This window comes from Streptomyces sp. NPDC057682, assembly GCF_042799575.1.
In the GTDB taxonomy this organism is placed as follows: domain Bacteria; phylum Actinomycetota; class Actinomycetes; order Streptomycetales; family Streptomycetaceae; genus Streptomyces.
Genome location: NZ_JBHVIN010000001.1, coordinates 394,842 through 452,512, shown reverse-complemented (window position 1 = coordinate 452,512; position 57,671 = coordinate 394,842). Strand labels below are relative to the sequence as shown.

General features: G+C 73.6%; 35 protein-coding genes, 3 tRNA genes and 2 pseudogenes (2 of these 40 cut by a window edge). 20 read left to right on the top strand and 20 right to left on the bottom strand.

Translation table 11 applies throughout. The annotated features are described in order from the left end of the window. Together ACFVDM_RS02030 and ACFVDM_RS02025 are read right to left on the bottom strand one after the other, a co-directional pair. Positions 1–1,080, bottom strand: the start of a protein-coding gene (locus ACFVDM_RS02030; RefSeq protein WP_383631680.1) for an SDR family NAD(P)-dependent oxidoreductase. The gene continues 9,297 nt to the left of window position 1, outside the view; only the first 1,080 of its 10,377 coding nucleotides appear in the window; its start codon is at positions 1,078–1,080; the stop codon falls past the left edge of the window. A 26-nt stretch (positions 1,081–1,106) separates the two neighbouring features. After that, positions 1,107–17,519, bottom strand: a complete 16,413-nt coding sequence (locus ACFVDM_RS02025) for an SDR family NAD(P)-dependent oxidoreductase (RefSeq protein ID WP_383631677.1) — start codon at positions 17,517–17,519, stop codon at positions 1,107–1,109. A 353-nt stretch (positions 17,520–17,872) separates the two neighbouring features. On the opposite strand from ACFVDM_RS02025, the gene ACFVDM_RS02020 reads away from it, so the two are divergent. The 3 genes from ACFVDM_RS02020 to ACFVDM_RS02010 all read left to right on the top strand — a co-directional run bounded on the left by ACFVDM_RS02020 (position 17,873) and on the right by ACFVDM_RS02010 (position 20,583). Continuing rightward, positions 17,873–19,432 (top strand): acyl-CoA carboxylase subunit beta, encoded by a 1,560-nt coding sequence (locus ACFVDM_RS02020; RefSeq protein WP_383631674.1) that lies wholly within the window; start codon positions 17,873–17,875, stop codon positions 19,430–19,432. A 1-nt stretch (position 19,433) separates the two neighbouring features. Next, positions 19,434–19,658: an acyl-CoA carboxylase epsilon subunit gene (locus ACFVDM_RS02015; RefSeq protein WP_383631671.1), complete on the top strand. Its 225-nt coding sequence runs from the start codon at positions 19,434–19,436 to the stop codon at positions 19,656–19,658. A 169-nt stretch (positions 19,659–19,827) separates the two neighbouring features. Further along, on the top strand, positions 19,828–20,583 hold the full coding sequence (locus ACFVDM_RS02010; protein WP_383631668.1) for a thioesterase II family protein: 756 nt from the start codon (positions 19,828–19,830) through the stop codon (positions 20,581–20,583). Positions 20,584–20,783: 200 nt separating this feature from the next. Here the strand turns inward: ACFVDM_RS02010 and ACFVDM_RS02005 are convergent, their stop codons facing one another. After that, positions 20,784–21,200 (bottom strand): ATP-binding protein, encoded by a 417-nt coding sequence (locus ACFVDM_RS02005; protein WP_383631665.1) that lies wholly within the window; start codon positions 21,198–21,200, stop codon positions 20,784–20,786. A gap of 124 nt (positions 21,201–21,324) precedes the next feature. Continuing rightward, positions 21,325–22,539 (bottom strand): helix-turn-helix domain-containing protein, encoded by a 1,215-nt coding sequence (locus ACFVDM_RS02000; RefSeq protein ID WP_383631662.1) that lies wholly within the window; start codon positions 22,537–22,539, stop codon positions 21,325–21,327. Positions 22,540–22,683: 144 nt separating this feature from the next. Here ACFVDM_RS02000 and ACFVDM_RS01995 point away from each other — a divergent pair, with 144 nt between their 5' ends. Continuing rightward, positions 22,684–23,409 (top strand): SDR family oxidoreductase, encoded by a 726-nt coding sequence (locus tag ACFVDM_RS01995; protein ID WP_383631659.1) that lies wholly within the window; start codon positions 22,684–22,686, stop codon positions 23,407–23,409. 12 nt (positions 23,410–23,421) lie between these two features. Here the strand turns inward: ACFVDM_RS01995 and ACFVDM_RS01990 are convergent, their stop codons facing one another. Both ACFVDM_RS01990 and ACFVDM_RS01985 read right to left on the bottom strand, forming a co-directional pair. Beyond that, complete coding sequence (locus ACFVDM_RS01990) at positions 23,422–23,823, bottom strand: VOC family protein (protein WP_383631656.1); 402 nt, start codon at positions 23,821–23,823, stop codon at positions 23,422–23,424. A gap of 80 nt (positions 23,824–23,903) precedes the next feature. Further along, on the bottom strand, positions 23,904–24,455 hold the full coding sequence (locus ACFVDM_RS01985; protein WP_383631653.1) for a hypothetical protein: 552 nt from the start codon (positions 24,453–24,455) through the stop codon (positions 23,904–23,906). Positions 24,456–24,575: 120 nt separating this feature from the next. Between ACFVDM_RS01985 and ACFVDM_RS01980 the strand changes: the two genes are divergently transcribed. Together ACFVDM_RS01980 and ACFVDM_RS01975 are read left to right on the top strand one after the other, a co-directional pair. Beyond that, complete coding sequence (locus tag ACFVDM_RS01980) at positions 24,576–24,980, top strand: hypothetical protein (RefSeq protein WP_383631651.1); 405 nt, start codon at positions 24,576–24,578, stop codon at positions 24,978–24,980. Positions 24,981–25,003: 23 nt separating this feature from the next. Then, positions 25,004–25,315, top strand: a pseudogene (locus tag ACFVDM_RS01975) (GNAT family N-acetyltransferase); the annotation flags it as partial. Between the two features lie 68 nt (positions 25,316–25,383). Here the strand turns inward: ACFVDM_RS01975 and ACFVDM_RS01970 are convergent. Further along, positions 25,384–25,456, bottom strand: a tRNA-Arg gene (locus tag ACFVDM_RS01970). Positions 25,457–25,664: 208 nt separating this feature from the next. Then, a tRNA-Ser gene (locus tag ACFVDM_RS01965) sits at positions 25,665–25,755 on the bottom strand. Between the two features lie 219 nt (positions 25,756–25,974). Between ACFVDM_RS01965 and ACFVDM_RS01960 the strand changes: the two genes are divergently transcribed. Together ACFVDM_RS01960 and ACFVDM_RS01955 are read left to right on the top strand one after the other, a co-directional pair. Then, positions 25,975–26,433: an SSI family serine proteinase inhibitor gene (locus ACFVDM_RS01960; protein ID WP_383631648.1), complete on the top strand. Its 459-nt coding sequence runs from the start codon at positions 25,975–25,977 to the stop codon at positions 26,431–26,433. Positions 26,434–26,645: 212 nt separating this feature from the next. Continuing rightward, positions 26,646–31,325, top strand: coding sequence for a PAS domain-containing protein (locus ACFVDM_RS01955; RefSeq protein WP_383631645.1), 4,680 nt, complete (start codon positions 26,646–26,648; stop codon positions 31,323–31,325). 129 nt (positions 31,326–31,454) lie between these two features. Here the strand turns inward: ACFVDM_RS01955 and ACFVDM_RS01950 are convergent, their stop codons facing one another. The 8 genes and pseudogenes from ACFVDM_RS01950 to ACFVDM_RS01915 form a co-directional block, all read right to left on the bottom strand. Further along, complete coding sequence (locus ACFVDM_RS01950) at positions 31,455–33,104, bottom strand: long-chain fatty acid--CoA ligase (protein WP_383631642.1); 1,650 nt, start codon at positions 33,102–33,104, stop codon at positions 31,455–31,457. Positions 33,105–33,381: 277 nt separating this feature from the next. Then, a pseudogene (locus ACFVDM_RS01945) lies at positions 33,382–33,924 on the bottom strand (SigE family RNA polymerase sigma factor); the annotation flags it as partial. 470 nt (positions 33,925–34,394) lie between these two features. Then, positions 34,395–35,561, bottom strand: a complete 1,167-nt coding sequence (locus tag ACFVDM_RS01940) for a lipid-transfer protein (RefSeq protein ID WP_383631639.1) — start codon at positions 35,559–35,561, stop codon at positions 34,395–34,397. After that, the gene (locus ACFVDM_RS01935) at positions 35,558–35,962 is read right to left on the bottom strand and encodes a MaoC/PaaZ C-terminal domain-containing protein (RefSeq protein ID WP_383631636.1); all 405 of its coding nucleotides are present in this window, start codon (positions 35,960–35,962) and stop codon (positions 35,558–35,560) included. The genes ACFVDM_RS01940 and ACFVDM_RS01935 overlap by 4 nt, the downstream gene beginning before the upstream one ends. Further along, entirely contained in the window at positions 35,959–37,035 is a 1,077-nt protein-coding gene (locus tag ACFVDM_RS01930) for an acyl-CoA dehydrogenase family protein (RefSeq protein WP_383631633.1), read from the bottom strand. The genes ACFVDM_RS01935 and ACFVDM_RS01930 overlap by 4 nt, the downstream gene beginning before the upstream one ends. Position 37,036: 1 nt before the next feature. Continuing rightward, complete coding sequence (locus ACFVDM_RS01925; RefSeq protein WP_383631630.1) at positions 37,037–38,023, bottom strand: bifunctional MaoC family dehydratase N-terminal/OB-fold nucleic acid binding domain-containing protein; 987 nt, start codon at positions 38,021–38,023, stop codon at positions 37,037–37,039. Further along, positions 38,020–39,288 carry an acyl-CoA dehydrogenase family protein gene (locus tag ACFVDM_RS01920; RefSeq protein ID WP_383631628.1) on the bottom strand — a complete coding sequence of 423 codons (1,269 nt, stop codon included), beginning with the start codon at positions 39,286–39,288 and terminating at the stop codon, positions 38,020–38,022. Before ACFVDM_RS01920 ends, ACFVDM_RS01925 begins: the two co-directional genes overlap by 4 nt. 375 nt (positions 39,289–39,663) lie before the next feature. Beyond that, positions 39,664–39,966, bottom strand: a complete 303-nt coding sequence (locus tag ACFVDM_RS01915; RefSeq protein WP_383631624.1) for a hypothetical protein — start codon at positions 39,964–39,966, stop codon at positions 39,664–39,666. Positions 39,967–40,285: 319 nt separating this feature from the next. On the opposite strand from ACFVDM_RS01915, the gene ACFVDM_RS01910 reads away from it, so the two are divergent. Next, complete coding sequence (locus ACFVDM_RS01910; RefSeq protein WP_383631621.1) at positions 40,286–41,167, top strand: bifunctional DNA primase/polymerase; 882 nt, start codon at positions 40,286–40,288, stop codon at positions 41,165–41,167. 271 nt (positions 41,168–41,438) lie between these two features. Here ACFVDM_RS01910 and ACFVDM_RS01905 read toward each other — a convergent pair. Beyond that, positions 41,439–41,528, bottom strand: a tRNA-Ser gene (locus tag ACFVDM_RS01905). A gap of 102 nt (positions 41,529–41,630) precedes the next feature. Continuing rightward, positions 41,631–43,211 carry a S1C family serine protease gene (locus ACFVDM_RS01900; protein WP_383631617.1) on the bottom strand — a complete coding sequence of 527 codons (1,581 nt, stop codon included), beginning with the start codon at positions 43,209–43,211 and terminating at the stop codon, positions 41,631–41,633. 198 nt (positions 43,212–43,409) lie between these two features. On the opposite strand from ACFVDM_RS01900, the gene ACFVDM_RS01895 reads away from it, so the two are divergent. From ACFVDM_RS01895 to ACFVDM_RS01885, 3 genes are all read left to right on the top strand, one after another. Continuing rightward, positions 43,410–44,246 (top strand): glycerophosphodiester phosphodiesterase, encoded by an 837-nt coding sequence (locus tag ACFVDM_RS01895; RefSeq protein WP_383631614.1) that lies wholly within the window; start codon positions 43,410–43,412, stop codon positions 44,244–44,246. A 182-nt stretch (positions 44,247–44,428) separates the two neighbouring features. Then, a complete protein-coding gene (locus tag ACFVDM_RS01890; protein ID WP_383631611.1) occupies positions 44,429–45,052 on the top strand; it encodes an ATP-binding protein in 624 nt (207 codons plus the stop codon). Positions 45,053–45,207: 155 nt separating this feature from the next. Further along, positions 45,208–46,173 (top strand): DUF5926 family protein, encoded by a 966-nt coding sequence (locus ACFVDM_RS01885; protein ID WP_383631608.1) that lies wholly within the window; start codon positions 45,208–45,210, stop codon positions 46,171–46,173. A gap of 874 nt (positions 46,174–47,047) precedes the next feature. Here ACFVDM_RS01885 and ACFVDM_RS01880 read toward each other — a convergent pair. Further along, entirely contained in the window at positions 47,048–47,767 is a 720-nt protein-coding gene (locus ACFVDM_RS01880) for a bifunctional DNA primase/polymerase (RefSeq protein ID WP_383631605.1), read from the bottom strand. Between the two features lie 607 nt (positions 47,768–48,374). Here ACFVDM_RS01880 and ACFVDM_RS01875 point away from each other — a divergent pair. Next, a complete protein-coding gene (locus ACFVDM_RS01875; RefSeq protein WP_383631602.1) occupies positions 48,375–49,745 on the top strand; it encodes a PP2C family protein-serine/threonine phosphatase in 1,371 nt (456 codons plus the stop codon). A gap of 121 nt (positions 49,746–49,866) precedes the next feature. Beyond that, positions 49,867–51,339 (top strand): aminopeptidase P family protein, encoded by a 1,473-nt coding sequence (locus tag ACFVDM_RS01870; RefSeq protein WP_383631599.1) that lies wholly within the window; start codon positions 49,867–49,869, stop codon positions 51,337–51,339. A 31-nt stretch (positions 51,340–51,370) separates the two neighbouring features. Here the strand turns inward: ACFVDM_RS01870 and ACFVDM_RS01865 are convergent, their stop codons facing one another. Next, entirely contained in the window at positions 51,371–51,916 is a 546-nt protein-coding gene (locus ACFVDM_RS01865; protein ID WP_383631596.1) for an ATP-binding protein, read from the bottom strand. A 257-nt stretch (positions 51,917–52,173) separates the two neighbouring features. On the opposite strand from ACFVDM_RS01865, the gene ACFVDM_RS01860 reads away from it, so the two are divergent. The 6 genes from ACFVDM_RS01860 to efeB form a co-directional block, all read left to right on the top strand. Beyond that, positions 52,174–52,977 (top strand): hypothetical protein, encoded by an 804-nt coding sequence (locus ACFVDM_RS01860; RefSeq protein ID WP_383631593.1) that lies wholly within the window; start codon positions 52,174–52,176, stop codon positions 52,975–52,977. Between the two features lie 159 nt (positions 52,978–53,136). Then, positions 53,137–53,871: a YcnI family protein gene (locus tag ACFVDM_RS01855; RefSeq protein WP_383631590.1), complete on the top strand. Its 735-nt coding sequence runs from the start codon at positions 53,137–53,139 to the stop codon at positions 53,869–53,871. Positions 53,872–53,958: 87 nt separating this feature from the next. Continuing rightward, the gene (locus ACFVDM_RS01850) at positions 53,959–54,612 is read left to right on the top strand and encodes an SCO family protein (protein ID WP_383631587.1); all 654 of its coding nucleotides are present in this window, start codon (positions 53,959–53,961) and stop codon (positions 54,610–54,612) included. Then, a complete protein-coding gene (locus tag ACFVDM_RS01845; protein ID WP_383631584.1) occupies positions 54,609–55,058 on the top strand; it encodes a copper chaperone PCu(A)C in 450 nt (149 codons plus the stop codon). Before ACFVDM_RS01850 ends, ACFVDM_RS01845 begins: the two co-directional genes overlap by 4 nt. A 13-nt stretch (positions 55,059–55,071) precedes the next feature. Beyond that, entirely contained in the window at positions 55,072–57,126 is a 2,055-nt protein-coding gene (locus ACFVDM_RS01840; RefSeq protein WP_383631581.1) for a copper resistance protein CopC, read from the top strand. Between the two features lie 8 nt (positions 57,127–57,134). Beyond that, on the top strand, positions 57,135–57,671 hold the 5' portion of the coding sequence (efeB, locus tag ACFVDM_RS01835; RefSeq protein WP_383631578.1) for an iron uptake transporter deferrochelatase/peroxidase subunit. The gene runs 813 nt beyond the window's last position; only the first 537 of its 1,350 coding nucleotides appear in the window; the start codon lies at positions 57,135–57,137; the stop codon falls past the right edge of the window.

Sequence of the window (57,671 nt, the reverse complement as noted above, 5' to 3'; positions counted from 1 at the left end):
CGAGCCGAGCCAGAGGGGCCGGTCCTCGGGGCGTCCCCGGCCGTAGGTGGCGAGGAGGGCCTGCGCTTCGATGGGGTCGCCGAGACGGGTGCCGGTGCCGTGGGCCTCGACGGCGTCGACCTCGGCGGCGGTGAGGCCCGCGTCCGCGAGGGCGTGCCGGATGACGCGCTGCTGGGCCGGGCCGTTGGGGACGGTCATGGCGCTGGATGCGCCGTCCTGGTTGATGGCCGAACCACTGACGAGGGCGAGGACGGGGTGGCCGTTGCGGCGGGCGTCGGACAGCCGCTCCAGGAGCAGCACGCCCGCGCCCTCGCCCCAGCCCGTGCCGTCCGCCCCGGCCGCGAAGGGCTTGCAGCGGCCGTCGGGGGCGAGGCCCCGCTGCCCGCTGAAGTACACCAGCATGTCCGGCGTCGACATGACGGTCACCCCGCCCGCGAGGGCGAGCGAGCACTCGCCGGAGCGCAGGGCCTGGGCCGCCGTGTGCAGGGCGACCAGGGACGAGGAGCAGGCGGTGTCGATGGTGACCGCCGGGCCCTCCAGGCCCAGGGTGTAGGCGACCCGGCCGGAGACGAAGCTGCCCGCGGCCCCGTCCGCGTAGTCGTGGTACATCACCCCGGCGTAGACCCCGGTCCGGCTGCCCTTGAGCGTCGTCGGGTCGACGCCGGCCCGCTCGATCGCCTCCCAGGACACCTCCAGGAGCAGCCGCTGCTGCGGGTCCATGGCCAGGGCCTCGCGCGGGCTGATCCCGAAGAAGTCCGGGTCGAACGCGGCGGCGTCGTACAGGAACGCACCGTCCCGGGCGTACGACTTGCCCGGGACGCCCGGCTCGGGGTCGTAGACGTCCGGGTCCCAGCCCCGGTCGGCCGGGAAGCCGGACACCGTGTCGACGCCCCCGGCGACCAGCCGCCACAGGTCCTCCGGTGTGGTGGCGCCGCCGGGGTAGCGGCAGGCCATGGCCACGATCGCGATCGGGTCGTTCCGCTCGGAGGTGAGCCGGGCGTTCTCCTCGCGCAGCCGCTCGTTGTCCGTGAGCGACTTACGGAGCGCCGCCACGACCTGTTCCATCGATGTGCTGGTCACGTCATCCTCATCATCCGGCGTCGGGGTCAGCTGAGTTCGCCGCCGGCCAGGGCGGCCCGTACGAGGTCGTCGACGGCCATCTCCTCGATGGCGGGACCCGACGCGTCCGCGGCGGCGGGACCGGGGTCCCCGGCCGGTTCGGTGCGGGCGAGTCCGAGGAGCGTGTCGAGCAGTCCGGATTCGCGCAGCCGCGCGGCCGGGATCGACAGCAGGGCCCGGCGCACGGCCTCGTCGTCCAGGGCGTCCCCGGCCGCGGACTCGGCCGCCGGTTCGGGACGCAGTTCCTCGCCCAGGAACCCGGCGAGGGAGGCGGAGTTGGGGTAGTCGAACATCAGGGTGGCGGGCAGGCGGAGGCCGGTGGCCTTCTGGAGCCGGTTGCGGAGTTCGATCGCGCCGAGCGAGTCCAGGCCCAGTTCGGTGAAGCCCCGGTCGGCGGGGACCCCGGACGGGTCGCCGTGGCCGAGGACGGCGGCGGCGTGGCCCCGGACCAGCTCCTCCAGATAGCGGGTCTGCTCGGGGCCGGTGCGCAGTCCGGCCAGCTTGGCGCGGACCAGGGAGCCGTCCGTGTCTCCCGCGCCCGCGGCCGGCACGGCGGCGGGCCTGGGGGCCGTGCGGACCCGTGGTCCGGCCAGGTCGCGCAGCAGGGCCGGGATCTCGTCGGCGCGTTCGCGCAGCGCCGCCCGGTCGAGCCGGACCGGGGCGAGCAGGGCGGCGTCCTGGGCCATGGCCCGGTCGAACAGCGCGGTCCCGTCCGCGAAGGACAGCTCCAGCACCCCCGAGCGGCCCATGCGGCGCAGGTCCGCGTCGGTCAGCTCCGGGCCCTCCCCGACCGTGCCCTCCCACAGGCCCCAGGCCAGCGAGGTGGCCGCGAGCCCGGCGGCCCGGCGTTCGGCGGCCAGGGCGTCGAGGAAGACGTTGGCCGCCGCGTACGTGGCCTGGCCCGCCGGGAGGATCTGCCCGCCGGCCGAGGAGTAGAGGACGAACGCGGCCAGACCCAGGTTCCGGGTCAGTTCGTGCAGGTGCCAGGCGGCGTCGACCTTGGGCCGCAGTACCGCGCCGACCTGCTCCGGGGTGACCGCGCCGACGAGCGCGTTGTCCATGACACCGGCCGCGTGCACGACACCGGTCAGCGGGTGCGCGTCCGGGATCTCGTCGAGCAGCGCGGCGAGCGCGTACCGGTCGGCCGCGTCCACGGCGACGATCCGGACCGACTCGGCCCCCGCCCCGGTGAGTTCGGCGCGCAGGTCGGCCGCGCCCGGGGCGTCCTCGCCCCGGCGGCTGGTGAGCACCAGATGGCGGACGCCCCGTTCGGCGACGAGATGCCGGGCGAGCACCGCGCCCAGCAGTCCGGTGCCTCCGGTGATCAGGACGGTGCCGTCCGCCGCCCACTCCAGGGGGGTTCCGGGGGCGTCGGCGGGTGCGTAGCGGGGCACCAGGACGCGTCCCTCCCGTACGGCGATCTCGGTCTCGCCCGAGGCCAGGGCGGCGGGCAGGGCCGTGGCCGAGGCGGCGGCGGTGTCGAGGTCGACGACGGTGAACCGGCCCGGGTTCTCGGCCTGGGCCGCCCGCACCACACCCCACAACGGGGCCTGGACGCAGTCGACTCGGTCCGTGTCGTCGGCGACGACGGCGTTCCGGGTGACGAGCACCAGCCGGGATTCCGCGAAGGCGGGCTCGGCCAGCCACTGGCCGAGGGTGTCGAGGAGCCGGCCCACACAGGTGCGGACCCGCTCGGGGACCCCGCCGGTGGCTCCGAAGACATCGGAGACGTCCGGCGCGGTCAGCAGCACCGTGTCCGGCACCCGGTCCTGGGCGGCTGCCTCGGCGAGGGTGGTCACCGCGCGGAAGCCCGGCAGCGGCGACCCGACGACGAGCACGTCACCGGCGGCCTGCGGTGCGCCCGTCCGGGGCTCCGACCAGTCGATGCGGAAGAGGCCGGCTCCGCCGCCCGTGCCGTCGGCGGCGAGCTGAGCAGGCGAGACCTCGCGCACCACCAGCGACTCGACCGTGGCGACGGGCTCACCGGTCGGCGCGGTGATCCGCAGCGCCACGGCGTCCGGGCCCGGCTTCGTCAGCCGTACCCGCAGGGCGGTGGCACCGGTCGCGTGCAGGGTGACCCCGTTCCAGGCGAACGGCAGTGCGGCCCGCACGGGCCCCTCGTGGTCCGCGTCGAAGATCCGCTCCGCGTGCAGGGCGGCATCGAGCAGGGCCGGGTGCAGGGCGAACGCGGCGGCCTCGGTCCGGGCGTGCTCCGGAAGCCCGATCTCGGCGAACAGCTCGTCTCCGCGCCGCCAGGCCGCCGTCAGCCCCTGGAAGACCGGCCCGTACCCGTACCCGAGTCCGGCCAGGTCCTCGTACATCCCGCTCACGTCCACCGCCCGCGCACCGGCCGGCGGCCAGGACTCCAGGTCCTGCACCACGGGCGCCGGCTCGGGGGCCAGCACACCGCGCGCGTTACGGGTCCACGGAGCGCCCTCGGGCAGGTCCTCGGCCCGCGAGTACACGACGACGTCCCGCCGCCCCGACGCGTCCGCCTCGCCCACCGTGACCTGCACGGCCACCCCGGCCTTCGCCGGCAGCAGCAGCGGCGCCTCCTGCGTCAGCTCCTCCAGCCGCGCACAGCCCGCCTCGTGCCCGGCGCGCAGTGCCATCTCGATGTAGGCGGTGCCCGGCAGCAGCACGCTCCCGTGCACGGCGTGGTCCGCGAGCCACGGGTGCGTGGCCACGGAGAGCCGACCGGTCAGGACCGGTGCCCCGCTCTCCGGCGACACGACCACGGCACTGAGCAGCGGATGCCCGGCGGGCACCTGCCCCAGCCCGGCCGCGTCCCCGACGGCGGCGGGGGCGTCCAGCCAGTACCGGGTGCGCTGGAAGGCGTACGTCGGCAGCGCGACCCGACGCGCACCGCTCCCCTCCAGGAACGCGCCCCAGCCGACCTCGGCCCCACGCGTCCACACCGCCCCGGCCCCGGCCATCGCCACCCGGACCTCGTCCCGGTCGCGCCGCACCAGCGGCACGAAGGCACTGCTCTCCTCCTGGGCCGAACCGGCCCCGAGGGCGGTGAGAACGGCGTCCGGCCCGATCTCCACGAAGGTACGGGCACCGAAGCGCTCGGCAGCACGTACGGCATCGGCGAAACGCACCGCTTCCCGCACCTGACCGACCCAGTACTCCGCCGACTGCCAGTCGGACGTCAGCTCACCCGTCACGGTCGAGACCGCCGGAATACGCGGCTCGGCATACGACAGCGACGCGGCCACCGCGCGGAACTCGTCCAGCATCGGCTCCATCAGCGAGGAATGGAACGCGTGCGAGACGGAGAGGCGGCTCGTCTTACGGCCTGCGGCAGCGAAGTACTCGCCCACCGCCACGGCCTCCGCCTCCCCACCGGAAACCACCACGGACCGGGGCCCGTTGACCGCCGCGATCGAGACACCCTCCGTGAGGATCGGAAGGACTTCCTCCTCGGTCGCCTGCACGGCGACCATCGCGCCCCCGGCGGGCAACGCCTGCATCAGACGCCCACGAGCCACGACCAACCGCGCGGCGTCCGGAAGCGACAGCACCCCGGAGACATGCGCGGCAGCCAGCTCACCGATGGAGTGACCCACCACCACGTCCGGAGTGATCCCCCACGACTCGACGAGCCGGTACAACGCGACCTCGAAGGCGAACAGCGCGGGCTGAGTGACCCCGGTCGCGTTCAGCGCATCCGCGTCCTCACCCCACACCACATCCCGCAGCGACGACCCGAGATGCACGTCGACCTCCGCACAGACCGAGTCGAAGGCCTCCGCGAACACCGGGAAGGAGTCGTACAGTTCGCGGCCCATCCCCAGCCGCTGCGCACCCTGCCCCGTGAACAGGAACGCGGTCTTCCCGCTGGTGACGCTTCCGCGCGTGCCCTCGCCCTTGGCGAGGGCCGCGAGTTCGCGCAGGGCACCGTCGGTGTCCGTGGCGAGGACGAGGCCCCGGTGCTCCAGGGCGGCCCGGCCGGTGGCCAGGGTGTGGGCGATGTCGCGGAGGTCCGTGCCGGGTGCGGTGAGCAGGCGGTCGCGGAGGGCGGCGGCCTGGCGGGCGGGGGCCTCGGGGTCCGCGCCCGAAAGGAGCAGGGGCACCGGGCGGACGAGGTCCGGACGGTCCTGCCGTTCGCCGGCCGGGTGCGCCGGCTGCGGGGCCTCCTCGACGATCAGGTGGGCGTTCGTGCCGCTGAGGCCGAAGGAGGAGACGGTCGCGCGGCGCGGCCGGTCCTCGCGGCGCGGCCAGGGGCGCGCCTCGGTGAGCAGGCGGACGTGTCCGGCCTCCCAGTCGACCTCGGGAGAGGGCTCGTCCACGTGCAGGGTCTTGGGCATCAGACCGTTGCGCAGGGCCATGACGGACTTGATGACACCGCTGACACCGGCCGCCGCCTGGGCATGGCCGATGTTGGACTTGATGGAGCCGAGCCAGACCGGATCGTCGGCGGTGCGGCCCTGTCCGTAGGTGGCGAGGAGGGCCTGGGCCTCGATGGGGTCGCCGAGGCGGGTGCCGGTGCCGTGGCCCTCGACGAGGTCCACGTCGGAGGTGGTCAGACCGCTCGCGGCCAGGGCGCGCTGGATGACGCGCTGCTGGGAGGGGCCGTTGGGGGCGGTGAGCCCGTTGGAGGCGCCGTCCTGGTTGATGGCGGTGCCCCGGATGACGGCGAGGACGTTGTGGCCGAGGCGTTCGGCGTCGGAGAGCCGCTCGACGAGGAGCAGGCCGACGCCCTCCGCCCAGCCGGTGCCGTCGGCGCCGGCCGCGAAGGCCTTGCAGCGGCCGTCGGCGGAGAGTCCGCGCTGCTGGGCGAACTCCACGTAGATCTCGGGCGTCGACATGACCGTGACGCCACCGGCCAGCGCCATGCCGACCTCGCCGCGCCGCAGGGCCTGGCAGGCCATGTGGAGCGCGACCAGGGAGGAGGAGCAGGCGGTGTCGACGCTGACCGCCGGACCCTCCAGGCCCAGGGTGTAGGCGACGCGTCCGGTCAGGATGGAGGCGGCGGTGCCGTTGCCGAGGTAGCCGGCGACGTCGTCGGGGATGTGCTGGAGGCGCGAGGCGTAGTCGTGGTACATCACGCCCGCGTACACACCGGTCTGGCTGCCGCGCATGGCCGTCGGGTCGATGCCCGCGTCCTCGAAGGCCTCCCAGGCCGACTGGAGGAGCAGCCGCTGCTGCGGGTCCATGGCCACGGCCTCGCGCGGGCTGATTCCGAAGAACGCGGGGTCGAACTCGGCGGCGTCGTAGAGGAATCCGCCGTCCCGGGCGTACGTCTTGCCGTGCAGTCCCGGCTCCGGGTCGTAGATGCCCTCGGTGTCCCAGCCCCGGTCCTCGGGGAATCCGGCGACGGCGTCGCGGCCCTCGGCGACCAGGTCCCACAGGTCGTCGGCGGAGCGCACCCCGCCCGGGAAGCGGCAGCTGATGCCGACGATCGCGATGGGCTCGTCGTCCGAGACGCCCGTCGCGGGTGCGGCGGCCTCGACGGGCGCCTCGTCCCGCGCACCGCCGAACTCGCCGTCCAGGTAGTCCGCGACGGCCCGGGTGTTCGGGTAGTCGAAGACGAGAGTGACGGGGAGCCGCAGCCCGGTCGCGGCGTTGAGCGCGTTGCGCAGCTCCACGGCGGCCAGGGAGTCGAAGCCCAGCTCCTTGAAGGCCCGGTCCACACCGATGGTGTCGGCCGATTCGTGGCCGAGGACGGCGGCGACCTGTCCGGCGACCAGCTCGCGCAGGGTCCGGGTCCGGTCGGCCTCGGTGAGGGAGGCCAGCCGGCGGGCCAGGGTGTCGCCGCCCGGTGCGGCCGCCGCGGTCCGGCGCTGCGCCGGGCGGGCGGCTGCGGCGGTGGCGCGCAGCAGCGGCGGTACGTCGGCGCCACGGGCGTGCAGGGCGGCCGGGTCGACGAGGAGCGGGGCGACCAGGGCGTGCCGGGTGCGCAGCGCCTCGTCGAAGAGGGCGATGCCGCGTTCGGCGGGCAGGGCGGGCAGGCCGAGCCGGTTCATCTTCTCGACGTCGGCGTCGGTGAGTTCGCCGCCGAGCCCCGTGTTGACGGCCCACAGCCCGTACGCGAGTGCGGTGGCCGGCAGGCCGAGGGTGCGGCGGTGGGCGGCGAGGGCGTCCAGGAAGACGTTGGCGGCGGCGTAGTTGCCCTGCCCGGCGGGCAGCACGAGCCCGCCGGCCGAGGAGAACATCACGAACGCCGACAGGTCCAGGTCCCGGGTCAGCTCGTGCAGGTGCCAGGCGGCGTCCGCCTTGGGCCGCAGCACGGTGTCGAGCCGTTCGGCGGTCAGCGCGCCGATCAGACCGGGGTCGACGACTCCGGCCGCGTGCACGACACCGCCCAGCGGATGCTCACGGGGTACGGCGTCGAGGACGGCGGCCAGGGCGTCCCGGTCTGCGGCGTCGCAGGCCGCGATCCGCACCCCTTGGGCACCGGCCGCGAGGAGCCGGTCGCGCAGTCCGGCCGCGCCCGGGGCGTCGGGGCCCCGGCGGCTGGTGAGCACCAGGTGGCGCACTCCGTGCCGCTCGACGAGGTGGTGGGCGACCCGGGCGCCGAGACCGCCGGTACCTCCGGTGACCAGGACGGTCCGCTCGCCGTCCCAGGGCGCGTCGGCCTCGGGCACGGCGGTCCGCACGAGCCGGGGGATCAGGAACCGGCCGTCGCGCAGCGCCAGTTCGGGTTCGCCCTGGGCCAGCGCGGCACCGACGGCGTCCGGGAGCCCGGCGGTGTCGATCCCGGTGGCGGGATCGGCGTCCAGCAGGACGATCCGGCCCGGGTTCTCGGCCTGCGCCGCCCGGACGACGCCCCAGACGGGCGCCTGGGTCAGATCGGGGGCCGAGGCGTCGTCGGTGGTGACGGCGCCCCGGGTGACGACGACGAGCGTGGTGGCGTCGAAGCGTTCGTCGGTCAGCCAGGTCTGTATCTGGTCGAGGACGTACGCGGTGGTCGTACGGACCGCCTCGGGCACCGGCCAGCCGCCCGGCACCGGGCAGCAGGCCAGGACGACGGCCGACGGGTCGGAGAGGATCGCCAGACCGTACTCGTCCAGCACCGCCGGGGAGGACGGCAGCGGCGCGGCCGGCTGCCGCAGCGGCGTCCACTCGATGTGGTGCAGGGCGTCGGAAACGGGCCCCTCGGCCACCGCGAGCTGGTCGGGCGAGACCGGGCGGCAGATCAGCGAGGACACCGTCATCACCGGGCTGCCGGTCTCGTCGGCGACGACCATCGCCGACTCCTCCGCGCCCCGGATACGCCGGACGTACACGCGCAGCGCGGACGCGCCCGCGGCGTGCAGCGCGACCCCGCTCCAGGCGAACGGCAGCAGCGCCTCGGTGCCGCCCTCGCCCTGGTCGACCACCACGTCCACGTGCATGGCGATGTCCAGCAGCGCCGGGTGCAGCCCGTAGTCGGCGGCCTCCCCGCGCACCGTCTCCGGCAGGGCGACCTCGGCGAACAGTTCGTCGCCGCGCCGCCAGGCCGCCGTCAGGCCCTGGAACGCCGGGCCGTAGCCGTAACCGCGTTCCCGCAGCCGCTCGTACGCCCCCTCGACCACCACCGGGGCGGCGCCGCGCGGCGGCCATGTGGTCAGGTCCGCCCCGGGTACCTCCGGCGGGGCGCCGGTGGCGAGGAAGCCGGTGGCGTGCCGGGTCCAGTTGTCCTCGGGCGCCCCGTCCAGCCGGGAGTGGATGTGCAGCGGCCGGCGGCCGGAGGCGTCCGGGGCCCCGGCGGCGACGCGCAGGGACGCGCCGCCGTGCTCGGGCAGGACGAGGGGCGCCTCCAGGGTCAGTTCCTCCAGGAGGTCGCAGCCGACCTGGTCCCCGAGGCGCACGGCCAGTTCGACGAACCCGGTGCCGGGCAGCAGGACCGCCCCGTGCACCCCGTGGTCCGCGACCCAGGGCTGCCCGGCGGCCGACAGCCGACCGGTGAGCACCACCGACCCGGACTCCGGCGCCACGACGGCCGCGCTGAGCACCGGGTGCTCGACCGCGTCCAGCCCCGCCGAGCCCACATCGCCCGTCTTCGCGGTGACGTCGAGCCAGTAGCGCTTGCGCTGGAAGGCGTACGTCGGCAGGTCCACCAGCGGCCCGCCGGTCCCGAGCACGGCGGCCCAGTCCACGTCCGCCCCGCGCGCCCAGGCCGCCCCGGCCCCGGCCACGACCTCACGGACCTCGTCCCGGTCACGCCGCACCAGCGGCACGAAGGCACTGCTCTCGTCCTCGGCCGAACCGGCCCCGAGGGCGGTGAGGACGGCGTCCGGCCCGATCTCCACGAAGGTACGAGCACCGAAGCGCTCGGCAGCACGTACGGCATCAGCGAAACGGACGGCTTCGCGGACCTGACCGACCCAGTACTCCGGGGACTGCCAGTCGGACGTCAGCTCACCCGTCACGGTCGAGACCGCCGGAATACGCGGCTCGGCGTACGACAGCAACGCGGCCACCGCGCGGAACTCGTCGAGCATCGGCTCCATCAGCGAGGAATGGAACGCGTGCGAGACGGACAACCGACTCGTCTTACGGCCTGCGGCAGCGAAGTGCTCGCCCACCGCCACAGCCTCGGACTCCACACCGGAAACCACCACGGACCGGGGCCCGTTGACCGCCGCGATCGAGACACCGTCCGTCAGAACCGGCAACATCTCCGCTTCCGTCGCCTGCACCGCGACCATCGCACCCCCGGCAGGAAGTGCCTGCATCAGCCGACCGCGCGCGACCACGAGCCGGGCCGCGTCTGCGAGCGACAGCACCCCGGAGACGTGCGCGGCGGCCAGCTCGCCGATCGAGTGGCCGACCACCACGTCCGGAGTGATTCCCCACGACTCCACGAGCCGGTACAACGCCACTTCAAAGGCGAACAGCGCGGGCTGAGTGACCCCGGTCGCGTTCAGCGCGTCCGTGTCCTCACCCCACACCACATCACGGAGCGACGACCCGAGATGCGTGTCGATCTCCGCACAGACCAGATCGAAGGCACTCGCGAACACCGGGAAGGACGCGTGCAGTTCGCGGCCCATGCCGAGCTGCTGCGCACCCTGCCCCGTGAACAGGAACGCCGACTTGCCTTCCTGGACCGCGTCGGCGCCGGTGAGCAGGGAGAGGGCGGTGGTGAGGTCGTCGCGGTCGGTGCCGAGGGCGAGGGCGCGGTGTTCGAGGGCGGCGCGGCCGGTGGCGAGGGTGCGGGCGGCGGCGGCGAGTTCGGTGTCGGTGAGGTGGGGGAGCCGGTCGCGGAGGCGGCCGGCCTGGGCGTGCAGGGCCTCGGCGGTGGCACCGGAGACGGGCCAGGCGAGGAGGGCGGGGAGCGCGGGGGCCGGGGCGGTCGCCGTCGGGGCCGGCTCCTCGGCCTGCTCGATGATCACGTGGGCGTTGGTGCCGCTGATGCCGAAGGAGGAGACGGCCGCGCGGCGCGGGTGGCCCGCCTGCTCCCATTCCCGGGCCTCGGTGAGGAGGGAGACATCCCCGGCCGACCAGTCGACCTGGTCCGACGGGGTCTCCGCGTACAGGGACTTGGGCAGGACGCCGTGGCGCATGGCCATGACCATCTTGATGATGCCCGCGACACCGGCGGCGGCCTGCGTGTGGCCCATGTTCGACTTGATGGAGCCCAGCCACAGGGGCCGGCCCTCGGGCCGCTCCTGGCCGTAGGTCTCCAGGAGGGCCTGCGCCTCGATCGGGTCGCCGAGGCGGGTTCCGGTGCCGTGCGCCTCGACGACGTCGACCTCGGCGGCCGACAGGCCCGCGTTGGCGAGGGCGCCCCGGATGACGCGCTGCTGGGCGGGGCCGTTGGGGGCGGTGAGGCCGTTGCTGGCACCGTCCTGGTTGAGGGCGGAGCCCTTGACCACGGCCAGGACGCGGTGGCCGTTGCGGCGGGCGTCGGACAGCCGTTCCAGGAGCAGGACACCGGCGCCCTCGCCCCAGCCCGTGCCGTCCGCACCCGCCCCGAAGGACTTGCAGCGGCCGTCGGAGGACAGACCGCGCTGGCGGGCCATGTCGAGGAAGGTGTCCGGGGTGGACATGATCGTGACACCGCCGGCCAGGGCGAGCGAGCACTCACCCGCCCGTAGCGCGCGGGCCGCCATGTGCAGCGCCACCAGCGACGAGGAGCACGCCGTGTCGACGCTGACCGCCGGGCCCTCCAGGCCCAGGGTGTAGGCGACGCGGCCCGAGACGACGCTCGCGAGGCTGCCGTTGCCGTGGTAGCCCGCCACGTCGTCGGGGAGGGGGCCCAGGCGCAGCCCCCAGTCGTGGTACATCACCCCGGCGAAGACCCCGGTGTCCGTGCCCTTGACCGAGCGGGGGTCGATGCCCGCGCGCTCGAAGGTCTCCCAGGCGACCTCCAGGAGGAGCCGCTGCTGCGGGTCCATGGCCTGGGCCTCGCGCGGGCTGATCCCGAAGAACGCCGGGTCGAAGTGGGCGGCGTCGTACAGGAAGGCGCCCTCGGTGGAGTAGGTGCGGCCGGGCTTGCCGATCTCCGGGTCGTACAGGCCGGTGTCCCAGCCCCGGTCCGTGGGGAACGGGCCGATGGCGTCGGAGCCGTCGGCGACGAGCTGCCACAGCTCCTCGGGCGAGGTCACCCCGCCCGGGTAGCGGCAGGCCATGGAGACGATGACGACCGGATCGTCGTCGGTGGCCCCGGCACGGGCGGCGGGGGTCTGCGGACCGGCCGCCGTGGCCTCGCCGACGAGCTTGGTCACCAGGTACTCGGCGAGGACCGTGGCCGTGGGGTAGTCGAAGGTCAGGGTGGCGCTGAGCCGGAGCCCGGTCGCGGTGGCGAGGCGGTTGCGCAGCTCCACGGCGGCCAGCGAGTCGAAGCCCGTCTCCATGAAGGCGCGGGTGGCGCTGACCTCGTCGGCGCTGTGGTGGCCGAGGACGGCGGCGGTCTCGGTGCGGACCAGGCGCAGGACGTGCGCGAGCCGGTCGGCGGCGTTCATCTCCGCGAGGAGCGCGGCGAGCGGGGCGGTGCCGGTCGCGGCGGCCGGGCCGTTTGCCGCGCGGGCGGCGGGGGCGGTGCGGGGCCGGACGAGGGCGCGCAGCAGGGTGGGCGTGCCGTCCGTACGGGCGCGTACGGCGCGGGGGTTGACACGTACGGGGACGACGGCCGGTTCGTCCGTGCGCAGCGCCTTGTCGAGCTGGGCGAGGTTCTCGGCGAAGGACAGCGAGTCGAGGCCGAGGCGTTCGATCCGGGTCAGGGCGGCGGCGTCCAGCGAGGCGCCCATGCCTCCTCCGCCGGCCCACAGGCCCCAGGCGAGCGAGGTGACGACCTGGCCGGCCGCGGCCCGGCGGGCGGCCAGGGCGTCCAGGAACAGGTTGGCGGCGGCGTAGTTGCCCTGGCCCGCGCCGTCGAGGACGGTGGAGGCGGAGGAGAACAGGACGAACGCGGCGAGCCCGAGGTCCGCCGTCAGCTCGTGGAGGTGCCAGGAGGCGTCCACCTTGGGGCGCAGCACGGTGTCGAGCCGGGCCGGGGTGAGGTGGCCGGTCAGTCCGTCGTCGATGACGCCCGCCGCGTGCACCACGGCGCGCAGCGGGTGCGCGTCCGGGACGGCGGCGAGCAGGGCGGCCAGGGCGTCCCGGTCCGCGACGTCGGTCGCGGACACGGTGACGTCGGCGCCGTGCTCCGCGAGTTCCGCGACGAGTTCGCGGGCCCCGGGCGCGTCGGTGCCGCGCCGGCTGGTGAGGACCAGATGGCGGACGCCGTGCTCGCGGACCAGGTGGCGGGCGAGTTCGGCGCCGACGCCGCCGGTGCCGCCGGTGAGCAGGACGGTGCCGGTCGCGTCCCAGGGCGCCGGGCGCTCCTCCTCGGGGGCGGGCACGGCGGTGAGCCGGGGGACGTACATGCGGGCGCCGCGCAGGGCGAGTTCGGGTTCGGCCGTGGCGGCCAGCGCCCGGCCGAGACGGGCGGCACCGGCCTCGTCGGTGTCGACCAGGACGAACCGGCCGGGGTTCTCCGCCTCGGCGGAGCGCACCAGACCCCAGACGGGTGCCTGGCCGAGGTCGACATCGGTGCCGGGGACGGCGGCGCCGCCCCGGGTGACGACGGCGAGCCGCGACCCCGCGTTGCGGTCGTCGGCCAGCCAGGCCTGGACGGCGGCCAGCGCGTCGGCGGCGACGGCGCGGACGGCGGCGGGCACGTCGCCCTCCGGAGTGGCCGGAACGCGGTAGACGACGAGGTCCGGGACCACGTCCCCCGACAGGTCGCCGGACTCAGCGAACTCCGCTGCTTCTGCCGGGAGTTCCGCGTCGTGCCAGCGGACGGCGAGCAGCGGGTCGGAGCGGTCGGCGGCGAGCTGGGCGGCGGTGACGGCGCGCAGCAGCAGCGATTCGACGCGGGCGACGGGGGCGCCGGTGGCGTCCGCGACGGTCACGTCCAGTTCGTCGGAGCCGCTGGCGGTGATGCGGACGCGGACGGCGGGCGCGCCCGCCGCGTACAGGGTGGCCCGGTTCCAGGAGAACGGGACCCAGGTGCCCTCCGGCCGCTCGCCGACGGACGCGAGGGCGTGGTCGGCGGGGTGCAGGGCGGCGTCCAGGAGCGCCGGGTGGAGTCCGTAGCCGGCCGCGTCGGCGCGTATGTGCTCCGGGAGTTCGACGTCGGCGTAGACGGCGCCGTCCAGGAGCCAGGCGGCCCGCACCCCGTGGAAGGCGGGGCCGTAGCCGTAGCCCTCGCCGGCCATGTCGGTGTACAGGGTGCTGACGTCGAGGGGGACGGCTCCGGCCGGGGGCCAGGCCCCGGCCAGGGCGGCGGTGTCCGGCTCCGGGGCCGCGGGGGCGAGGACGCCCGTGGCGTGGCGGGTCCAGGGGTCCTCGGCGTCCTCGGCGCCGTCCGGGCGGGAGAAGCACTCGACGGTGCGGCGGCCGGAGGCGTCGGCGGGGGCCACGACGACCTGGAGGTCGACGCCGCCGGACGCGGGCAGCACCAGCGGGGCCTGGAGCGTCAGCTCCTCGACCGTGCCGCAGCCGGTCTCCGTCGCGGCCCGCAGGGCCAGTTCGACGAAGGCCGTGCCGGGCAGCAGGGTGACGCCCGCGATGGTGTGGTCGGCGGTCCAGCGGTGGGTGCGCGGCGCGACCCGCCCGGTGAGGACGGTGGTGCCGGTGCCCGCGAGGTCGCCCGCCGAGCCGAGAACGGGGTGCTGGGAGGCGAGCCGGCCGAGGCCGGTGGGGGCGGACGGTTCGGGGGCCAGCCAGTAGCGGCGGGTACGGAAGGCGTACGTGGGCAGCTCGACGGGCCGGGTGCGGTGCCCGGCGTACAGAGCGTCCCAGTCGATCAGCGCCCCGCGCACCTGGGCGAGGGCCACGGCCCCCAGCACCTCGCGGACCTCGTCCTTGCCGGCGCGCAGCAGCGGGGCGAAGACGGTGTCGGCCTCGCGCTCCTCGGGCAGGCAGTTCTGGCCCAGGGCGCTGAGGACGCCGTCCGGGCCGAGTTCCAGGAAGGTGCGGGCGCCGCCGTCGGTGAGGAGCCAGTCCATGGCGTCGGAGAAGCGCACGGCGTTGCGGACGTGGTCGGTCCAGTAGTCCGGGGAGCACAGTTCGGCGGCGGTCGCGAGCCGCCCGGTGACCGTGGAGACGACCGGAATCGCGGGCGCGGCATAGCTGAGGACCCCGGCGACGCGGCGGAACTCCTCCAGCATCGGTTCCATCAGCGGCGAGTGGAAGGCGTGGCTGACCTGGAGCCGCTTGTTCTTGCGCCCCTGCTCCGCGAAACGGGCGGCGAGCGCGACGGTGGCGTCCTCCTCGCCGGAGAGCACCACGGAGTCCGGTCCGTTGAGCGCGGCCACGGCGACCCGCTCGCTGAGCAGCGGGAGGACTTCCTCCTCGGTGGCCTGTACGGCGATCATGGCGCCGCCGGCGGGGAGTTCCTGCATCAGCCGGCCGCGCGCGGCGACGAGGATCGCCGCGTCCTCCAGGGTGAGGACCCCGGCGACGTGGGCGGCCGCGATCTCACCGATGGAGTGCCCGGCCAGGAAGTCGGGCCGCACCCCCCACGACTCGACCAGGCGGAACAGCGCCACCTCGACGGCGAACAGCGCGGTCTGCGCGTACCGCGTCTCATCGAGCAGCGCCGCCTCCGGCGTCCCCTCCTCGGCGAACAGCACGTCCCACAGCGACAGGTCGAGCTGGAGGTCGAGCCAGCCGATCGCGTCCGCGAGGGCGTCCGCGAAGACCGGGTGGGCGTCGTAGAGGCGGCGGCCCATGGCGAGGCGCTGGCTGCCCTGGCCGGTGAAGAGGAACGCGAGGCGCCCGGCGGGCAGGGTGCCCGTCCGGGTGTCCGCGGTGTCCGTCCCCTCCGCCAGGGCGCGCAGCCCGGCGAGGAGTCCGTCGCGGTCGGCGGCGACGACCGCGCCCCGGTGCTCCAGCGCGGCCCGGCCGGTGCCCAGCGCGTGCCCGAGGTCGGCCGGGGTGAGGTCGGGGCGCTCGGCCAGGAAGCCGGCGAGGCGGGCGGCCTGGGCGCGCAGCCCGTCGTCGGAGCGGGCCCCGACGGGGACGAGCACGGGAGCGGAACCGGCGCCGGAGCCGGCATCGGAGGCAGAACCGGCCTCGGAATCCGCGTCGGAGCCGGCGTGGGCACCGGGGATGCCGGCGTCGCCCTCGACGGGCTCGCCCGCGTCCTCGGCGGGCGGTTCCTCCACGATCACATGGGCGTTGGTGCCGCTGATGCCGAATCCGGAGACACCGGCCCGGCGCGGCCGGTCCTCGGTCACGGGCCACGGAACGGGCTCGGTGAGCAGCCGTACGGTCCCGGCTGACCAGTCGACGTTGCCGGTGGGGGCGTCCACGTTCAGGGTGCGGGGCAGCACCCCGTTCCGCATCGCCATGATCATCTTCATGAGTCCGGCGACCCCGGCGGCGGCCTGGGTGTGCCCGAGGTTGGACTTCACCGAGCCGAGCCACAGCGGCCGGTCCGCGGGCCGGTCCTTGCCGTAGGTGGCGATGAGCGCGCGGGCCTCGATCGGGTCGCCGAGGGTGGTGCCGGTGCCGTGCGCCTCGACCGCGTCGACGTCGCCGCCGGTGAGCCCGGCGTCGGCGAGGGCCTGGGTGATGACGCGCTGCTGGGCGGTGCCGCTGGGGGCGGTGAGGCCGTTGCTGGCCCCGTCCTGGTTGACGGCCGAACCGCGGATGACGGCGAGGACCCGGTGGCCGTTGCGGCGGGCGTCGGAGAGCCGTTCCACGACGAGCAGACCGACGCCCTCGGCGAAGGAGGTGCCGTCGGCGCCCGCCGCGAACGCCTTGATACGGCCGTCCGGGGCGAGCCCGCGCTGCCGGCTGAACTCCGTGAACAGCCCCGGGGTGCTCAGCACGGTCACCCCGCCGGCCAGTGCCATCGCGCACTCGCCCCGGCGCAGCGACTGGACGGCCAGGTGCAGGGAGACCAGCGAACCGGAGCAGGCCGTGTCGACGGTCAGCGCGGGCCCCTCCAGGCCGAGCGCGTACGCGACCCGCCCCGAGGTGACGCTGAGCGCGCCCCCGGTGACGAGGTACCCGGTCAGGTTCTCCGGGGCGTCCTGGACGCGCGGCCCGTACTCGGAGGGGCCGGCGCCGATGAACACGCCCGTACGGCTGCCGCGCAGCGAGGTCGGGTCGATGCCCGTCCGCTCCAGCGCCTCCCAGGCGGTCTCCAGGAGGAGCCGCTGCTGCGGGTCCATCGCCAGCGCCTCGCGCGGCCCGATCCCGAAGAACTCGGCGTCGAACTCCGGGGCGTCGTGCAGGAATCCGCCGGTACGGGTGGAGCAGGTGCCGGGCACGGACGGGTCGTCGCCGAACAGCGCGTCGAGGTCCCAGCCGCGGTTGTCGGGGAACGGCCCCACCGCGCTCGCCCCGCCGTCGACCAGGTCCCACAGCTCCTCCGCCGAGCGGATGCCGCCGGGGAACCGGCCGCTGATGCCGACGACCGCGATGGGCTCGCCGTCGAAGGCCGGAGCCTGCTCGGCGGCCGGCTCCACCCGGGCGGCGGGGGCACCGAGCAGTTCTGTACGGACGCAGTCGGCGAGCAGTTCGGGGCTCGGGTGGTCGAAGGCGGCGGTCACCGGCAGGGCCAGCCCGGTCTCCGCGTTCAGGCGCGCGTGCAGGTCGACCAGGGCGATGGAGTCCAGCCCCAGCTCCCGGAACGAGGTGCGGGCGACGACCACCGGCTCGGTGTCGGGGCGGACCTTGCGCAGGCACGCCGCGGTCTGCTCGCAGACCAGATCGGTGAGGAGCCTGGTCTGCTCGCTCAACGGCAGCCCGGCCAGCCGGCCGGCCAGCGCGGCGGCGCCGGAGACCTGTTCCGGGCCGGGAGTCGCCTCCGTACCCGCCGGAGCGGCGGCCCCGGAAGTCTCCTCCGCACCACCCGGAGCGACCGCCCCGGCGGCCTGTTCCGGGCCGGGAGCCCCCTCCGTGCCCCCCGGACCCGACGGCCGGCCGGCCTCCGAGCGTCCCCCCGGGCGGACCTCCGCGCCGGACATGTCATCAGCGACAGGATCGAAGCCCGCGGACATCTGCACGCTCCCAGCTCGTATCGAATGCCCCGCGTCATTCCAGCCACGGGGTGTCCGCACGCTAGGTCGGCCCCGAAGGGCGGCGACACCCCTATCCCCCCAGGTGTTGACCCTGCTCGCGGCCGGTCCGCACAGACCGGAACCGGCCGGTCACGGCCGCTTCGTACGGCGAGATGCCTGCTGGGCCCGGGTGGCGGGGGATCCGGGTGCGGTCAGGGGGGTGGTCGGTGTTCTCCGCGCGCGCCCCCGGCCCCTTCAATGGCACGCACTGCCCAGGGCGCCGCCAACGGCGGGCCCGATGGCCGAGAGACGGGTGGAGCATGACCGTTGCCGATGTCAGTGTCCGAGTGGCCGAACGAGGAGCGATCAAGGAGGCCGTGGAGCTGGGCCCTTCGCCGAGCGCCACCGAGGCGCAGCGCGCGCGGGGCAAGCTGACCGTACGCGAGCGGCTGGAGCTGCTGTTCGACCCCGGGACCTTCCGGGAGATCGAACAACTGCGCCGCCACCGCGCCTCCGGGTTCGGCCTGGAGGACCGCCGACCGCACACCGACGGCGTCGTGACCGGCTGGGGCCAGGTCGAGGGCCGGAAGGTGTTCGTGTACGCGCACGACTTCCGGATCTTCGGCGGCTCGCTGGGCGAGGCCCACGCGCAGAAGATCCACAAGGTGATGGACCTCGCCCTGGCGGCGGGCGCCCCCCTGGTGTCGCTCAGCGACGGCGCGGGCGCCCGCATCCAGGAGGGCGTCACCGCGCTCGCCGGCTACGGCGGCATCTTCCGCCGCAACGTGGCGGCCTCCGGAGTGATCCCGCAGATCAGCGTGATGCTCGGCCCGTGCGCGGGCGGCGCCACGTACTCGCCCGCGCTCACCGACTACGTCTTCATGGTCCGCGACATCGCGCAGATGTACATCACCGGACCGGACGTCGTACAGGCCGTCACCGGCGAGAAGATCAGCCACAACGACCTGGGCGGGGCCCAGGTGCACTCGACGGTCTCGGGTGCGAGCGCCTTCCTCTACGACACCGAGGAGGAGTGCCTGGAGGAAGTGCGCCACCTCCTCACGCTGCTCCCCTCCAACAACCGCGAACTGCCCCCGGTCCAGCCGTGCGACGACCCGGTCGACCGCCCCGGCGACGCCCTGTGCCGACTGGTCCCGGCCGATCCGAACCTCGCGTACGACATGCGGGCGGTCATCGAGGAGATCGTCGACGACGGCGACCTCTTCGAGGTCCACGCCCACTGGGCGACCAACATCATCTGCGGTCTGGCCCGCCTGGACGGCCATGTCGTCGGCATCGTCGCCAACCAGCCGGCCTCCCTCGCCGGCGTCCTCGACATCCACGCCTCCGAGAAGGCCGCCCGCTTCGTCCAGACCTGCGACGCGTTCAGCATCCCCCTGGTCACGCTGGTCGACGTCCCCGGTTTCCTCCCCGGCAGCGACCAGGAGCACAACGGCGTCATCCGCCACGGCGCGAAACTCCTGTACGCGTACTGCAACGCCACCGTCCCCCGCGTCCAGGTCATCCTCCGCAAGGCCTACGGCGGCGCCTACATCGTCATGGACTCCCGCTCCATCGGCGCCGACCTCTCCTTCGCCTGGCCCACCAACGAGATCGCCGTCATGGGCGCGGAGGGCGCCGCCAACGTCGTCTTCCGCCGCGAGATCGCCGCCGCCGACGACCCGGAGGCGGCCCGCGCCCAGCGCGTGAAGCAGTACCGCCAGGAGCTGATGCACCCCTACTACGCCGCCGAACGCGGCCTGGTGGACGACGTCATCGACCCGGCGGCCACCCGACAGGTCCTGGCCGACGCCCTCGACGTCCTGCGCGCCAAACACGTCCCCCTGCCCGAACGCAAGCACGGCAACCCGCCGTTCTGACATGACCACCGACCCGTACGTGCGCGCGGAGACCGGCTCCGCCCCCCACCTCCGCATCGAGCGCGGCACCCCGGACGCCGACGAACTGGCCGCCGTCCTCCTCGTCCTCCTGACCGCGACCCGCACCCGGGAGCCCACCGGAGGAACACCCACCCCCCACCCCCGCTCCCCCTGGGGCCCACCCCGCGGCTGGCGCCCCCCGGGCGCCTGGGCCACCACACCGTGAACGCCGCACACCCGACGCACACCGCGAGCGCCCGGGCCACCGTGAACGCCGCACACCCAACCCACACCGCGAGCACCCGGACCGCACCATGACCCGGCCCGGTACCCGGTACCCGGCACTCCGCACCCCGTACCCCGCACCCCGGACTCCGTGAGGACACACCCCGCCCATGACCACGACCACAACACCCACCACCACCCCCTGGCTGCGCCGCTTCCACCCCACCGACCGGGCCCCGGTACGCCTGTTCTGCCTCCCGCACGCGGGCGGCGCCGCCAGCTACTACTTCCCCGTCTCACGCGCCCTGTCGCCCGCCGCCGACGTGGTGGCCGTCCAGTACCCCGGCCGCCAGGACCGCCGCCACGAGACCTGCGTGGACGACGTACGCCAACTCGCCGACCTCGTCACGGCCGAGATGCTTCCCTGGTGCGACCGCCCGGTGGCCCTCTTCGGCCACAGCCTCGGCGCCACCCTCGGCTTCGAGGTGGCGTCGCGACTGGAGGCCGCCGGCACGGTCCCCGTCACCCTCTTCGCCTCCGGCCGCCGCGCACCGTCCCGCCCGCGCGAGAACGAACGCGTCCACCAGGCCCCCGACGCCCAGCTCCTCCAGACCATCCGCCGCATGAGCGGCACCGACCCGGCGGTCCTGGCCGACGAGGAACTCCTGCGCTCCATCCTCCCGGCGATCCGCGCCGACTACCGCGCCGCCGAAACGTACCGCTACCGCCCCGGCCCGCCCCTGACCTGCCCGATCGACGTACTGAACGGCACCGAGGACCCCGAGGTCACCCAGGCCGAGGCGGCGGCCTGGACGACCCACACCACGGCCGCCACGACCTTCCACTCCTACGAGGGCGGCCACTTCTACCTGAACGACCACGCCCCGGCGGTCATCGCCCACATCCGCGCGCGCCTGACACAGTAGGCCGCGAAGGGCGAGGACCCGTCCGGTCCTCGCCCTTCCCCACGGACACCGGGCCTACTCCTCGTCCGCCGCCCCACCCGCGATTTCAAGATCGGATTCGGAGTTCACACTCACCCGCAACCACCCGTCTGCACCAAACATGTCGATCAACTGGGAGAGATGGGCACGGGCCACGCTACGACCAGGACTCTCTTCAGTGCTCACGCGCGCCCGTCCAGGACGGCCCACACGACTTTGCCCCAACGGAACGTATCCGTGCCCCAGTCGGACGCCACGGCTGCGACGAGTAAGAGGCCCCGCCCGCCCTCGTCGCCGTCCCCCGCCCGACATTCCACGGGAAGTTCCCGGGAGAAGTCGGTGACGGCAACACGCACCGTCCGCTCGCCGATGCGCTCCACCACAACCCGGATGGACTCCCGTCGGGCGTGCAGCACAGCGTTGGCGACCAGTTCGCCAACGATCAGGGCACAGTCGTCGGCCAGCTCACCCTGACCCCAGCAGCACAGGGCGGTATCGGTGAGACGTCTGGCGGCCTCAGCGCTCTCCGGCCGGCGCGGCAGTGTCTGGCTGTACCCCGGCGGTCCGGTCGGACGGGCGCGCGTCGCAGCTTGCGGCATGTCGGTCTGCTCTCTCGGATCGGCCGAGCCCCGGGGCGGTCGCACGGCCGCCGGGGCACTGTCCGCTCATGAAAGCGACATGTCGGAAGCGGCGACAGGGACGCCACGTCCCACTTTGACCACGCTATGCGTCCACTCCCAGAAACTCCGCCAACGGCCGCAGTCCGGGCGGGTGGTTGGGCAGCGTCCAGAGGTCCCGGACAATGGCCACGGCCAACGTATGGTGTCGCATCCACGCAGGAGCCACCCGTCGCAGGGACTCCAGGGTCTTCACGGCACCGACCGCGTCCCCGGTGTCCGTATGCGCACGCGCCACATCCAGAAGCAGCCACGTACGCCAGGACGGCGGAGTGTCCTTGCTCAACCGCATTCCCTTGGCCAGTACCAAGGCATCCTGCGGGTGCCCGTACTGGACAGCCAGCCGGACCCGCTCAATCCGGACGGAGGACGGGCTGAAGACACTGACCATCCGGGTGTCACCGCCGTCGGGCAGACCGGCGACGCGCGCGGCCTCCTTCTCCGCAGTCTCCATCATCGCCGCCGCACGCTCGTAGTCGCCACTGCGTGCGGCGGAGGTGGCGGCGCTCATGGTCAGCGCCCCCCACACCTTCAACCCGTCGGCGGTGTCGAGCCGGCCCGCGCTCATCAGGCCATCCGCGTGGCGAAGCGCGATGTCCAACGCATCCTCCAGTCGGCCCTGCCGTTGATACGTCCAGGCCGTCGAGTTGACGATCATCGGCACGAGCAGGGGATCGCCGGACTGTCCCGCGGCATCCATCGCCCTCTCCAGGCTGATCAGCGCCAGGTCGGTCTTCCCCATCCGCACGGCAACGTGCCCTGCGAGCTGAAGCGCCTTGCCCAAGGCACCGAACCCGGCCCGCCGCACCTCCCCGTCAGAGGAAGCACTGGCCGCACGCGCATCCACGATGAGATCCGGCAGCGCCTTCATCACCGTGTCGAAATCAGCGGAGTGGTACCGCGTCCATCCCTCCGCGATCTGCTCACGCAGTTGATCCAACGAGAAGTCGGCTCCGGCCGGCTCCGGTCCGGGCCCCCGGAGCGCCGGCATGATGGCGCGCCGCACAGCCACAAAGCGCGGCCCGTCGTTCTCCCCCGAAGACGCGACGGCGGGCGGATCCCCCAACAACGTCGTGAGCTCAACGCCCAGCCCGTTTGCCAGCGCATGCAGCGTAGGAAGCCGCGCCGACTGTTTCCGCCCCTGCTCAAGCTGCCGGACCACATCAACCGACACACCGGCTCGCTCGGCCAGTTCCTCCTGCGTCAAAGAGGCCAGCCGCCGCAACCGCCGCAGAGTCCGCCCCAGCTCATCACTCGCCACACACCCAAGGTACGCGCGCGGCCCCGCGCCGACGGGAATCCGAGCACGGTCCCCCGAACGCCCCATCGACAAGTCCCCTCCCCCGACTGTCAACTGAGCCCTGTCGGACGGGTTCTCACTCATGGAGGAACAGTGTTGCAAGGGATGACTGCCGTCGTCACCGGAGGATCGCGCGGCATCGGCCGGGCCATCGTCGAACGCCTCTGCCGCGACGGCGTCAACGTCGTCTTCAACTACGCAACGAACGAGGAGGCGGCGGCCGACGTCGTCCGTACGGTCCGGGAGAACGGCGGAACGGCCCGGGCCCTCCGCCTGGACCTGTCCGAACCGGACGGCGCGGAAGAGCTGATGCGGACCGCCGACGAGCACCTGGGCGGCCTGGACATCCTCGTCAACAACGCGGCGATGCCGTTCACCCCGACCCCTCTCGCGGAGACCGACGTGGAGGTCTTCGACCGCGTCATGGCGGGCAACACCAGAGCGGCCTTCCTCACCCTGCGCCACGCGGCCCGCCACATGCGCGACGGCGGCCGGATCGTGAACATCTCCACGCTGAACACCGTCCGCGCCGCCCCCGGCATCACCCCCTACGCCGCGAGCAAGGGCGCCCTCGAACAGCTCACCGCCGTCGCCGCCCGCGAGCTGGGCCCCCGCGGCATCACCGTCAACACGGTCTCCCCCGGCGCCACGGACACCGACCTCCTGCGCGGCACCAACCCCCCGGAAGCCCTCCAGGCCGTGGTCGGCATGACCCCCCTGGGCCGACTCGGAGAGCCCTCGGACGTGGCCGCCGCCGTCGCGTTCCTCGTCGGCCCGGACGGCCGCTGGATCACCGGCCAGAACCTGCGGGCGACGGGCGGACTGACCTGAGCACGCCCGTCCTCACCGGGCGATCTCCCACACATGGCCCGACGGATCCACGAAGCTCGCCGTCCGTATCCCCCAGGGCCGGTCCATCGGACCGTTCAACAACGTCACCCCCCGCGCGGCCAGCACCTCGCACATCGCGTCCACATCCTCCACGGGCAACGTCAACTGCAACCGCGACCCGGCCTCCGGCCCGGCCACCCGCGCCGGCCCGATCAGGTCGTGTGCCGCGTCGGACCGCAGCAGGTTGATGATCGTGTTCCCGAAGTCGAACACGGCCGAATTCTCGTTCTCGTAGGTCACCGGCATGCCGAACACCTCGCGGTAGAACCGCTTCGTCGCGTCCAGATCCTCCGCGAACAGGGTGATGGCACTGATCTTCCCGGGCCACGCGTTCTCGCTCGTCGTCTCAGTCACGCCCATGAACGATCTACGAGCGAACGCGCCCTGTACAGAGGCAGCACGGCCTCATGTGCCAGGAACACCCCTCAGGAAGGTCAGCGCCCACCCCGCCGCCCCAGCAGGCGGGACTGCTCGGCCTTCAGGTGGGTGAACCCCTGACGCGCATACCCGGCGATCTCCTCACTGGGAAAGGGAACCACCGATAGGTGCTGACCGAAGTCGCCCCGTTCCCAGCGAGCAACCGTGATCTCGTACCCCGACACATGAGCACACAGGTCCAGCAGAAGGGGCGGCATCACCGTCTCCCGCAACAGGTCCGCATGCCCGATGACGAGATCACGCATGGCACGAATATTGGGCAGAAAGACCGCGGTCACCCACAGCCGCCACTCGGCCAACTCCTCCTCGGTGGGCGGTATCTCATGATCGAACGGCGATCTGCCGCCAGGACGGGCATGGCGCTCCTTGAACGCCCGGAAGCTGCGGCTGTTCACCTCGGTGAGCGCGAACAGCGGGCCGTAGAAGTCGCTGAGCTGACGATTCACCCGCGCAAGCCGCTCCTGCCGCTGCGACAGGCGAAGACTGTTCAGGTAGGTGGCGATGTAGCCCGCCAGGGCAAGCCCGATGGTGGCAACCAGAGCGATCATGCAGCGCGATGCTAACCAGGAGGCGGCGCCGTGTCAGCGAGACAACTGATCACTCGGGCTGCTCCGATCTTGTGTGCATCTCACCGTCCCGATACAACCGTGCGGAGGGGGCGATTTCTGATGCTGGGCTTGCTGGGGGATCTGTTGGGCGGGCTGATCGGCGGGCTGCTGGGAAGACGGGGAGCGGATCGCATCGTCAAGAGACGGGCCGAGCTGCTGGCCCAGGACGGGCAGGTCGACTGTGGCCTCCGCGTCCTCCAAGGCCGTCATCCACGGGTGTCCGGGATGTGGATGCACAGCACCGCCCGGCTGTCACCGGGACTCATCACCATGGGGCGAATCGTCGTCCGCATCACGGAGCTCGACCCAACGGCGCCAAGGCGGCCCAAGGGCAGGGAAATCTGGTCGGTGAGTCCTCAGACAGCAATCGTGCGCGTAGTCGCTTCTACCGGAGCGGTACTTGAATGGGCCGTGCCGGCCGACCAGTTGCCGTGGGCCCTGGACCAGGTGCACGCGGCGACCTGAGCGCAGACGAGGCGGCACCGTCGCTCCGAGCCGGCCAATGCGGCCCGGTCCTCGCCGCCGCCGTCAAGGACCGCATCGTGGGCGCGATCGGCCCGATGGAAGTACGCGCCGACGCGTTCGGCTGCCCCCAGCTCATGCCCCAGTACTTCGCCGTCCTGCCCGAAGCCCGAGGCCGGGGCCTTGGACGTGTCCTGTGGCAAGCCGCAATGCACTGGGGCCAGTCCCACGGCGCCGCCCACCAACTCCTCCAGACCGAGTTCGGTGGCCCCTCCGACCGTCTGTGCCAGGCCGAAGGTCTGACCACTCTCGGCTTCACCCACACCACGTCGGTGTAGCCGCCGCACACGGAACCAACCCCTACAACGCAAGAGGCCCGGACTCTCGTCCGGGCCTCTCATCTATGTGCACTCGGCAGGATTCGAACCTGCAACCTTCTGATCCGTAGTCAGATGCTCTATCCGTTAAGCTACGAGTGCTTGTGCTTCTTGGGCTTTTCTGCCCCGTCGGCGTTGCGAGAACAACATTACATGACCTGCGCCGGGACGCGAAATCCATTACCCACACCCTGCCTGAGCTGGGCAAACACACGGGCACACCCACCCGGGCGCACCCACCCGGCGCACCGGGGCGGCCAGGGAATGACCGAAGCCCCGGCCGGGCGGGCTCGGGGCTTCGGTGGTGGGGCGGAGGCGGAGGGATTTGAACCCTCGATGGGCTTTAAGACCCAAACCGCATTAGCAGTGCGGCGCCATAGACCGGACTAGGCGACGCCTCCAGCACACCCACGCGAGCGCGGGTGGTGCGTGCAGATGATGACACAGCTGAGTGTTGCGTCACCAATCGACGCCTACGGTACTAGGCAGTCGGCCGCGAGGGCAAAGCGCCCGGGGTGCGCAACGCCGGGGCGGGCGGAGCGTTAGGAGGAGGGGGCGTCCGCCCTCGCTGTTCCGTGCCGCCGGGGAGCCGGTGGCACGCCCGATCACAGGAGCCCGCAATGATGCGTCGTCTCGCTCTCACCGCCGTCGTGTCGCTGGCCGCGCTGTCGGCCGCCGCGCCCGGGGCGGTGGCGGTGGCAGGGCCACTGCCGCTGCCACTGGGGCTGCCCGTTCTGCAGGGGGACGACGGGGGCACGCGGTTGACGGTCGTCGTGTCGGGGTCGGGGGACCCGGCGGCCGACGGCAGGTACGAGCTGGAGTGCGAGCCGGCCGGGGGCAGCCATCCGGCGGCGCGGCAGGCGTGCGAGCGGCTGGGGCAGCTGGCGGAGGAGGGCGGGGACCCGTTCGCGCCGGTGCCGAGGGGGGCGATGTGCACCCAGCAGTACGGCGGATCCGCCACCGCGCGGGTCACCGGTACGTGGCAGGGGCGAAGCGTCGACTCCGCGTTCGACCGGACGAACGGGTGCGAGATGGGGCGCTGGAACAACCTGCGGCCCCTGCTGCCGAACGTGCGCTGACCTGCGGCGGAGCCCGTTCCGGGGCAGCCGGTAGGGGACGGCGGGGGCCGCGCCGTACACCGTGCGCACAGAACCTTGGTGAGAGCTCCCCCTCATCCGCCGCCTCTTGCGCCTCCCCTGCCTTTAGACTCCTCCAGTGACAGTGTGCGGCCCGAGGGGCAAGATGGGGCCCGCTGTCCGCAAGGTGCAGTAATCAGGGAGGAAGCGTCGTCGTGAGCAGCAGGCCATCCCGAGGCGCTGCTCGCCTCGCAGCCATACTCGATGCTCTTCCGGACGGGCTCCTGCTCGTCAACTGCAACGGAACGGTCGTCAACGCCAACACCATCGCCCTGGAGATGTTCGAGACTCCGGGCACCGCCCTCGTCGGGCGCGGCCTGCTCGATCTGCTGCCGGAGTTCGACTCCAAGCTGATCCCCGGCTCGATGCGGCGGCCCGACGCGGCGGACGAGCGGGGGCGCACGAAGCCCACGCGGATGACGGCGCGGCGGACCGACGGCAACGAGTACCCGGTCGAGGTGACGAGCGCCAGCCTGGAGGACGGGCAGGCGGCGTACAACGACGTCCAGGGCGCCCAGGGCCCGTACGGGGGCGGTGGCAGCTACACCGGCGACGAGCTGCTGATGCTCGTCGTACGCGACCTCTCCGGCACCGTCGACACCGAGGCCGAGCTGGCCCGCTCGCAGCGGCAGACCGAAATGATCCTGCGGGCCGCGGCCGAGGGCGTCGTCGGTACGGACACGGACGGCCGGGTCGTCCTGGTCAACCCGGCCGCCGCGCAGATCCTCGGCTTCCGCGCCAGCGACCTCGGCGGCCAGGAGCTGCACCCGCTGATCCTGCACTCGCGGGCGGAGGGCGAGCCGTTCCCGTACGAGGAGTCGCCGCTCGCCGACACGCTCCGGTCCGGGCGCAAGCACCGGGTGCGCGGGCAGGTCCTGTGGTCCAAGAGCGGCACGCAGGTGCCCGTCGACCTCACCACCGCGCCGGTGCGCGACGGCGACCAGCTCGTCGGCGCCGTCATGACGTTCACCGACCGGCGGCCCTACGAAGAACTTGACGCGCGTCACACGGCCGAGGTCGCCGAGCTGACCGCCGGCCACACCGCGGAGATCGCCGAGCTCACGGAGGCGCACACCGCCGAGGTGGCCGCCCTGACCGAGGCGCACACCACCGAACTCGCCGACCGCACCGAACGCCACTCCGCCGAGCGCGAGGAGCTGACCAAGCGGCTGACGGAGCTGTCCGCCCGCCACACCCAGCTCACCGCCGTGCTCGGCGAATCGCTGCGCGGCCCGCTGGAGGAGCTGCGCGGCGAGCTGTCCACGCTCGCCGCCGACCCGGCCGGCCAGCTGTGGCCCGAGGCCAACCAGATCCTGCACCACCTCGCCGCCGGCTACGCCCGGATGACGACCCTCATCGACAACGTCCTCGGCTACCAGCGGCTGGACAGCGGCGCCGAGACCCTCGTCAAGACGAACGTGCTGCTCGACGGCATCGTGACCGCCGGTATCGACGCCGCCGTCGAGCTGATCGGGCCCGGCCGGGCCCAGTTCGCCGTGCACGCGCCGCCGATCGAGGCCGAGGTCGACCCGGCCCGGCTGGTGACCGCGCTCGCGCACCTGGTCGCGGATGTCGCCGGCGTCGACTCGACCGGCAAGACCCGGCTCGTCCCGGGCGGCGGATACGTGGACATGACCGTCGTCGTCGCTGCCGCGCAGCGCGGTGACGTCGTCCGCATCGAGGTGCGCGGCCCGTTCCCGGGCGGCGACCCCGTGCACGTCCCGATCGTGAGCGGGATCGTGCGGGCGCACGGCGGTGTGCTCCAGACGCACGAGATGCCGGGGATGAGCGGCAGCGCGTACGTCCTCGAAGTGCCGCTCGGCGCGGGTACGGGCGCCGTCCCGCCGCCCGCTCCCGCCGATCAGCCCGTGGTTCCGCAGGCTCCCGAGTCCGAGGCGCACTCCGGCGTGCCCGGGGACGCCCCGGCGCCCGAGCCGGGGCGGGGGCGCCGCCGCGCGCGCCGGTCCTCGACGGACGCCTTCCTGGAGAGCCCGCTGGGCGGTTCCGACGGTACGGGCGAGCCGGGGGCGGCCGAACCCACCGGGCGCCGGCGCGCGCGCCGTGCGGCAGCCGCCGGGGACGAGAACGGGGGCGTACCGGCGACCGACACCGGTGCGGCGGCCACCGTCGGTCCCGAGGGCGGTGTTCCCTCCGACACGGGACCGCAGAACCTTCCGGCGCCGCACGGGCTCGTTCCGGCCCAGCAGGGCCAGGGCTCCGGGCGCCGACGCGGCCGGCCCAGCCCGGCGGAGACCGGTGAACAGAACGTGGACGGGGACCGGGGCCAGGCCCTCGCCCTGCCCGCCGCCCTGCCCTCGTCGGCCCCCTCCGCCGCCCCCGCCTCCTCGTCCGAGGACACCGGGGCCGGACCGGTCCCCCAGGCCGCCGGCACCGGACGCCCGCAGCTCGGCCCCGCGGCCCCGCCGCACGGCGTGCCGGCGCAGAACGTGCCTCCGCAGGGACTGCCCGGCCAGAACGTGCCTCCGCAGGGGCTGCCCGGTGACCACATGCCCGCGCACGGCGTCCCCGGCCGGCCCACGCCCCCGCAGCCCATGCCGGGCCGGAACACCCCGGCCCAGCACGCTCCCGCCCAGCTCTCCCCGTCCCAGAGCGGCGCCTCCCAGAGCGCCCCCTCCCAGGACTCCTCCGACCACGGCGTGCCCGACCTCGGTCAGGGCGTCCCGGCCCACGCGGTGCCCGAGCTGGGGCCGGTGGTGCCTCAGCAGGGCGCACCCGCCGAGGCTCCGGTTCCGGTGTCCGCCGGCATGCACCGAAACGCCGAGAGCCGGCTCGCGCTGCCCGCCGCCTCGCACACGTCCGCAGGACCGCAGGCCACGGGACCTCAGCCCGTCGGGCCGCAGGCCACGGGACCACAGCTCGTGGGACCGCAGGGCCTTGCCGGCCCCCAGGGGCCCACCGGAGCGCCCGGCCGGCCGCCGCACGCGCCGGCGCCCTCCCAGGCGCCCCGGCAGGACGGGGCCGCCCCGGCTCACGCCCCGGCGCCCATGGACGCCGCCGCTCAGGGGAACGCGGCGCACGCGCCCCACACACCGGCGTCCCCGTCCGGCTCCGCCCCGCAGCCGACCGGCCGGCGTGCCCGGCGGGCGCTCGCGGCGGCCCAGGACAGGGCCGCGCAGGCGGAGGCGGGGCCCCGGGTTCCGTTCGCGCTGCCGCCGGCCGACGCGGACCGGACGCCGGACGCCCCCGAGGCGGCCGACTCGCCGCCCGGCCGCCACGACGCGGTGACCGGTGCGCCGGACCTGGACCACACCCCGCCGCAGGCCCATCCGCTCCCGACCGGGCGCCGCCGTGCGCGGCCGGCCGCCGCGCCCCACCAGGACGCCCCGTTCGCGCTGCCCGTGCCGGGCCGGCCGGACGGCTCCTTCGACGCGTCCTCCGACGATGCGTTCGACGAGGCCGCGCAGCCGCTCCCGGCCACCGGGTCCGGCGGCTGGGACACGGACGAGCCCGGGGACGGGCCGGTTCCGCCCGTGGCCGGACCGACCACGCACACCACCGGCACGACGCCCACGGGCATCCCCGCCGAGACCGCGGAAACCACGGAGACCGCCGGAACGGCCGGGACCGCCGGGACCACCGGTCCCGACGCCCCCCGGGTCCGTCGGCTCGCCCCCGGGCCGGACGCGCGGCGGCAGCCGCTGCCCGCCGAGGCCCCGATGCCCGGGTCGGACTCGACGCAGGGACGGGCGTTCAGCGTGCGCACCCTGGGCCAGGGCGTCCCGTTCGCCCAGCACCTCGCGCACCAGCAGAACCAGACGCTCGGCGGCGGCAGCGCCGGGGGCGCCGGCCGACGCCGCAAGCTCGCCGCGCCGCCCGAGGACGACCGGGTCGCGCTGCCCCCGGCAGCCGCTCCCGCCCCGCCGTCCCCGCCTGCACCGTCCGCCCCGCAGCCGGCCGGCCCCACCGCCGGTGGCACGGTCCACGGGCCCGGTTCGGGCCAGCTGCTCGCCGCGTCCTCGCCCGAGGGGCGCGCGTACGCGATCGGCGCGCCCGACGAGGACGCCGCCGAGGGCCCCGAGCCGCTGGACGGTCCCGGTGGCGCCGTCGAGGTCGCCAACCGGCCGCTGCCGCAGCCCGTGGACGACGAGCTGCCCCCGGAGCCGCTGGACAACCCGCGCCGGCTGCTCGTCTGGCCCGCGCCGGACGTCTCCACCCAGCAGGCGCTGAGCGACCGCGGCTACCGTCCGGTGATCGTCCACTCCCGCGAGGAGGTGGACGCGCAGATCGCGGCGTTCCCCGCCGCGCTCTTCGTCGACCCGCTGACCGGCCCCATCACCCGCAAGGCGCTCCAGTCGCTGCGCCAGGCCGCGGTGGCCGCCGAGGTGCCCGTCCTGGTGACGGCCGGACTCGGACAGGCCTCGCGGGACGCCGCGTACGGCGCCGACCCCGCCGTCCTGCTCAAGGCCCTCGCCCCGCGCGACAGCGAGCAGCACCCGCCCCGGGTACTGCTGATCGAGGAGCACGAGGACATCGCGTTCGCCCTGACGCAGACCCTGGAACGCCGGGGCATGCAGGTCGCCTGCGCGGCCACGGACAGCGAGGCGGTCTCGCTCGCCACCCGGATGCGGCCGAACCTGGTGGTGATGGACCTGATGCAGGTGCGCCGCCGCCGGGCCGGAATCGTCGACTGGCTGCGCGCCAACGGCCGGCTCAACCGCACCCCGCTGGTCGTCTACACCTCGGCCGACATGAACCACGCCGAACTGGCCGGGCTCGGCTCCGGCGAGTCCGTCCTCTTCCTCGCGGAGCGCTCCACGAGCGACGAGGTGCAGTCCCGCATCGTCGACCTGCTCGCGAAGATCGGTACGAACTGACGGCCGCGAGCGGCCGGGGGCCGGCCGAAAGCCCGCACGCACGAGGGCGGTACGGGAACTCCCGTACCGCCCTCTTCGTCCGCATACGGACGGAACCGTCGAACGGAACCGCCCGACAGCGCCGCCGGATCAGAGCTGGGTGATGTCCAGCTCGCCCGCCGCGTACTGCTTGCGGATCACCTTCTTGTCGAACTTGCCGACGCTCGTCTTGGGGACGGACGGGATGACGGACCAGCGCTCGGGGAGCTGCCACTTCGCGATGCCGGACTCGGCGAGGAACGCCTTCAGCGCCTCGTAGTCGGCACTCGCGCCGTCCTTGAGCACGACGGTGGCCAGCGGGCGCTCGCCCCACTTCTCGTCCGGGACGGCGACGACGGCGGCCTCGGCCACGTCCGGGTGGGCCATCAGTGCGTTCTCCAGTTCGACGCTGGAGATCCATTCGCCGCCGGACTTGATGACGTCCTTGGCCCGGTCGGTCAGGGTGAGGAAGCCGTCCTCGCTGATCACGCCGACGTCACCGGTCTTCAGCCAGCCGTCCTCGCTGAACTTGTCCTCGGGCCGCAGCGCCTCGCCGTCCGCCCCGCCGTAGTAGGCGCCGGCGATCCAGGGGCCGCGCACCTCCAGCTCACCGGCCGACTCGTTGTCCCACGGCAGGTGCTCGCCGCCCGGACCGACCAGCCGCGCCTCGACACCGGCCGGGAAGCGGCCCTGCGTGATGCGGTACGGCCACTCCTCCTCCGCGCTCAGACCGGCCGGCGGGTTGGCCATCGTGCCCAGCGGGGACGTCTCCGTCATGCCCCAGGCGTGGCAGAGGCGGACGCCCAGCCGGTCGTACGCCTCCATGAGGGAGGGCGGGCAGGCGGCGCCGCCGATGGTGACGTTGGCCATCGAGGTGAGGTCGCGGGGGCGGGCGGTGACCTCGGCGAGCAGCCCCTGCCAGATCGTCGGGACGGCAGCGGCGTGGGTCGGGCGCTCGCGCTCGATCATGTCGGCGAGCGGGGCGGGCTGGAGGAAACGGTCCGGCATGAGCATGTTGACGCCGGACATGAACGTGGCGTGCGGCAGGCCCCACGCGTTCACGTGGAACTGCGGGACGACGACCAGGGTCGTGTCCTTGTCCGTGAGGCCCATCGACTCGCTCATGTTGACCTGCATGGAGTGCAGGTAGATGGAGCGGTGGGAGTAGACGACGCCCTTGGGGTCCCCGGTGGTGCCGGAGGTGTAGCACATGGCCGCGGCCTGGCGTTCGTCCAGCTCGGGCCAGTCGAAGTCGGTCGGCCGTCCGGCGATCAGCTCCTCGTACTCGTGCACCCGCACCGGGGCGCCCTCCAGCACGGAGCGGTCGCCGGGGCCCGTCACGACCAGGTGCTCCAGCGAGGTCAGCTGGGGGAGCAGCGGCGCGATCAGCGGCAGCAGGGAGCCGTTGACGATGACGGCCTTGTCGTCGGCGTGGTTGACCACCCAGACGAGCTGCTCGGCCGGGAGCCGGAGGTTCAGGGTGTGGAGCACGGCGCCCATGGACGGGATGGCGAGGTAGGCCTCCACGTGTTCCGCGTTGTTCCACATGAGGGTTGCGACCCTCTGGTCGCCGTCGATGCCGAGCTCGTCGCGCAGGGCGTGGGCGAGCTGCGTGGCGCGCCGGCCGATCTCGGCGAAGCTGCGGCGCTGCGGCTCGGACTCGCCGGTCCAGGTCGTGACCTGCGACTTCCCGTGAATCGTCATCCCGTGCTTCAGGATGCGGGTGACAGTCAGCGGTACGTCCTGCATGGTGCTGAGCACGGCGTCCTCCCGGTGGGCGCTACGCGGCAGTAGGGTTCCGCTGATTCTGCGCACATACCACTCGGTATGTCACTACTCCCGGGCCTACGAATCGGTCTGGGCCGACGAATTCACCACGCTCGGACACCTGGGTGACCCGGCCCCGGCACACACGGTGACCAGCGACGACGTGATCACCGACGCCGGACCCGCGGCCGTCCGCCCCCGTCCGGGAGCCCGCCCGCGCCCGCTCAGCCGATCAGGCCACCCGCGCCCGCGGGCCGCCGGGCCGCGCCTCTCAGCGGACCGGAGTCAGCTCCGGATCCTGCCGCAGCTTGCCCAGCGCGCGGGAGACCGCGCTCTTGACCGTGCCGATGGAGACCCCGAGCACCTCGGCGGTCTGCGCCTCGCTCAGATCCTCGTAGTACCGCAGGACGACCATGGCCCGCTGGCGGTCGGGCAGCTTCAGCACCGCCCGCCACATGGCGTCGTGCAGCGACTGCTGCTCGGCGGGGTCCGGGCCCGGCGCGGACTCCTGCTCGGGCAGCTCGTCGCAGGCGAACTCGTCGACCTTCCGCTTGCGCCACTGCGAGGTCCGGGTGTTCAGCAGGGCCCGGCGGACGTAGCCGTCGAGCGCCCGGTGGTCCTCGATCCGCTCCCATGCGACGTACGTCTTCGTCAGCGCGGTCTGCAGCAGGTCCTCGGCATCGCTGGGGTTGGCCGTCAGCGAGCGCGCGGCCCGCAGCAGCACCGGCCCGCGCGCCTTCACGAACGACGTGAACGACGGGTACGGAACGTACGGGGCACGGGAGGCCGCAGAGGCAAGGGAGGCGGCCGGGGACGTACGGGAGGCTGCGGGCGTATGGGAGACGGCCGCAGACGCACGGGAGTCGGCTGCGGCCGTACGGGAGACGGCCGCGGACGTACGGGAGTCGCCTGCGGACGTACGGGAGACAGCCGCGGACGCACGGGAGTCGCCTGCGGACGTACGGGAGACGGCCGGGGCACGGGAGGCCGCCGGGGTGCGCGGCACGGCGTACGACGCGCGTGACGCGCGTCCGGAGTGCGACGGCGCGCCCGGACCGGACGACGTGTCCGGGGCGGTGACGACGGCTCCCCTGGAGGCGCCCGTGCAGACTGGCGTGGTCATGGCTCCACGCTAGGAGCGGGCGCGGCCCGGGGGATCGGCCCCAGGTCCCGAAACCGCGTCCGCCTCAGGGTGTAGAGCCGGCTCCACGTCCACCTCCTGTAGGTGGAGGAGTCGTTCCCGGGTCCTCAGGGTCGGACCCGGACCCCGCACCGTCCGCCCGTTCACCCCGCGCGGCCCAGGACGAGACCCGAGGTCGGCACCCCCGTACCGGCTGTGACCAGGGACGTCGTGGCCCCGGCGATCTGGTTGACGGAGGTCCCGCGGATCTGCCGGACGGCCTCCGCGATGCCGTTCATCCCGTGCAGATACGCCTCTCCGAGCTGCCCTCCGTGCGTGTTCAGCGGCACCGCGCCGGCCGCCACGAAGTCCGCCGCCTCCCCGGGCCCGCAGAAGCCGAACTCCTCCAGCTGCATGAGGACGAACGGGGTGAAATGGTCGTAGAGGATCGCCACGTCGATATCGGCGGGCGCCAGCCCCGAGGTCCGCCACAGCTGCCGGGCGACGACGCCCATCTCCGGCAGACCGGTCAGACCGTCCCGGTAGAAGCTCGTCATCTGCTCCTGGGCCCGCCCCGCCCCCTGCGCCGCCGCGACGATCAGGGCGGGGGGCTGCCGCAGGTCCCGGGCCCGTTCGGCGCTGGTGACGACGATCGCCTGGCCGCCGTCGGTCTCCTGGCAGCAGTCGAGCAGCCGCAGCGGCTCGACGATCCAGCGGGAGGCGGCGTGGTCGGCGAGGGTGATCGGCTTCCCGTGGAAGTACGCCGCCGGGTTGGTCGCCGCGTACCGCCGGTCGGTGACCGCGACATGACCGAAGGCCTCCGGTGTCAGCCCGTACGTGTGGAGATAGCGCTGGGCCGCCATCGCCACCCAGGAGGCGGGCGTGAGCAGTCCGAAGGGCAGGTTCCAGCCGAGGGCCGTCCCCTCGGCCGTGGGCTCGCGGCGCTGCACCCCGGAGCCGAAGCGGCGCCCGGAGCGCTCGTTGAACGCGCGGTAGCAGACCACCACGTCGGCCACCCCGCAGGCGACGGCCAGGGCCGCCTGCTGGACCGTGGCGCAGGCCGCGCCGCCGCCGTAGTGGACGCGCGAGAAGAACGACAGCTCGCCGATGCCGGCCGCCTGCGCGACGGTGATCTCGGGGCTGGTGTCCATCGTGAAGGTGACCAGCCCGTCGACGTCGGCGGGGGCGAGTCCCGCGTCGTCGAGCGCCGCGTGCACCGCCTCGACGGCCAGTTTGAGTTCGCTGCGCCCGGAGTCCTTGGAGAACTCCGTCGCCCCGATCCCGACGACGGCCGCCCGGCCGCCCAGCGAGTCCGCCCTGCGCACGCTCATGCGGATCCCTCCGGGGCGGCCACGCTCACCGTCACGGTTCCGGTGACGTGCCGGCCCAGCCCGTTGACGCCGACGACCGCCACCCGGGCGGTCGTCCCGGTGCCGTCGACCTCGGTCACGGTGCCGCTGAGCACCATGGTGTCGCCCGGGTAGTTGGGGGCGCCCAGCCGGATGGCGATCGTGCGGAGGACCGCCGAGGCGCCGAAGCGGTCGGTGACGTACCGGCCGACCAGCCCGTTCGTCGTCAGGATGTTCATGAAGATGTCCGGGGAGCCCTTCTCCCGGGCCAGCTCCGCGTCGTGGTGCACGTCCTGGTAGTCGCGGGAGGCGAGCGCGCCCGCCACGATCAGGGTGCGCGTCACCTCGATCTCCAGCGGGGCGAGTACGTCACCGGCCTTCACTCCGGTCCCTCCTTCACCAGCAGTTCGCCGAGTTCCTGAAGCACTTCGCTGCCGCAGCCCAGATGGGCGTCGAGCTGGCGCCCCCAGAGGAAGTGCCGGTGCACGGGGTGGTCGAGGTCGGCGCCCGTGCCGCCGTGCAGATGCTGGCCCGCGTGGACGACCCGCTTCCCCGCCTCGGAGGCCCACCACGCGGCGGTCAACGCCTGCGCCGCGTACGGCAGCCCCGCGTCGTGGCGCCAGGCCGCCTCGTACGCCGTGACGCGGATCGCCTCGGTGTCCATGTACGCGTCGGCCGCCCGGAGCAGGACCGCCTGCCGGTGGTCGAGGGGGCGCCCGAACTGCTGCCGGCCGGCGGTATGCGCGATCGCACGCGCCAGCGACCCGGCGCACACCCCCGCCTGAAGCCCCGCGAACGCCGTACGGGCGATGGCCAGGACGTCCGCGTACGCCCCCGGCCCATCGGCGCGCCCGCCGGCCCCGCCCTCGTACGCCCCCGGTCCCCCCACCTGTTCCGCCGGAGCCCCGGACAGCACGAGCCGGCCGGCCGACCAGGGGGCGGTGGTCTCGACGGGTTCGATCAGCACGCCGGGGTCGGCCGTCGTGACGAACCACAGCGCCCGGTCCGCGTCGGCGACCAGGACGTGCGTGGCGTCCCGCAGCCAGGGCACCACGGAGACGGTGCCGCTCAGCCGGCCGCCCCGCTCCGCGCGGACGGTGCCCCGGCCGGGGAACGCGCCCGCCGCCACCGCCGTACCGTCGCGGAACGCGGGCAGCAGCCGGGCGCGCTGCTCGTCCGTACCGTGCCGGGCGACGGCCAGCAGCCCGTACACCCCGCTCGACGCCAGCGGCACCTGGGCGGTGGTCCGGCCCTGTTCCTCCAGCATCAGCACCAGGCCGAGGAGTCCGGTCTCCTCGACGGCGGCGGGCAGTCCGGCCGCGCAGAGCTCCTTCCACAGCCCGGCGTCCGTACCGGTGCCGGCCGCGACGAGCCGGTCGTGCGTCGACAGATCGCCGAGGATCCGGGCCGCGAGCCCCTGCGCCTCGGACTGTTCCTCGCTCGGTGTGAAGTCCATGTCAGCCCTCGCTCCCCCGGAAGACCGGCAGCACCAGCTCGGGGTCCGTACGCAGGAACTCCAGCCGTACCGCCATCCCCACCCGCACCTTGTCGAAGGGCACCCCCACCACATTGCTCACGATCCGGACGCCCTCGGCCAGTTCGATCAGCGCCACGGCGTACGGACCGCCCGCACCGTTCTCGCTGAACGCGGGGAAGGGCGGATGGTGCATGACGACATGGCTGAAGACGGTCCCCTCGCCCGAGGCCTCGACCGTGTCCCAGTCCGCCCCGCCGCAGGCGTTGCACCCCGGCAACCACGGGAAACGCAGGGTCGCGCAGGCCGTGCAGCGCTGGATCAGCAGCCGGTGGGCGGCGACGCCCTCCCAGAAGCCGGCGTTGTCGCGGTTGATCACGGGGCGCGAGCGTTGCGGGACCGCCTTCGGGGCGGTCGCGGCGCGAGGCTGGGGATTCCGGTTCGCCGGGCGGTACTTGAGGATGCGGAAGCGGTGCGTCCCGGCGAGTTCGCCCCCGGCCCGGACATCCATGCGCGTGGTGACGAAGTACCCCGTGCCGAGCTTGGTCGTCTTGCGCTCCGACACCGACTCGATCACCGCGTCGAAGGTGATCGCGTCGCCGGGCCGCAGCGGACGCAGGTACTCCTGCTCGCAGTCGGTCGCGACCACCGAGGTGCAGCCCGCGCCGTCGAGCAGCCCGAAGAGTTCGTCGTACGCCCCGCTGCGGTCCGTGTGCCCCGAGAGCCCGCCCATCGTCCACGCCTGGAGCATGGCGGGCGGGGCGACGCCGTCCGGCCCGGTGTACGCGGGGTGCGTGTCCCCCATCGCCTCGCACCAGTGCCGGATCATCGGCTCGTTGACCGGGTCCTTGCCGACCCCGGCCTCGGCGGCGGGCCGCCCCTCGTACGCCTTGAGCCGTACGTACAACGCGTCCGTGTCCCCGGGCCGGGGCCCACCGGCCGCGGGAACCCCCTCCGCACCGTCCGTCACCGCTTTCCCCCCTTCATCCCGAGCCGCATCGTGGCGACGAGTTCGCGCTGCACCTCGCTGACGCCGCCACCGAACGTGTTGATCTGCGCCGCCCTGTTCATCCGCTCCAGTTCCCCGTCCCCGAAGACACCGGGCGAACCGGCCCGGACCAGACCTGCGTCGCCGGTGATCTCCTGGCACATCCGGTAGACCTCGACGGCGCTCTCGGTCCCGGCGAACTTCACGCCGCTCGCGTCGCCCGGGGCCAGCGCGCCCGCGCCCACGGCGCCCACGAGCCGCCAGTTGAGCAGCCGGGTCGCCGCGAGCCGGGCGTGCGCCTCGGCCAGCCGGGAGCGCACCCACGGTTCGTCGGCGGGGCGGCGGCCGGTCGCCGGATCGGGGGTGCGGGCGAAGGCGAGGGCCGCGGCGTAGACGTCCTCGGCCTGCATGCCGATCGCGGCGAGGGCGACGCGTTCGTGGTTCAGCTGGTTGGTGATCAGCCCCCAGCCGCCGTTCTCGGCCCCGACCAGCGCGGTGGCCGGGACGCGGACGCCGTCGTAGTACGTGGCGGTGGTGGTGAGACCGCCCACCGTCTCGATCGGGGTCCAGGAGAACCCGGGTGCGTCGGTCGGTACGAGCAGGATCGAGATGCCCCGGTGCTTGGGCGCCTCGGGGTCGGTGCGGCAGGCGAGCCAGATCCAGTCCGCGTTCTGCGCGTTGCTGGTGAAGATCTTCTGCCCGTCGATGGTCCAGGAGTGGCCGTCCCGTACGGCCCTGGTACGCAGCGCCGCGAGGTCGGTACCGGCCTCCGGCTCGCTGTAACCGATGGCGAAGACGGTCTCGCCGGCGAGTATGCGCGGCAGGAAGTACGCCTTCTGCTCCTCGGTGCCGTACTTCATCAGCGTGGGGCCGACGGTGTTGAGCGTGACCATGGAGACGGGGGCGCCGGCCCGGTACGCCTCGTCGAAGAACACGAACTGCTCGTCCGCGCCCCGGCCCTGCCCGCCGTACTCGACGGGCCAGCCCAGCCCCAGCATCCCGTCCGCACCGATCCTGCGCAGCAGCCGCCGCTGGGCCTCGGGGTCCTGATCGGGGGCGGCGCGGCGACCAGGGGCCGATGCGCTGCCGGAAGCCGAAGCGCCGAGGGCCGGAGCGCCGCTGGGGCCCGAGGCTCCACCGCGGGCCTCGCCGCCGGGAGCGGCCCCCGGGCCCGGCATCACCTCCCGGAAGTACGCGCGGAGTTCGGCGCGGAGCGCCTGCTGGCGTTCGGTCGGTGCCAGGTGCACGTCGACTGCCTCCCGGGAGAAGACACGAGAATCAAGGTTTCTGACTGTCCGTCAGATTCCTTGCCGCGTCAAGGCGGAGTGCACACGAGCCGAGCTCCGAACCCCCCTGACACACGCCTGCGTCCGAGATCCGACCCCCCACACCCACCCCGGTCGCACGCCCGAACGCGGCCCCGGACACACCCCCGCACCCGAGATCCGCACCCTCGCACACACGCCCGCACCCGAGACCCAGAACCCCAGACACGCGTCTGCGGCAGGGCACCCGGAGCCCCGGACACAGATCTGCGCACCGCCACCGAAGCGGCGATGCGCAGACTCTGCTTCCCCCCGACCGCGGTCCGGCCCCCCGACCGGGCCGCGCCAGGCGGCGGCTCACCAGAGAGGCGTGAAGTTCACCGTCACGCTGTGGTCGGCCTGATCGATCCAGGTGAACGCGGAGCCGTTCACCTGCGCGGAGTTGCTCGTGTTCGACGCGCCCAGGCCGACGGCCTGCTGCTGGGAGGTGGACGCGTTCCCGAAGTTGTCCCCACTGTTGCCGATCGTGGCCACGCCCGCCTCGGATCCGTTGCTCGCGATCGAGCCGTTGTCGGCCTGGGCGACACCGCCGAGCAGCACGGCGGCGAGCGGCAGAGCGGCCACGGCGGCGAGGACGCGAGCGGTACGGATGCTTGCCATGTTTTTCCTCCAGAGACCGGAAGTAAGGCTGGTCCCGGGCCAGTTGGCCGACCGCCCGGGTGGTGTCGCGACATCGCGACAACAGTGCTGCCCAAGGCCGCCCCGGCGAACCACCCTCCTCTCCCCATTCCCCCGCAAGCGTGAGGAAGGGCCGCCAAACCCTCAGAAGTCACAAGCTCCCCGACGACCGGCCCCTCGGCCCGGCCCCCGTACGCCACAGGCGAAGAAGCGTTACACCACCCCGCCCGCACCCACCGCGTGACGACCTCCGGACCCTTCCCCCCTTCCCATACTCGAACGCGCGTACGAAAATGATTCCATGGCCACCTTCGACCGGCGAACCGCCACCCTGGCCCTGGCCCACGCGCTCTCCGCCGCCGAGCACGGGCTCCCCGTCATCCCGCTGTCCGCGAACAAGCTCCCCGCCCTCCGCTCCCCGCACCGCGACCGGCCCGGCCCGAGCCCCTGCCGCGGCGCCTGCGGGCGCCCCGGACACGGCGTCCACGACGCGACCACCGACCCCGCCGCGGTCCGCGCCCTGTTCGCCGCCGCCCCCTGGGCCACGGGCTACGGCATCGCCTGCGGACGGGCGCCGCACCACCTCATCGGCATCGACCTCGACATCGACGCCACCGGCCGGCACGACTCCGCGGCCGCCCTGCGCCACCTCGCCCTGGAGCACCTGTTCACCCTGCCCCCGACCGTCACGGTGCTCACCCCCAGCGGCGGCCGACATCTCTGGCTCTCCGGCCCGCCCGATGTGACGGTGCCCAACTCGGCCGGCCGACTGGCCCCCGGCATCGACGTCCGCGGCTCCGGCGGCTATCTCGTCGGCCCCGGCTCCACGACCGCCCACGGCACCTACCGCCTGGTGCCCGGCACCGGCACCCTCCCGCCGGCCCCCTGCCCCCGCGCCCTCCTCCACCTCCTCACACCCCCGCCCCGCCCCCGCGGCGGCACGGCGCACCACCCCGACCAGGGCCAGGGCCTCATCCGCTTCGTCCTCGCCGCCCACCACGGCCAGCGCAACACCCGCCTCTTCTGGGCCGCCTGCCGCGCCTACGAACACGGCTTCGGCGACGCCCTCACCGAGGCCCTCACCCGCGCCGCCGTCCGCACCGGCCTCCCCGAACCCGAGGCCCGCGCCACCATCGCCTCCGCCGCCCGCCTCACCACCCCCCGCTGCACACCCCCGACCTGACGGCCCACCGCACAAGCACAAGCGGCCCCCCGACCGATCGAGCAGGCGCGAGTGTGCCTTCAAGCAGCCCGTACAGGGACGGCGAACAGGCCGCGCACGAGACAGTCAGATCCAGCAGAACGCCTCGGCGCATCCGCGCACTCCTGGCCCGCGCATGGCCCGTACGGGCCGCCCGACACCGCGAGAACAGGTGCCCGGGGAGACCAAGGCACACGCAGTGGGCGGGCCTCCGACTCGGAGACCCGCCCTCTGACCTGCTCACTCTCTGACCTGGCGGTGGGTGTGGGATTTGAACCCACGGTGACATCGCTGCCACGACGGTTTTCAAGACCGTTCCCTTAGGCCGCTCGGGCAACCCACCCATGCCCCGCGTGCCCGTCTGCCCGGCGCGGAACGGGCTACAGCCTACCGGCTGTGGCCCGGCCGCACGGTTGCCGCCCGAGGGTCGGGGGGACGGGAGGGGTCAGCTGTCGCCCTTGCGTTCGCCGAGGGTGACTTCGGCGGTGTGGGTCTTGCCGTCGCGCTTGTAGGTGAGGGTGACGGTGTCTCCGGGCTTGTGGGTCCAGATCTCGCCGATGAGGGTGGGGCCGCTGTCGACGACGGTGTCGTTGAACTTGGTGATGACGTCGCCGGCGCGCAGACCGGCCCTGGCGGCGGGGCCGTCCTTGGTGACGGCGTCCGTGCCGCCGGCGCCCTGGTCGGAGATGACGGCGCCGCCGGACTTCTCCTCCATCGTGACCGTGGCACCGATGACCGGGTAGACGGGCTGGCCGGTCTTGATGAGCTGCTCGGCGACGTTCTTCGCCTGGTTGATGGGGATGGCGAAGCCGAGGCCGATGGAGCCGGCCTGGCTCTGGCCGGTGCTGCCGGTGGACTGGATCGCGGAGTTGATGCCGATGACGGCGCCGCCGGCGCTCAGGAGGGGGCCGCCGGAGTTGCCCGGGTTGATGGAGGCGTCGGTCTGGAGGGCGCTCATGTACGAGTTGCTGCCGCCGGAGCCGTCGCCGGAGGCGACCGGGCGGTTCTTGGCGCTGATGATGCCCGTGGTGACGGTGTTGGAGAGGCCGAACGGGGCGCCGATCGCGATCGTCGAGTCGCCGACGGCCACCTGTTCCGAGTTGCCCAGCGGGAGCGGGGTCAGGCCCTGCGGCGGGTTCTTGAGCTTGAGGACGGCGACGTCGTAGCCCTGGGCCCGGCCGACCACCTCGGCGTCGTACTTCTTGCCGTTGGAGAACGTCGCCGTGAGCTGGCCGCTGTCCGCCGCGGAGGCCACCACGTGGTTGTTCGTGAGGATGTGGCCCTCCTTGTCGTACACGAAGCCGGTGCCCGTGCCGCCCTCGCCGTCGCCGCCCTGGGCGTCGATCGTGACGACGCTCGGCAGCGCCTTGGCGGCGACACCCGCGACCGTGCCGGGGTCGCGCTTGAGGTCCTGCGGGGTGCCCGTGGCGGAGACCGTCGTCGAACCGGTGTCGTCGGAGCGGTTGTCCGCCGCCCAGAAGCCGAGCGCGCCGCCGATGCCGCCGGCGACGAGCGCCGCCACGACCACCGCGGCCACCAGGCCGCCGGCGCCCCGCTTGCGCGGCGCGTCGGCCGCCTGCGGCCGGCCGGGCGGGCCCCACACGGGACCGCCGCCCTGGGCGGACTGGGCGTACGCCGGAACGGCCGGCGGGGGCGGCGGCCAGTTGGCGTCGGCCGCGGACTGCGGCGCGTGCGGCGCCGGGTAGGCGGGCACGCCGCCGTGGACCGGAGCGGCCGGCGCGGTGGCCGGGTCCGGAAGGGGGGCCGCGGGCTGCCCGGGGGAGGGGTCGGGCCGCTCCGCGGAGTGAGGGGCCGTCGGGGCGTCCGACGGCGGGACGGGAGGCTGCTGCGCCGTCGGGGTCTCCGACGGCGTGGGGGCGGGCTGCTGCGCGGGCGGCGCGTCCTGCCGCGGGGAGGCGGCGGGCGCGTCGTCGGCGGCGGCCCGGGGAGCGTCGGCCGGCACGGGAGGTACGGACGGGGCGGCCTCGGCCGCGGTGCCCTCGTTGCCCTCGTTCTCTGTGCTCACAGCTCTTTACTCCTCGGTTCCACGTCATGATTCGGCAAGAGATCCGCTGTGTACGTGTCTGGGACCAGCTTTTCCCACAGCACGTCAGGCCACTGTAAGCAGGACCTGTGCATCCGCGCACGAGCCTTTACATCGGACAAAACGGTCCTGCCGCTCAAGGTGCGCCCACCCGCGGCCTCCCGGTGACACCATGACGCGGTGACCCCAGCACGGCAGCAGCGCCCCAGCCCGCATCCCATCCAGGTCATCGCGCACCGGGGCGCGTCGGACGACGCCCCCGAGCACACCCTGGCCGCGTACCGGAAGGCGATCGAGGACGGTGCCGACGCCCTGGAGTGCGATGTGCGGCTCACGGCCGACGGTCAGCTCGTATGTGTGCACGACCGCCGGGTGAACCGTACGTCCAACGGGCGCGGCGCGGTCTCCGCGCTGGAGCTGAGCGAGCTCGCGGCGCTCGACTTCGGCTCATGGAAGGACCGGGACGAGACGGAGTCCCCGGACTGGGACCCGGTCCCGGGCGAACTCACCTCCGTACTCACCCTGGAACGGCTGCTCGAACTCCTCGTGGAGACACGCGCCACCGGCCGCCCCCTGCAACTGGCCGTCGAGACCAAGCACCCCACCCGCTGGGCCGGGCAGGTGGAGGAGCGGCTGCTGCACCTCCTCAAGCGGTTCGGGCTCGATCAGCCGCCGGCCGAAGGGCCCTCCCCGATCCGGGTCATGAGCTTCTCGGCACGCTCCCTGCACCGGATCCAGGCCGCCGTCCCGGACCTGCCCACCGTCTATCTCATGCAGTTCGTCTCCCCGCGCCTGCGCGACGGGCGGCTGCCCGCCGGAGCCCGGGTCGCCGGACCGAGCATGCGGATCGTCCGCAGCCACCCCGGCTACATCGAGCGTCTGCACCGCGCCGGCCACCGCGCCCACGTCTGGACGGTGAACGAACCCGAGGACGTCGAACTCTGCGTACGCCTCGGTGTCGAGGCAATCATCACCAATCGCCCGAAACAGGTTCTGTCACATCTGGGACGCTCGTAACATCAGTCACAGGGAGTACACCGGCGCATTCGGCGCGTACTCAAGGGTTACGAGTGCGTCACCGGCAGGCCTTTGGCCGGTTTCCGGTCCAGTCCGGGAGGGCATCCACACCGTGGCGTGGGGCAAAGGAGGTCTCGGGGGTGGCGTTGGTGGTGGCACAGGAAGTGCCCACGTCGTCGAGCATGGCCGTTCCCCATGGCCCTGCGGGCGTGGGGCAGGCACGACGCAGGATGCGTGATCAGTTGCGCAGCCACGGGGTGTCGGACACGGTCGTCGACGATGCGGTGCTGATCCTTTCCGAACTGCTGAGCAATGCCTGCCGGCACGGCAGGCCGCTGGGACGGCAGACCGAGGCGGGCGACGGCGATGTGCGCGTGGCCTGGTGCGTCGACCGTACGGGCGGGCTGACCGTCGAGGTCACGGACGGAGGCGGTCCGACCAGACCCATTCCGGCCACTCCTTCGGTGACCGCACGCGGCGGCCGAGGGCTGAACATCATCAGCGCCCTCGCCGAGGAGTGGGGCGTACGGGACGACTCCCCCGGTGAGGTCACCGTCTGGGTGCTGGTCAACGAGGGACACGGCGGGCGCGGCGGACACGGCCGTACCGGCGCGCAGCGGGGCGCGCGCGGCGAGGGGCGGAGCCGGGGCGCGGGAGCACGGCACGGTAGCGGTTCCGGCGCGGCCGGCCCGCACGGGACCCGCTCCGTGAACGCGGTGGGCGGTGTCAACGCCGTGGACATGACGGGCGGAGCGGGGGGCCTGGACGGGCTCGACCTCGCCGCCCTCCTCGACGACGCGGGCTGAGCCGGCGGCCCAGGGCCCGGCTGCAAGGGGCCGAAGGCCGGGGAGGCCGGGACCCCGTCCCCCGGCACAAACGCGGCTGCACCCCGGGATCGCGGACAGGCACCCCATAGACTCGCGGCCCAGACCGCACTGTCGCATTCGGGAGAAAGCCCACCATGGCGAAGAAGCGCCCTCAGACCAAGGCCGGGAAGCAGCAGCTCAAGGACGGCGAGATCCCGGTGGTCGGGGCCCGTGAGCCCTGCCCGTGCGGTTCTGGCCGCCGCTACAAGGCCTGCCACGGGCGCGCCGCCGCCCAGGCCGTCACCGAGCTGGTCCAGCGCCCCTTCGAGGGGCTGACCGGCGAGTGCGACTGGGTCGCCCTGCGCGAGCTGGTCCCCGCCGCCACCGTCGAGCTGTCCCTCAAGGGCGGCCTGCCCGAGGGCGTTCCGTCGGTGACGCTCGCGACCGTCCTGCCGATGGCCTGGCCGGCGCTGCGCCGCGACGACGGCTCGGTGCTGCTCGCCCTGCAGAACGACACCTCGTCCGGCGACCTCAGCCGCGACCTCGCCGACACCCTGCAGCGCGCCCTGGCGGCCGAGCCGGGCTCGCCCGTCCCGGCGCGCCGGGTGACGGAGGAGGGGCCGCGCCTCCAGGACCTGCTGGACGCCGACGCCCCGTTCGCGCCTGTGGTGCACGAGGGCTTCGAGTTCTGGGTGCCGGACGCGGAGAACGCCACGGCGGAGGTGACCGCCTCCCTGGAGCGGGCCAACGACGCGGCGATCCCCACCGCGCTGCTCTCCGGTGTGGACGCCGCCTACTGGTGCGAGACCCCCGAGAAGAACCACCTGCGCTGGGTCATGCCGCACCCCGAGGAGCAGCTCCTCGACGCGCTCGCCCGGCTGCACGCGGCCGGCGGTTCCTCGCTCGGCGAGGGCACCCGGCTCGTCGGCTCGTTCCGCGCGCACGGCCTGATGGTCCCGGTGTGGGACCTGCCGAGCACGATGGGCGCCGAGGAGTGCGAGAAGCCGGCCGCCGCGTTCGCCGAGCGGCTGGCCGGGGCGCTCGCCTCGGACGCGCCGCTCACCGCGGAGGAGCGCCGGGCGCGTGGCGGGCTCACCAACCGTCAGGTGACCCTCAGCTGACAGTGACCCCCGCCGGACACGTTCGGTGACTCGCGTCACAGTCGCCCGTACCGACCGGTAAATCGCTGTCCGAATACACGAGATCGAATTTGCGAACGGCAGATCTCTTGTTACCGTTCTAGAAGCCCGGTTGTTGGTGTATCCCCCGTCGCCAGCGATCGGGCATCCTCATGTCCGGACCCGGCGCGCACACGGCGCACGGGACGGCGCGTAAGCCGCGCACAGGCCGCTCACAGCGCCCCGGCCCGCGCCCTGGGCGCAACGCCCCCTCCACTCCGCTCCCCGCAGGCTTCCGGCTGCCCCGGAGCCCGTCCGGCCACCTCCGGACTCCAACCCGCCGCCCACGCGGCACTGTTGGACTCCCCGTCGACAGTCCGCCTTCACGGCCACAGGACCGCTCGGAATCGGACAGAAAGCACCGGAGAGCCCTGCGGCCCCGAACGGCCCGGGAGTGCGTACCGAAGACACCTTCGACGGCCCTTCGAACGCCGTGCGGAAGAGCCGTCAGAAATCGGACCACCGGCGGTCTTTGCACCGGCAGACTTTGCATGCCCGATTCGTCCGCCCGCGGTGGACAGCGCGTGAGCGCGGCACACACGAGATCCGAACGCACTCGGTAATGAAAACGCCTCAAGAAGAAGCGGACCGAGAAGAAGCGGCGCAAGAAGAACAGAAAGGGATCAGGACCGGCCTCGTTCGCTACGCAATTCCCGATCGCGGCGGCCTGCCGGCCCGCAGGGCATTCCTGACGGCACGACGGATTCCGGCAAGGCGCGGCCCGCTCCGGCCCCGGCCCCCGCCCCGCCCCGGCCGGTTCGAACACCGGGGCCCGCCTCCGTCCGCCGCGCCCGGCCCACCGGACCGGACGCACCGGTCAGTACGCCAGCCGGCTGCCGCCGTCCGGGGCCCCCGTGCCGGCCTCGACGAGCGCGTCCAGCACCGCCCCCACGTCCGGCAGCCACGGAGCCGCCACGGCCGCCGGCGCACCGCCGCGGACGCCGCGCCGGACCTGCCGCTCCGGCGCCCGCTCCCAGCGCACCTGCCCCGTGCCGATCACCGAGGACGGAAGGACCAGATAGCCGCCCTCCCCGTGGAACCGCAGCGAGCTGGGCACCCAGTCCTGCGCGTACAGCAGCTCACCGAGCCGTTCCAGGCTGTACGGGGCGACGAGCAGCGCCCAGCGGGTGGGGGTGGCCACGACCGGCCCCAGCCGCACGCCCATCCGGTCCAGCTCGGCCAGCGCCCGCGCGCCGGCGACGGCCGGCAGGCTCAGGGCGCACGGCGCCCGGCCGCCGGTGGCCAGCAGGACCGGCGCGGCCGGCCGCTTCGTCCACCACCAGCGCACCATCCGGGCGTCGGTCGTCGCGGCGAGGAGTCCGGGCTCAAAGGGGTGCGCTCCGGGCACGGCGCAATCGGGATCGGGACAGGCGCAGCCCCGGCCGCGCTCGTCATGCCCGGGTGCCTGCCGGAGCCCCGCACCGGGGAGCACGGGCCACTGCCAAGCGGTGGCACAGGTCAGGGCCGCGTCGAGCCGGGCCGGCCCGCTTCCGCGTCCGGGCCGGAGCCTGCGTCGCCTTCCGAGGATCTCGCGCATGAGCGCTCGTTCCTTTCCGTTGAACGCCGATGAACGCCGTGGTTCCACATCACACCACGCGCCCGTCACGTCGCGTGCGCGTGTCTTCACTGCCTGTGCATGCTCATCGAGCCTGAGGTACGGGTCGATCGTGGGTACCGAGCGTGAACTGTGCTGAGCCGAATCGAGCCGGTTCCGGTCGGGATCGTCGCGAGGTGCAGGGCGTGTGCCGCGCCTGCCGTCCGTGGTGCGGCCTCGCCACTCGGGGGTGGGGCGTGGCCGTCACAGGAGAGGACGTCCGGGCCCGCTGCCAGGTTCCGGAGATGATCACCGTCACCTCTGGCCGTCCAACGAAGAACGTACCCAGCCCGCCCGGAATGACGCTCCCCGGGGACTTCACCCCACGGGCAAGCCCCGTCGAGCAGAGCCAGTCGACCGCAAATACATGTCGCCGGGTGCATTTTTTGGCCAACTTACTTGTCACATGGACACCAGCAATCCCGCAGGGACAATGCTGGACATCGCCTTACTTGTACGTGTACATGTGGATGCATTGATAGCGGCGCAGAATGACATGGGGGTTTGCGATGCTATTCGACGAATCACACCAGTCGGAAAGCCGGCGACCATGAGCGCCCCACACCTGCCGAAAGTGGCTGGAATCGATCCCACAGTTCCGGTTTCGGCTCACACTGCCGGGCCGCTGTCAGAAGTGCCCGCCGCCCCCGGCGCCTTCATCCAGGACCGCCTGGCGGGCTGGGTGTCCGACCTCACCACGCTCCACGAGCTCACCGAACGGCTGGCCAGAACCAGCACCCTCGACGCCGCCCTGCACGAAACCCTCGAAGCCGGGGCCGCCCTCGTCGGCGCCCGCCGCGGGCTGATCGCCTTCGAGCCGTCCGACCGCCGGGGCCCCGTCTCCACCGTCGGGCTCGGGCTCGCCCACGCCGAACTCGGCCAGATCGAGACGGTGCCGCGCAGCGCCACCTCGTACGGCCGCATCCTCGACGGCGTACCGGACGCCGACACCGCGTCCGCCGCCCCCGATCTGCTCGGCGACCCCGCTCTGGACCCCCGCAGACGCGAGGTCGCCTCCCGCCTCGGCTACGCCGCCAGCTACACCCAGCCGCTCACCACCGACCGCACCGGCGCCCTCGCCGCCGCCGTCTGGCTCTACGACGAGCCGGCCGAACCTCTGGAGCGCCAGCGCCACCTCGTCGGCCTCTACGCCGGTTACGCCTCCGAGCACCTCGCCCGGCTCCTGGAACTGGAACGGGCCAGGGCCGACGTCGCCACCGTCACCGAGGAACTGCTGCCCAGCAGGCTGCCCCGGGTCCCCGGCGTCCAGCTGGCCGTACGCCATCACGCGGCGGCGCAGAGCGGCAGCGACTGGTACGACGCGCTGGCCCTGCCGGAGGGGGCGCTCGGTCTGGCCGTCGGTTCCGCCGGCGGCTCCGGGCCCAGCGCCCTGGCCGCCATGGGCCGGCTCCGCGCCGGGCTGCGGGCGTACGCGGTGATGGAGGGCGAGGATCCGGTCGCCGTCCTGTCCGACCTCGAACTGCTGATGCGGCTGACCGAACCGGCCCGCTCCGCCACCGCGCTCTTCGCCTACTGCGAACCCACCCGCCGCAAGATCCTGCTGGCCGGGGCCGGGCACACCCCGCCGCTGATCGTCGGCGAGCGGCGCACCGAGTTCATCGAGACCACGCTCTCCGCCCCGCTGGGCATGCTGTCCTGCTGGGAGGCGCCGAGCGTGGAGATCACCCCGGCCCCCGGGGAGACCGTGCTGCTGTACACCGACGGGCTGCTGCGCCGCACCGGCGGCTCGACGGACCGGGCCTTCGCCCGGCTGCACTCGGCGGCGGCGAGCGTACCGAAGGCGCTGCGCCACGACGCCGCCTCGGTCGCCGACCACGTGGTGCGCACCGTGCTGCCCGACGGGATCGACCGGGGCGACGAGACCGAGGACGTGGTCCTCCTCGCCGCCCGTTTCGACTGAGACCCCCGCGCCCCCGGCCCGCCGCCACCTCCGCGTGTAAGAGGTCTTCCGGCCCTGGGCCCCCTTCCGTACGCCCGTACGATGGAGGGGGTCCAGCGTCGTATCAAGGAGAGACAGAGTCGTGTCTGAGGAGCTCATCCCGGAGAACCCGGAGACCCCGGAGTCCGAAGAGTCCGAACCGGTCAAGCAGCGGAAGAACGGCCTGTACCCGGGCGTCTCCGACGAGCTCGCCGCGAGCATGAAGTCCGGCTGGGCCGACACCGAGCTGCACGGCCTGGAGCCGATCGCCCAGGCCGGTCACACCGCCGACCGCCGCGCCGCCCTGTCGGCGCGCTTCCCCGGCGAGCGCCTGGTCGTCCCGGCCGGCCGGCTGAAGACCCGGTCCAACGACACGGAGTACGCCTTCCGCGCCTCGACCGAGTACGCGTACCTCACCGGCGACCAGACGCAGGACGGCGTCCTCGTCCTGGAACCCACGGGCGAGGGGCACGAGGCGACCGTCTATCTGCTGCCCCGCTCGAACCGGGAGAACGGCGAATTCTGGCTCGACGGCCAGGGCGAGCTGTGGGTCGGCCGCCGGCACTCCCTCGCCGAGGCCGAGCAGCTGCTGGGCATCCCCGCGAAGGACGTCCGCGAACTGCCCGCGGCGCTCGCCGAGGCCACCGGCCCGGTCCGCGCCGTCCGGGGCCACGACGCCGTCATCGAGGCCGCGCTGACCGACAAGGTCACCGCCGAGCGCGACGAGGAGCTGCGGGTCTTCCTCTCCGAGGCCCGTCTGGTCAAGGACGCCTTCGAGATCGCCGAGCTGCGGAAGGCCTGCGAGAGCACCGCGCGCGGCTTCGAGGACGTCGTGAAGGTCCTCGACAAGGCCGAGGCGACCAGCGAGCGCTACATCGAGGGGACCTTCTTCCTCCGCGCCCGCATCGAGGGCAACGACATCGGCTACGGCTCGATCTGCGCCGCCGGACCGCACGCCACCACCCTGCACTGGGTGCGCAACGACGGCGCGGTGCGGTCGGGTGAGCTGCTGCTGCTGGACGCCGGCGTGGAGACCAACGACCTCTACACCGCCGACGTCACCCGGACCCTGCCGATCAACGGCACGTTCACGCCGCTCCAGCGCAAGATCTACGACGCCGTGTACGAGGCGCAGGAGGCCGGGATCGCCGCCGTGAAGCCGGGCGCCGACTACCGCGACTTCCACGACGCCGCGCAGCGCGTGCTCACCGAGAAGCTCGTCGAGTGGGGTCTGCTGGGCGACCTGACCGTGGAGAAGGTCCTGGAGCTGGGCCTCCAGCGCCGCTGGACGCTGCACGGCACCGGTCACATGCTGGGCATGGACGTGCACGACTGTGCCGCCGCGCGGACCGACTCGTACGTCAACGGGACGCTGCAGCCGGGCATGTGCCTGACGGTCGAGCCCGGTCTCTACTTCCAGGCCGACGATCTGACGGTCCCCGAGGAGTACCGCGGCATCGGCGTCCGGATCGAGGACGACATCCTCGTCACCGAGGACGGCAACCGGAACCTCTCGGACCAGCTGCCGCGGCAGGCCGACGAGGTCGAGGCGTGGATGGCGGGGCTCAAGGGCTGAGCCGCACCCCCGCCGCCGGAGGGCGCCCCGCTCAGGACACCATGAGCAGGGCGCCCTCCCGCCATTTCAGGACCTTGTCGAAGCTCACCACGGCACCGCCGTGCCCCGGCCGGTTGCCGAAGTGGACGTGGTCGGCGAGCTGCTCGATCAGACAGAGTCCCCGGCCGTCCTCTGCGGTGAGCGAGGCGTGGTCGGCGCACTGCGCCCCGCACGACGGACCGCCGCCCCGGGACGCGGCGTCGCGCGCCCGCGCGCGCCGGGCGGGAAAGCCCGGTCCGGAGTCCGCGACCTCGATCCGGCACATCTCACCGTCCAGATAGGCCGTGACCCGGTACTGCCCGCAGGCCGTGGCGGAAGGTTCCTCCCAGCCGTCCCGGCCCTCCGCGCCGCCGTCCGCGTCCCGGTGGGCCCCGCCGTGCTCGACGGCGTTGGCGCAGGCCTCGCTCAGAGCGAGCGACAGATCGAAGGAGATGTCCGGGTCCACACCCGCCGACTCCATCGTGCCGAGCAGGAACCGGCGGGCGAGCGGAACGCTCGCGGCCTCGCGCCGCAAATGGAGTGACCACCAGATGCTCATGCTCCAGCCTCCTGGCTGCGGCTCGACATACCGATACGTATTGCCGCCCCGTGCCGTTCATAAGCACGCGCGGGGTGTGAGACCGCTCATTCGGCGGATACCCGGACACGCCACACGTGTGCATTCCCGGCCCACGGGACCGTTCTGCCCCCTCCGTATGGGGTCCGAACGGCCCGGCTCGCACCCTTTCGGGCGGAAGGCGACCTTCCGGACCTGCCCTACGGAGGCGGGGAGCCGGGTGCGATGATGGCCCGGCCATGTCTAGTCGTGTGGGACGCGCCGGAGCCGGTATGCGGCTGCTGAGGGCCGCGGTGTTCGCCGCGGTCTGCGTCGCGTTGTCCGCCGCCGGACATGCGCTGGCCGCCTGTGCGCTCGTCCCGTGGTGGACGCTGCTCGCCGGATTCCTCGGGATCCTCGCGGTGGCCGTCCCCCTCGCCGGACGGGAACGTTCGCTGCCGTCCATCGCCGCGGCCCTGGCGGGCGGACAGATCGCCCTCCACACGCTGTTCGGGGTGGGGACGCACACCGCGTCGCCCCGTGCCGTGTCCGGCGAGGACCCGCTGATCCGGCTCGCGGCGAGCATCGTCTGCGGGGCCGGGCCCGCCCAGCTGACCGCCGCCGACGCCCGCCGCATCGTCACCACCGCGGGCGTCGACCCGCTGTCGGTGGCCTCCCAGGCCCACCAGCACACGGCCGCCGTGACCGGAACCGGCACGGCCGGCCTCGCCGGAACGCTGCCGAGCCTGCCCATGCTGCTGGGCCATCTGCTGGCCGCGCTGGCCACCGGCTGGCTGCTGCGACGGGGCGAGATCGCCCTCTTCCGGCTTGCCCGGCTCTCCGCCCACGGTGCCCAGCAGATGGCCGCCGGGGCCCGGCTGCGCGCCCTGCGCGCCGCGCTCTTCCTGGTGTCGGCGCTCCGCGCCGGCCTGCCCGGCTGCCCGACGACCGGGCCGCGCACCCCCCGTACCGCCACGGACGCTCCGCCTCCGGCGACCGGGGATCCGCTCCAGCATCTGGTGATCAGGCGCGGGCCGCCCACGGCGTTCGCCCTCGCCGCCTGACGCGACGCCCGCCCCACGACGCACGCGCCGCCGCCCGCACCCCGGTGCCGGACGGCCCGGCCCGTACGCGTCCGCTCGTGCGGAAGGTGTCGCGCTCCCGTCGCGCACCCGCGCGCCGGTGCACCCTTTCCTACGTGCCCCAGTGGAGTGATCCCTGCCATGAAGCTCTCCCGCATCGCCCTCTCCGGCGGCATCGCCGCGACCGCCGCACTGCTGCTCGCCGGTCCGGCCTCGGCCCATGTCGGCGTCCAGCCGCAGGGCGAGGCCACCAAGGGCGGTTACGCCGTCATCAACTTCAAGGTCCCCAACGAGCGCGACAACGCCTCGACGGTCAAGGTCGAGGTCAACTTCCCGACCGACCACCCGCTCGCGTCCGTGATGCCGCAGCCCGTGCCCGGCTGGAAGATCGACGTCACCAAGAGCAAGCTCGCCAAGCCGCTGAACATGCACGGCAAGACGATCAACGAGGCCGTCTCCAAGGTCACCTGGACCGCCACCGCCGACGGCAGGATCGGCGCGGGCCGCTTCCAGCAGTTCCCGCTCTCCGTCGGCCCGCTCCCGGAGGACGCCGACGAGCTGGTGTTCAAGGCGATCCAGACGTACGACAACAAGGAGGTCGTGCGCTGGATCGAGGCCCCGAAGGCGGACGGCGAGGAGCCGGAGAGCCCCGCGCCGGTCCTCAAGCTGAGCGCGCCCGCCGAGGAGGCGAAGGAGGCCGCCCCGGCGTCCGGCGCCGACGCCGCGGCGAAGGACGACGGGAAGAGCGAGCAGACCACCGCCTCGGCGGGCTCCTCCAGCGACACCACGGCCCGGGTGCTCGGCATCGTCGGCATCGTCATCGGTGTCGCGGGCGTCGCCTTCGGCGTCCTGGCCGGCCGTCGCCGCACCGCCTGATCACGTCCGGGGCCCGTCCGGCCCGTTGGACCGGACGGGCCCCGTGCCCCACCCCCGTACCACCGACCCACCAGGAAACAGTGCTCCATGGTTAAGAAGTCTGTGCTGGCCGCGGCGCTCGTCGCCGTGGCGGCCCTCACCCTGTCCGCCTGCGGCGGAAGCGACGACGAGGGCAAGAAGCCGATCGCCGATGTCTCGGTGGAGGCGAAGACGAAGGCCGCGACGGTGCTCGACCAGCCGTTCACCAAGCCGAATCTCGTCCTCACCGACACCCACGGCAAGAAGTACGACCTGCGCGAGCGGACCAAGGGCAAGCCGACGCTCATCTACTTCGGCTACACCAACTGCCCCGACGTCTGCCCGCTCATCATGAGCAACATCGCGATCGCCAAGAAGTCGCTGCCCGAGGCCGACCGGGACAAGCTCCAGGTCGTCTTCGTCACCACCGACCCGGAGCGGGACACCCCGTCCTCGCTGGGCACCTGGCTCAAGGCCCAGGACCCCTCCTTCATCGGCCTGACCGGCGACTTCCCGACCATCCAGGCGGGTGCCCGGCAGATCGGCATCGGCATCGACGCGCCGAAGAAGGAGAAGGACGGCACCGTCGTCTCGATGCACGGCTCGCAGGTCATCGCGTTCTCCCCGAAGACCGACAAGGGGTACGTCCTCTACAGCGAGGACACCACGCCCGACGACTACACCAAGGACCTCCCCAAGCTCGTCGTGGGAGAGAACCCGTGACCCGCCGCACCGTCCTCGCCGGCGTCCTGGCCCTCTCCACCGGCCTGACGCTGGCGGGGTGCTCGTCCACGGACGGCACGCCGGACCTGAAGGTCGTCGGCGCGTTCATGCCCCAGCCCGTCAGCGACATGGCGGCCGGTTTCCTCGTCGTACGCAACAGCGGCGGCGCGGCCGACCGGCTCACCTCCGTCACCAGCCCGCTCTCGGACGAGGTCACCATCCACGAGACGAAGAACCAGGTCATGCGGATGGTGACGTCGTTCGACGTGCCCGCGGGCGGGGAGCTCGACCTCGAACGCGGCGGCAACCACATCATGTTCGCCAAGCTCAAGGAACAGCCCAAGCAGGGCGACACGGTGCCCGTGGAACTGCACTTCGAGAAGGCCGGCCCCCTCAAGGTCGACCTTCCCGTGAAGGAGACCACCCACAACCCGAAGAAGCAGTGAGGGACCGACGACCATGACAGCCACCGCCCCGTCCTTCGGGCCCTCCGCGCCACCGCGGCGCCGGCCGCTCGCCCTCGCCGGGCTCGCCGCCGCCCTGGCCGGCGCCGTGTTCGCGCTGCTGCTGGCCCTCGCGGGGCCCGCGTCGGCGCACGCCGCGCTGACCGGAAGCGATCCGCAGGACGGGACGGTGGTCGCCACCGCGCCCAAGGAGGTCACGCTGACCTTCTCCGAGCAGGTCGCCATGGGCAAGGGATCCATCAGGATCCTGGACCCCGACGGCAAGCGGGCCGACACCGAGGCCGCCCCGCGCGACCTGTCGGCCGGCTCCACCGTGAAGTACGGCGTCGCGCTGCACGCCGGACTCCCCGACGGCACCTACACCGTGGCCTGGCAGGCGGTCTCCGCCGACAGCCACCCGGTCTCCGGCGCCTTCACCTTCTCCATCGGGGCCCCCTCCGAGACCACCGTCGCCCTCCCGGACACCGAGGCCGGCGGCGGCCTCGTCGGCACGCTCTACGGCATCGCGCGCTACGCCGCCTACGCCGGATTCATCGTGCTCGCGGGCGGCGCCGCGTTCGTCCTGGCGTGCTGGCAGCGGGGAGCCGGTTCGCGCCCGCTCCAGCGGCTCGTCGTGCGCGGCTGGCTGACGCTCACCGCGGCAACCCTCGCCATGCTGCTGCTGCGCAACCCGTACACCGGTTCCGGCAAGCTCGGCGACGCCTTCGACCTCGACGGGCTGAAGGCCGTCCTCGACACCAAGCCCGGTGCGGCGCTCGTCTCGCGGCTGCTGCTGCTCGGTGCGAGCGCGCTGTTCGTCGCGGTGCTGTTCGGGGCGTACGCCAAGCGCGAGGACGCCCGCGAGAAGAAGGACCTCACCTTCGGGCTCGCCATCGGCGGCTCGGTCGTCGCCGCGGGCATCGCGGGCACCTGGGCCCTGGCCGAACACGCGTCGACCGGTCTCCAGTCGGGCATCGCCATGCCCGTCGACGTCCTGCACCTGCTCGCCGTGGCCGCCTGGCTGGGCGGGCTCGCGGCCCTGCTGATCGCGCTGTACCGCGCTCCGGACCTGCCCGCCTCCGCCGTACGGCGCTTCTCCGGCATCGCGTTCGGCAGCGTGCTCGTGCTCACCGCCACCGGGATCTACCAGTCCTGGCGCCAGGTCGGCACCTGGTCCGCGCTGACGGGCACGGGGTACGGGCAGTTGCTGATGGTCAAGGTCGGGCTCGTCGCCGTCCTGGTCGGCGTCGCCTGGATCTCCCGCCGGTGGACCGGGCGGCTGATCACGGGGGCGGATTCCGGTCCGGACGCGCGTACGGAGCCCGCGGCGGACGCGGAGACCCCGGCGGAGGCCCACCCGGACGCGTCGGAGGCGGACCCGGGCACGGCGGCCGATTCCGGCGCGCGGGCGGACGCGTCGTCCGGGCAGGGCCCGGCCGTCGTCGCGGAAAACGAATCGGTCTCCGAGGATCCCGCCGCGTCCGCGCCCGAGGACCCCGCGCGGGCCGCTCAGCTCGCCCGGCAGCAGGCCGCCGTGGCGACCGCCGAGAAGAAGCGGATACGCGACGCCGACCCGGACCGGTCCGGGCTGCGCCGCTCGGTCCTGGCGGAGGTCGGGGTGGCCGTGGCCCTGCTGGCGGTGACCACCGTCCTGACCTCGACCGAACCCGGCCGCACCGAGGAGGAGGCCCGTGCCTCGGCACCGGCCTCCAGCGCTCCCGCCGCGAATGGGCCGGTCGCCCTCTCCCTGCCCTTCGACACCGGCGGCCAGAACGGCAAGGGCACGGTCCGCATGGAACTGGACCCGGGGCGCCCCGGCGCCAACTCGGTCCACCTCTGGGTCGACGACGCCGGCGGGAAGCCCATGGACGTCCCCGAGGTGAAGCTGGCCTTCACCCTGAAGTCCAAGGACATCGGTCCGCTGCCCGCCGTCCCCGTCCGGCTGGCCGAGGGCCACTGGACCTCCAGCGGCGTCCAGATCCCCATGGCGGGCGACTGGAGCGTCGCGGTCACCGTCCGCACCTCGGAGATCGACCAGGTCACGGTCGACAAGAACGTGAAGATCGGCTGAGCACCACCGTGAGCACACAGAACGGAAAGACCCGTACCGGCGCCTCCGGGCCACGCGGCACGGACAGCGGAACCCCGGCGCCGGGCGGCGCCGGGGAGACGGCCGGCGCCCTCTCCCGGCGGCGGCTGCTCGGCACCGCCGGGGCGGCCGGCGCGGCCGGACTCGTCCTCGGGGCGGCCGGCGGTGCCACCGGCCATGCCCTGACCCAGGACGAGGAGCCGACCGCCCTCACCTCGGTCGGCTCCACCGAGGTGATGTTTCACGGGAAACATCAACCGGGGATCACCACCCCGCTTCAGGCCCGGGGCCATCTCATCGCCTTCGACCTGGCCCCCGGCGCCGGCCGCAAGGAGGCGGCGGCCCTGATGCGCCGCTGGTCGGCGACGGCCCAGCGGCTGATGGCGGGCGAACCCGCCACCGGGACGGCGGCCGACGGCACCGGCCACGACACCGGCATCGCGCTGGACGCCGGACCCTCCTCGCTGACCGTCACCTTCGGTTTCGGTGCCACCTTCTTCGAACGCACGGGCCTGGCGGACCGCCGT

Bases quoted from the DNA above. Each gene is read 5' to 3' on its own strand.
- ACFVDM_RS02025 (WP_383631677.1), bottom strand. From the start codon at position 17,519: ATGTCCGGCGCGGAGGTCCGCCCGGGGGGACGCTCGGAGGCCGGCCGG.
- ACFVDM_RS02020 (WP_383631674.1), top strand. From the start codon at position 17,873: ATGACCGTTGCCGATGTCAGTGTCCGAGTGGCCGAACGAGGAGCGATC.
- ACFVDM_RS02015 (WP_383631671.1), top strand. From the start codon at position 19,434: ATGACCACCGACCCGTACGTGCGCGCGGAGACCGGCTCCGCCCCCCAC.
- ACFVDM_RS02010 (WP_383631668.1), top strand. From the start codon at position 19,828: ATGACCACGACCACAACACCCACCACCACCCCCTGGCTGCGCCGCTTC.
- ACFVDM_RS02005 (WP_383631665.1), bottom strand. From the start codon at position 21,200: ATGCCGCAAGCTGCGACGCGCGCCCGTCCGACCGGACCGCCGGGGTAC.
- ACFVDM_RS01995 (WP_383631659.1), top strand. From the start codon at position 22,684: ATGACTGCCGTCGTCACCGGAGGATCGCGCGGCATCGGCCGGGCCATC.
- ACFVDM_RS01985 (WP_383631653.1), bottom strand. From the start codon at position 24,455: ATGATCGCTCTGGTTGCCACCATCGGGCTTGCCCTGGCGGGCTACATC.
- ACFVDM_RS01980 (WP_383631651.1), top strand. From the start codon at position 24,576: ATGCTGGGCTTGCTGGGGGATCTGTTGGGCGGGCTGATCGGCGGGCTG.
- ACFVDM_RS01960 (WP_383631648.1), top strand. From the start codon at position 25,975: ATGATGCGTCGTCTCGCTCTCACCGCCGTCGTGTCGCTGGCCGCGCTG.
- ACFVDM_RS01940 (WP_383631639.1), bottom strand. From the start codon at position 35,561: ATGAGCGTGCGCAGGGCGGACTCGCTGGGCGGCCGGGCGGCCGTCGTC.
- ACFVDM_RS01930 (WP_383631633.1), bottom strand. From the start codon at position 37,035: ATGGACTTCACACCGAGCGAGGAACAGTCCGAGGCGCAGGGGCTCGCG.
- ACFVDM_RS01915 (WP_383631624.1), bottom strand. From the start codon at position 39,966: ATGGCAAGCATCCGTACCGCTCGCGTCCTCGCCGCCGTGGCCGCTCTG.
- ACFVDM_RS01910 (WP_383631621.1), top strand. From the start codon at position 40,286: ATGGCCACCTTCGACCGGCGAACCGCCACCCTGGCCCTGGCCCACGCG.
- ACFVDM_RS01890 (WP_383631611.1), top strand. From the start codon at position 44,429: ATGGCCGTTCCCCATGGCCCTGCGGGCGTGGGGCAGGCACGACGCAGG.
- ACFVDM_RS01885 (WP_383631608.1), top strand. From the start codon at position 45,208: ATGGCGAAGAAGCGCCCTCAGACCAAGGCCGGGAAGCAGCAGCTCAAG.
- ACFVDM_RS01880 (WP_383631605.1), bottom strand. From the start codon at position 47,767: ATGCGCGAGATCCTCGGAAGGCGACGCAGGCTCCGGCCCGGACGCGGA.
- ACFVDM_RS01875 (WP_383631602.1), top strand. From the start codon at position 48,375: ATGAGCGCCCCACACCTGCCGAAAGTGGCTGGAATCGATCCCACAGTT.
- ACFVDM_RS01865 (WP_383631596.1), bottom strand. From the start codon at position 51,916: ATGAGCATCTGGTGGTCACTCCATTTGCGGCGCGAGGCCGCGAGCGTT.
- ACFVDM_RS01860 (WP_383631593.1), top strand. From the start codon at position 52,174: ATGTCTAGTCGTGTGGGACGCGCCGGAGCCGGTATGCGGCTGCTGAGG.
- ACFVDM_RS01855 (WP_383631590.1), top strand. From the start codon at position 53,137: ATGAAGCTCTCCCGCATCGCCCTCTCCGGCGGCATCGCCGCGACCGCC.
- ACFVDM_RS01850 (WP_383631587.1), top strand. From the start codon at position 53,959: ATGGTTAAGAAGTCTGTGCTGGCCGCGGCGCTCGTCGCCGTGGCGGCC.
- ACFVDM_RS01840 (WP_383631581.1), top strand. From the start codon at position 55,072: ATGACAGCCACCGCCCCGTCCTTCGGGCCCTCCGCGCCACCGCGGCGC.